Below are 57,671 nucleotides of genomic sequence, written 5' to 3' on the forward strand. Positions count from 1 at the left end.
TGTTCTCCTTTGTTTTATTTCACTTACAATTTTAAAGGAGTTTCACTCTTTTTTTAATATTTTTTTAAAAAATCTTTTTTTGTGAAGATAACTCAGTTATGAATACACAACTTTTTTTAAGGTCCCTTATCTCTTCTGTAATATTGATAAATATTATAATTATTTAAGAATTAGGAAGATATATATATCCTTAAAAATTGTAAATATTATTTTGTGACTTTTATTTTTTGCTTGCCTAATAAATTTATCAATATGACTTTTGTTTTATTTAATAAAATTTCCAAAATGAAAATATCAATATATTATTAGATCATTAATTTATACATTCTTCTCTCTACTAATTATAAAATATATATTTAGTTTAGTTGGTGGACATTTTAAATTTTTATATCGGAGTTTTATTTATTCACATAAAGGTTATAAATCATTTTGAGATGGGTTGGATAACACTTATATAAAAAATAAGATTTTAGAAAATATAGCTAATGGTATCGATATTGATATAAGTGGTGTTAAGACAAAATCCGATTTATATATTAAAACAAGCATTATTTTTAAATCCATTTTATTTATTTTATTATTATGTTACTCAATATTATTTATAGTGATTATTGATCCAGATTATAATGTTTTAGGTATTTTAAAGCACCGAGTAAACTTTAATCCTATATGACTCTTTATTACATTAAACACTCTTCTCTTAGTTTTATTTATCAGTTGGTTTTTTAGAGATAGAGAGGCATCATTCAATATAAATGATACTTTTGAAAAATGAATTCAAAATAAATATAAAGATTTTTTTATAAAACAAAAACACGATGAAGAACAAGAAGAATATTTAAAGTGAAAGCGTCCATCAGAAGATGAAAAGTTATAAAAACTTCCTACATAGGAAGTTTTTTACTAATTTACTAATTCTCTTCATCTAAATTTATTTATGCCAAGTTTTTTAAGTTCTTTGATATTAGAAATAAATACTGCAATACCTGCTAATAAACCAACTAATGCGATTGCTAATGCAATACTGATAATAATTCTATATCCTTGTAAACTAGTATGGAATCCGTTATATGGTGTGTATGCTTTTCCGATAGCTGATGACATTGGATAAAATCATGCATCTAATGAGAAACCAATAAATGACATAACTCCTACTGATGAAGTATAACTACCTTTTTCAATATGGATTTCATTAAGTTGAGCATATCTTAGTGTTGCCATAGCTCATGTTAGTGAACCAATAAACATAAATAATAGAATACTTAATACAATAATTAAGGTATTAGCATTTTGAATGTATCCAATCAAGATAATAACAACAATAGAAGCGATTGCTAATCCTGTCGAAATTACCAAAAACATAATATATGAACGTGTTTTATCTGCTCAACCACCAATTACTCAAGAAATAAAGATTCTAAATCCATACGAGATAATTCCGGTTAAAATAAATGAAATTCATCCTGGTGCCCCATATTCATTAACCAGCATTTGTAAAACATAATAAGGAAAAACAGTTTGGAAAGTGTACATTCCCATTAAAAACACTGATAATGCTCATAGTTTTCAATTCTTAAGTTTCTTAAATCCTTCTTTTAAAGATGCTTTAAATTTTACTCAAGAAAACTTTTCTTTTGGTTTGTTTGGATCTGCTGCAACTTTTTCTATTGGCCGTTCTGGAACCAATAACATTACCAAAATTGCAACTAAAATCAAGAATGCTACTACAATAAAGATATAAACAGCAAATGGAACACCTGATGATGGAACTTGGTTTTTGCTTAATTTTCCAATTCAGAATGTTGCAATTAAGAATCCTAATGCTCAAATTAAAATAAATCCGATGATTCCGTTAAATGAACTTTCTAATCCGTATGCATATCCTTGATTTTCTTTTTTAGCTTGTTGTGACACAAGCTTTCATAACGGACTTCAGAACACCAATGTCGATGTTACTCCTCAAAGTCCCCATATAACTGCATATTGTGCAAACAATGAAGCTCTCAATGCTGCTGTTTGTTGATAACTTCTTTGATTAAGCAACAAGATCGCAAACCACACTGCGATAATTGCTGTCGAAATAATAGCAATAAACAACAATCATCTGGAACTAAATTTGTTTGCTAAGAATCCACCCGGAAGTTGGGTAACTAAAGTAACTATCCCGATGATTGCGATTAATATTGCAACTTGATCTTCTCGGATACCTAAATATAAGTTAAAGTTAGGAATAATATTTTTAAGATAGTAAGGTACTGCTATCACAAAAACATCAGCTGCCGCAAGAATAATTAATGCAACAATTTGCTTTCAGGTAAATTCTTTTAACCTATTTAGCATTTTACTCCTTTCTAATTTTATAATGAATTTTATTTAGTTAAATAAAATTCAGATAGAATGCTAAAGTATTTAACAAAGTCTTCTAAAAATGAAACATGTCCTGTATTTTCAATAACTTTAACTGTAACATTTTTAGCATGTGCTAAAAAGTATGTTTTTGTTTTTTCACAATTAATAATAATATCATTTGATCCTAAAACCAATAATGTAGGAACTTTAATACTTTCGATTCCTGCTTCAACAGCATTGTGTAAACTTTCTTCAGCAAGTGAAAAACCTAGTTTCATTACATGTGGGTTGCTTGCTGCGCCAGATTCAAAATATGCTCTTTGTTGTGCCTCAACACTAGGGTCTTGTAATGCTTGTAAATACACAGGTGATAAAGCACCTAACAGTGTCTTATATTCATCAAAGGTTTGTGGGGCAAACAATTTAAAGAATTCTTCTTTACGTTCTAATAAAGTCTTATTCATTGGTGAGACATAAATCATTTTAGCGAATAATTCAGGTGCTTTTTTGTATGCAAGCGAAATGGTTCCACCACCCATTGAATGTCCGATTAAAACTACATCTTTTAAATCGTTATCTTTAATAAATTTAATTAATAAGTCCGCAAATGAATCAACACTTACTTCATCACCATTTTTAGGTTCAACCATATTGTTGCCTGGAAATGCTAATGCATAGTAATCACTAAGTGTTCAGTGCTTCATAAATATATCGTGTAGTTCTGGATTTGAGTTAAATCCATGAACGAATATAATTGGATTTTTTGGTTGATTATTATCCTTAACAACTAATGGATAATCATATTTTAATGTTTTCATAATCTCCTTTATAATTTAAATAACACATTTATGGAAATGTTTTTATAATAAACATAATTATTATACATTTTTTTAATAATTAGGTTGTTTATTTTTTATTTATTTTCTAAATATATTAATTATATTTTATTTTTTCCACACCTTATTGCAACTAAAAGAAAACTAGGTTAATAACCTAGCTATTAAATACTAATTTTCAAGTTTTCTTCATTTGTAATCTGTTTTACCAAGTTTTTTAAGTTCCAAGGTATTGCTTAAAAATACTATTACACCTGATAAAAATCCTAAGAATGCTACTGATAAAGCAACTAAGATAATGATACGATATCCTTGTAAACTTGGATTTGGTGTTCCTTCGGTTGTAAAATGTTTTCCAATACCGGCTAAAATAGGTGAAAATCAAGCATCTGATGATGAACCAATAAATGACATAATACCAACCGATGAAGCATAGGTTCCTTTTTCAATATGAACTTCATTAACTTGTGCATAACGTAATGTAGCCATCGCTCACACACAGGTTCCAATTACCACAAATAATAAACTACTAATTCCAATTACCACAAAAGAACTTTTTATATATCCTATTAAAATGGTTCCTGCAAGCGAAATAAGTGCCAATGTAGTAGCGATAATTAAAAATAATGTATATGAACGGCTTTTATCTGCTCAGATTCCGACTATTCAAGAAATGAAGATTCTTAACACATATGCTATCAAACCAGTTAGTATCAATACCAATGTTTGGGGTGCATGATACTCATTTGTCATCATTTGCAGAGCATAAAATGGAACCACTGATTGGAAGATGTACATTCCCATTATAAAGAAAGCTAATGCTCATAATTTTCAATTACGGATTGATTTTCAAAATGAAAATAATGCTGCCTTCAATTTTGCATATGTAAATGGTGTTTTGGGTTTATTGGATTTTTCTCTTGGTTTTTCAGGAACAAAAAATAAGGTAAGCACAGCAATTGCTAATAAAAATACTGCTAAAATAAACACAAAAACTGAAAACGGTACACCTTGATTGCTTGCTGGATTTTCTTTAACTACTGGGTATCATAATTTAATAAATAAAAACAATAACACTCATACAAAAATAAATCCAATAATACCATTAAATGAATTAACTACTCCATATGCAATTCCTTGATTTTCCTTAGTTGCTTGTTGTGAAACAAGTTTTCAAAGTGGTGCTCAAAAGATTAGTGTGGAACTTATACCCCATAATCCTCAAATAATTGCATATTGTATATATAATCCTTCATTATTATCATAAGTATAATTTTTAGTAGTTAATAATGCAGCCCCGAATCAAAATGAAATCAAAGCAGTAGTGACACAGGCTCCAAATAACAGTCATCTCGAACTATATTTGTTTGCTAAAAAACCGCCTGGTAGTTGAGTCAATAACTTAACTATACCTATAATTGTTATCAAATTAGCAAGTTGATCCTCACGGATACCTAAGGTTTGGTTAAAGTTTGGGATAATATTTCTAAGATAATACGGAATTGCAATAACAAATACATCAGCAGCAGCTAAAATCGTTAATGCTATTCATTGCTTAGGGGTGAATGATTTAAATCTCGCAAACATATTTTCCTTTCTTGTAAGAAAATAACATAATTTTATGTAAATGTTTCTATATATGCAAATAAAATTATATAGTATTTTCGAATATGTAAGATTTTTTGAGTTGATTATAATTAAAATTATGCAAAAACATTGCTTTGTGGTATTTTTTTGCATAATTTTAAGGTGTTTCATTTCTTTTGATACCTTGTTTTTAAAACGAATTTTAAAACCAAAACAAACACATAATTTTTGAATATAAATCTACCTTATATGATATAATAAAGAAACTAAGGAGAAATATGACAATTAAAAACAAATTACTCTCTATATCTGCAAGTGTTTCCGCATTAGCACCAATTGCTTTAGTTGTATCTTGCAATTCAGGAAGTCATAAAACTGGCGAAGAAGCAAAAAGAGAAGTAGCAGATCAAATATTAAATAACTATGAAAATATTTATAAGAACAATAATACATTATCTTCATTAGGTGTAAGTGGAGTTTCATTTAGTATCGATGCTGAAACTAAAGAAGAAGTAAGAACAGAAGTGATAAAAGATTTAGCCGGTAAAGATGATGCTTTTGTGCAAAAACTTATTGAATATCTAAAAGATACAAAAGAAGCTACATCAGCTTATATATCAGGAAATACACCAAATGCAGCAAGTGGAGTAAGTAAACTTCAACAAAAATACGGGAGCGATGCTGTTCAACTTATGACAACAATATCTAATATATATCTAAAAATTACTCCAATTATCACTAAATCACTAACCAAAAATATTTCTGGTAGTTTGAATTTAGGATAAGTAAATTATAAATATTACTATTTAAATAAGGAAAATATGACATTAAAACGAAAATTTATTTCTTCTTTTACTGCTGCTTCTGTTATAATACCTGTTGCTTTAACAGTTGCCTGTGCTCCGATATACAATAGTCAAGAAGCAAGTAAAAAGTCACATCAAGGAACTACAAACGAAGAAGATATTAGACAGATCGCTAAAAATAATGAAAATATTAATGTTATAAAGCAGAACCTTGCTCAAAAATTTACTACATTAATAACATCACAAAGTTCTAGTATTAATAATTCATTAGGTATTCATATTTCTTTTCCTGCTGACTTAACTAATGAAATGAAACAGGCTGCTCTTGAGGGGTTACAGCAAGTTAACGATATTAATGAATTAAAAAGATTGGAATCTTTTATTGAAGATACCAAAAGTTTATCTCATAAAATTACTTCTTCTGCTTTAACAGGTAATATTGACCTTAATAAAATTCAAAATGAAGCAAATGCTTTAGAGAAAAAACATAACACACCCGAAGATAAAAAAATATTAGAACTATATTTAAACATTATCTCTAAAATGAATTCAAGGGTGTCTCAATGAGCAAGAAGTAAATCAAACTCAATCCCTAATACTTACTCTAATATAAATAATTATGGTTCATATGGTTCAAATATTTATGGTTTAGATTACAGGTAAAAAACTGTTTTTTATTTATAAAAAGTAGTATTATATATAAGTATTCAGAGGTTGTAATGTCAACTAAAAAGAAGTTATTTTGAATTACTACATCAGTTATTTCTGCTGCAACAACATCAGCAGCAGTTATTTTTAGTATAAATTCAAATAACGAAAATAATTTTATTCAAACAAAGACAAATATTTTTAATGATAAAGGAACTGGTGTTAAAAAAGACGATGAATCAAAAATGAAAGATTCAAAGGCTGATATTATCAAAAATCCTAAAAATACCGAAAACCATAAACTTCCTGATTTAGAACCTATTAATAAAAGACTAGAAGTTAAATTTACAACCAGAAAGGAAAATCTACTTGCTCAAATAAGTAGGACTTTACAACAACAGCTTGTCTCATACCAAGCAAATATTAATAATGAATCATCAAAAGATTTTTTAAGTGAAATTCACAGCAACTTAGTAAACTTAGAACCAAAAAATGTGGATAACTTAGTTAAAATTTGAAACAAATTAATTACTTTTATCAACAGCACAGAAGTTAAGACACCACAAAATCTAAATGATGAAATCGTCAAATTAAAGCAAGAATACAATAATCTATATAAACAAGAATTTGAAGTATTTGAGAATATTATAAGCAAATATAATGTCATTATTTCTGTAAAATATAAAGAGCAACAAAAATTACACAGTTTTCCTGTCGTTCCAGTTAATCCTATTAGTGATACTAAACAAAAAAACCCAAAAGACAATAAACAGATAAATAAAATAACAAAAAAATTACACGAAGAGAACATCAAAGAATTTATAAATGAGTATTTAATCTTTAGAACTTATAACCATCTAGAATTACTTAAAAATTATAAAGAGCAAATTTTTATTACATTTAGCAAAATCATTAAACAACTTGATACAAATGATGTTGTTTTAAAACAAGCAATATTGCTTATGAAAGAAATTTCAAATAATATTTCAAAAGTTGCTGATTCAAAAGATGCGGATTATAAAAAGAAAGAAAATGCTATTTTAGTTAATCTAGTTCAAAAACACCAAGAGGCATTTTTATTCTTACAAAAAATAAATCCTATTTATTCCAAAATAGTTAAAATTATTAATGAAAATCAGAATCCAAAAGAAATAGACAAAATAAGTTAGATGAATTTAATCCATAGTTATAACTATGGATTTTTGTAAAAAATGAGATTTTATAAAATTTATCAACTTATTATGTTGTTTATTATATAACTAAGAAGAAAAGATTAATATAAAGTAAGAAGCTGGGTTGGTACCACAACGGTGTCCTACTTTAGTGAATTTGGACAATAAATTGATATCAAATTATTGGTAAAGTTATATAGGCTGCACATATGTGAAGTTTTTAAAAAAAATAACAAGCAAACTTGTTATTGGTCAATTATTTGAAATGGAGCGAGTAAAGGGAATCGAACCCTCATAGTCAGCTTGGAAGGCTGAAGTTCTGCCATTAAACTATACTCGCATCTTTATTTACTATTTAATTATAGCACTAAGAGTTTTTTTTCAAAGAAAAAAATTATTTATTTTTTTAACTTGCTTTTTGTTAAAATATTTATATATTATCTATTATACATAATTTTAGGAGAATAATGGGCTTTTTTAAGAATTTAATCAATAAGGTTTTTAAACGAGATAAAAAAACAATTGAAGAAAAACAGCAAGAAATAGAGATCCAAAAACAAAAAGAAATTATTAATAGTGAAAAATTTAGAAAATACGAAAGTGGCCTTTCAAGTAGTTCAAATTTTGGTAAGCAACTTCTCGAGATTCAAAATCGACATTTAAAAATTGATGAAGATTTTTTTGACGAATTAATGGAGCTTTTAATAATGTCTGATATCAATTCTTCATTAGTTGATGTTATGCTTGAAAGAATTAAAAAGGAGGTTAAAACCAATAATATCGATGATCCAAAGCTTATTGGTGAAATAGTTGCTGATCAAATGTTTTTAATTTATACAAATGATTCAGTAACTAATACACAATTAGATTATCAAGACAACAGGCTAAATGTGTTTATTTTTGTCGGAGTAAATGGTTCTGGAAAGACTACTTCAATTGCTAAGATTGCTTATAAATATATAAATGATGGTAAAAAAGTATTAATCGCTGCTGCTGATACATTTAGAGCAGGTGCAGTAAATCAATTAGGAATTTGAGCTGAACGCATTGGTGCTGATATTATCAAACCAACTAAGAATGGTGAGGACCCTGCTTCTGTTGTTTATAAAGCATTAGAGAAATCAAAAAATGAATCATACGATTTATTAATCATTGATACTGCTGGACGCTTACAAAGCAAGGTAAATTTAATGAAAGAATTAGAGAAAATGGTTGGCATCATCAAGAGATTTGAACCATCAGCTCCACATGAATCATTGCTTGTTTTAGATGCAACTACAGGACAAAACGGATTATCACAAGCAAAAAGTTTTAAAGAAATTGCTGATTTAACTGGTATTATTTTAACTAAAATGGACGGAACTTCTAAGGGTGGAATTGTTTTATCTATAAAAGATGAATTTGGTTTATCAGTTAAATATGTTGGTTTAGGTGAAAAACTAACTGACTTACAAGAATTCGATTTAGAGTTATTTATCTATCAGATGACTAAGGATTTAATTGATGTCTAAGAAGAGTTTAGAAAATTTAACAAAATACAGTAAATTATTTGAAAAATATCGTAATTTTTTAACACAAAATCAACAACAACTGTTTCAGTTATATTTTTATCAAGATCTCTCGTATGCAGAAGTTGCTGAAATTGTTGCTACAACCAGAACATCAGTTTATGATACAATTAAACATACCATACAAAAACTTGATAAACTGGAAGAAAAAATGCATTAAAAGCAAGGAAGTTCCCTTGCTTTTATGATATTTAAACTGTTTTAATAACTACTTCTTTTGAATAATGTTCGCCTTTAAGGTTATCTCTTTCAACATGAATAATTTCAATTTTTTCATTTCCTTGTGTATGCAAGCCATGTTTTTGTCCACGACGGAAACCTTTAATTAAACCTTCTAATTCTTCTAATGAATTAGCTTTTGCAATGACTTCATTGCTAGATAATAATTTTGCTTTGTATTTATACATTTTATCTCCGTTTCTATGTATATTATATTATATCTTAGCAAAGATTGGATTTATAACAACAAATAATTAAGATAATTTAACTAAGATTACGAAAATAATATGAAAATAAAATTTTTGTTTGTGTAAATATAATATAGAATTTATCTATGAAAAAGAATAAACGAATATTTTGATTACTATCATCATTAGCAACTGCACCTATTTTAGCAGTTGCTTGTGCTAATAAAACGCAAGAAAAACCAAGAAAAGAAATTAAAGAAACTCCGATTGAAATAAAAAAACCTGTCGATACACCACCTAATCAACAACCCAACAATCCATCAAAAAAACAAGGTAATCCAGAAAATCATGAACCTAAAAATGATGAATCATCAACTCCTAAACCAAAAACCCCAGTTTCAGATAGTCAACAGCAGCAACAACAACCAATTGATAAACCAAAGAACGATGAGACTTCAAAAGATGTTAAAACACCAGATAACTCAGAAAACAAAACTAATACCGATTCAAGTAAGCAAAGCGAACAAGAAATAAGAGAAATCCAAAAGCACCCTGATACATCTAAAACTAACCCACAGCAATCAATAATGAAAAATGATTTTTCTGATGTTATAAACTTACAAAAAAATATCACTATAACTAATGCAAACAAATTCTACAAAGAACATGATTCTGCTGCAGCATGATTAAAATTAAAAACTGAAAAAAGCAATTTACTTAGCATACTAAATATTAATAATGAACTACAGAATAAATATAATGTAGCATTTACTGATACAAATAATGATTTTTATACAAACCAAAATAATGGAACAATAAATAATATTGCATTAACATTTACTACTAAAAATCCAAATATTGAAGAAAAAACTTTAAGATTCAATATAAATGGTTTTAAAGTAAATAATTCTACATCAAAAACAAACCAAAAAGAAAGTTTTTTAAGCAAAAAAACACTTACCGATAAGGTAACTAGACTCTTTCCATCGTTGCTTGCTTATATGTTAATGTATTCAGAAGATCCAAATAAATATAATGAATTACAAATGCAGGCAAAAGAAGATGAAACAATTATTAATTTTGAACAACTATTTAATAAAAATACTAGCTTATTTACAAATGGGGTGGCTTCCTTAAATGATTCATTAAAAACACAGTTTTTAGAAAAAAATAAATCATTAGAATACTTATATGAATATAAAATTACAGGTGTTAAATTCAACGATGAAGCAGGAACCTTAGGAATTCAAGTATTAATCGAAAATCAACATGATAATCATTCAAATGAAGCAAGTATTAATCAAGAATTTGAATTTAATGGTTTAAGAAAACTACAAAAAGATGTTAATATGCAAAACGATATAGTTTCTTACTTTATTACAGCAGCAGACTTAACATCAATTATTACACAAAACAATAATTTAAAACAAACAATTGACAAGCATAAAAATCCTAGTGCAGATATAGATATCACAAGTGAAATAGGTGACGTGCAACTTGCTCTTATCACTAAAAAGATATTTGATAAATTATTAGTTGATGTAACTGATCCATTAGGTGCATATAAAGTGACGTATGCTTCATTAAACACTAAAAATTACATCGGTTTACAACAAGGATTTGTGTTATATCCATACTTTAGTAGACTTAATCAAAATATAAATAGTTCCGCATCTGATAAAACAATTCAAAATATGAAAGTTATAATTAAAAAATCAACTACAAATGGATACAATGTAACTTTTAATTTTGATGTTATCACACCTATAGGAGTAAGAAATTCATATAGTGATCTTTCTGATAACGGCTATGATGAAGAAAAAAATATTGTTCATCACGTAATTGGTTCAGTAAGATTGGATGCACTTGAAAAACGCTAAATCTGTCTTTTCAAAAAATACTAGTATTTTAAAATATTCGTTAGCTATTACTAATGTAGGTTTATGAACATCTGAATTAGATTTAGTTAATAAGTGATTTAGAAATAAGCAAGAAAATTTACTGGATTTAGGTTGTGGAGCAGGTAGAACATCATTTAATCTACAAGAATTAGGATATCAAAATATCTATGCTATTGATATTTCAAAAGAAATGGTTGATACAGCATTGCAAATAGCAAAATTGCTCCCTAATAATACAATTCGATTTAAATATATGGATGCTTGTGATTTAATTTTCCCAAACAACTTTTTTGAATATACTTTCTTTTCTTTTAACGGTTTTATCGGAATACCATCTGAAAAATCTCGTATTCTGGCATTAAAAGAAATTTATCGTACATTAAAACCAAACGGAATCTTCATCTTTACAGCACACCTAAGAGATGAAGAAAAATATAGACAAAGATTAAAACTAGAAAACATTCAACAAACTCAGGAATTTAAAATTGAAAGCAAAGGAGACTTAATTTTTAAAAACGAAGATGGTTTTTATGATTTCTTTCACCTTTATAATAAAGATGAACTGGTTAATTTGCTAACTGAAAATGGTTTTGAAGTCATTTCTATAATAAATAGAGATGAAAGTTATAACGAAACAAAAGAAGTTATAGAATTTGCTGATAATACTTACTTTTGAATATGTAAAAAAGTTTAAACCACTAGTGTGGTTTTTCTTTTATCGCTTGCTCATAGATATTTTCGATATCCTTAAGAGTTCTTGTAATTTTTAAATCCTCTAATTTAAAATCTACTTTATAACCTGATCCTGTTGCCCTTTTACTTGTTTGTTCTTTGCCTCTAAAATGAATATTTTGAATCTTACCATTAATTTTTACTGTCCCGTATTTTATAACTAAATCATTTTTAACTTTTTGCAAACCAAACTTAAAATCATCTTTATGGATAAAACTTATATATAAGTCATTTGGTGCAATATCCAAGAATGCTATAACATCCCAAGACTTATTTTCTTTAATCCCTTCATGTTGAAATTTCTTACTAACATCCAAGGTAGCGGTTTTTATTTCGATTTTAACTCCATCTACTACTATATCTCAATCACCGAATCCATCTTGTTGATAGATAACTTCCTTATTTAATTCCTTAAATATAGTTGTAAAAAACTTTTCTCCAACTCTACCTCTTTGATCAATTTGGATTTTTCTTATACTTGCAAATTTATCCGTTAATTTTCAAGGATGCTTATTAATTTCTTCATCAATTAATTCAATCAATTCTTCATAAATACTTTTAATCATTTTTTATCCGTTCTTCAATAGCATCAATAATAAGTTGTGTTCTAAGATTATTAGCAGAGTTTGTCGATTTAAAACTTTTAGATTTTCAATCAACACTTTCAATTATTTTTTGTATTCTTTGTTTTTCTTTTAAAATAACAATACCATATCCTCGATTATGTGGTAATTTAGAAAAACTTGTTTCTAAACTAACTTCTGAAAATGTTGTAGATGGTAGATAATAATCACACTTATCCAACATTTTAACATTTCTTTTTGAACTCGGTGTAGAGCCATTACTTAAAGAATATACTTTTATCCAGTCACTAACTTTTTTGGGTGGTTTAATTGGTTTTACACTATGAGATGGTAGTTTTGTTCATATCTGAAAAATACTTTTAACATTAATAATCTTGTTATTTGGATAATGAAATTTGTCATCATTTACCTTAAATTCTGCTGCTAAATAAAAATTCTTGTTTATTCTTAGCATCGGTGATCCTTTACCATTAGAATTAAAGAGTGGAGGTAAAATAAAACATATAAAGTCACAAAATTTTGCTGCATGATTAATAAACTGTAAAGCAAGTTGTCCACGAAGTCCAAAGGGAGGATTTCCGATAACAATGTTTTTATCATTTTTTGGATAATATTCTAATCAATCTTGTTTAAGAATACTTTCTTTTTGTGGTTCAATATCAAATGCATAAGTTTGATTAAATAATTCCTTAGGAAAATTATTAGAAAAACTCCCATTTCCAGCCGATGGTTCTATTAAGTCATATTCTTTTAAGTCTATATCATAGTGTTTTTTAATAAATTTAACCGTTTTTTCAATCATTTGTTTAGCAACCTTTACTGGCGTAAAAAACTGATCCATATTTTTATAATACTGCTGCTCATTAAAATCAGCTTGATATTTATGATTTAAAAGTTTATTTATATGGTTAAAGTAGTTGCTTGGTACTTCTTGCTTTAAAATTCAACGATTTATTGTCCCAGTATGTAGGTTTCATAACTTTGCTATATCATTTATCGAATGTAAATTCAATATTTCGCTTTTGAATACATGGTATAAGTGTTTTTTATCCATATTATTTTAATCCTAATAATTTATCCACACGATCTAGCAAAGAATCTAAATCCTTTTCTTTTTCTTTAACTTTTTCTTCAGATTTTTTTATATTTTCATCGTGTTTTTTTATTGTTTTAACACTAAAATCACTTAATGGATCAATATTTTCTTGTTTCTGAATATCATTGATAAAAATATGTTGAATATTATTAAAATCTATATAACTTGTTTTTTCTTTTATTTCTATATATCCTAAGTATCTAATTAAATTATGTTCTATGGATTGGATTAGTAATTCTTGTTTTCTGCTAATATTTGCAACTTTGATATTAGCACCTAATTCCTTGATTCCTGCTATTTTTTTTCCTTTTATTGATTTAGATGTTATAGGTAGTTTTGAGCCCTTTATTTTGCTTCAATAACCTTGTTTTGAAACAAATAAATATTCATCTTCTAAATTAATTATTCTAAAATCACTAACTTTATCACTGAGTGACAAGTAAACACCTTTTATCCCTTTTGCTTTGGTTCCATAAGTATTAATTTCTATTTCAGGATAGCAAGTTATTAGTGATTCATCGGAAACTATTAAAAGATGGTTTTGGTTATTTGATAAATAAGCACCAAGCATAATATCATTATCAATTAAAGACATTGCTACATAAGTTTTATTAACTCTTTGGACAGCAAAATCACTTAATTTGGTTCTTTTGAAAAATCCGTTTTTGCTTCCAGTGACAATAAATAAATCAGAATTTCAATCTGCTACTTCAATCACAGAGATAATCTTTTCATCTATTTTAAGGTTGAAAAGTTCTTTTAAAGATGTTCCATAATCTTTTCATTTATTTTCAGTTATTTTATGAATAGGTAGAATTATGTAATTACCTAAATTAGTAAACACTAGTAAATTATGCATTGTATTCATTTTAGATATATGAATAATGTTGTCATCTTCCTTAAGATAATAATTGCTTAAATTATTATTTTCTTGTGTTTTTTGACTAAATCTTTTAATATAGCCATTTTGCGAAACACAAATATAAACATCTTCTTCTTTAATTAAGTCGGTTTCTTTATGTGAAAAATCAAAACTTTCAGTTTCTATCAAGGTTTTTCTCGGACTAGCAAACTCTTTTTTAATTTCATTAAGTATTTTTATAATAAAATTATTAAATTTTTGTGGATCACTAAGCAGTTGTTCAATATGAGCAATTTCTTTTTCTAAATCTTCTTTTTCTTTTAAATATGCCTGTTTATCTGTCTTACTTAAACGGTATAATCTTAACTCAGCAATTGCTGTTGCTTGAATTTCACTAAATGCAAAATAATGCATCAAATCTTTTATCACACCTGCTTTTGAACCTTCTGATTGACGGATAACTTTAATAACTTTATCTGTAATTTCAGAAACTTTAATAAAACCTTTAACAATTTCTAAACGTAATTTGTTCTTTGTTAAATCATATTGCAATGTCTTGGTTTTTATATTCTTAACTTGCAATGAATAACTTTCAAGCATATCTAATAGAGATAAAAGTTTAGGTTGATTGTTTTGAATTACAGTATTATTATATGAATAAGAAACCTTAAGTTGTGTTTTTTGGTATAAATATGATAACACACTTTGTTCATTAACACTTGGGTGCATCGTAATAAGAATATTTATTCCATTTCGATCAGATTGATCCTTAATTTCAATTACCCCATCGATTTCACCTTTGTTAATTAATAAATCAATTTCATATACCAATGCTGATTTAGCAACTCCATAGGGAATCTGTGTAATTTCTATATACTTATAATTATCTTTTGTATATAAATTACATTTACTATATAAATGTATTTTTTCTTTTGGATTATTACCAAATTCAAAAGCATCATTAATCCCTTTGATTCCTTTGATAATCCCACCTGTCGGAAAATCTGGTCCAAAAATGTATTTTTGAACTTCTTTTAAGGTTATATAAGGCTTTTTGATTTTTGCAATAGTAGCATCAATGACTTCACCAAGATTATGTGGTGGTAAATCAGTAGCCATACCAACAGCAATTCCTTTTGCTCCATTCACTAATAATGTAGGGAAAATTGATGGTAGCACAGCAGGTTCTTGCTCACTATCATCAAAGTTAGGAATAAATGCAACAGTATTCTTTTTTAAATCATTTAAAATATATTGACATACTTTTGATAATCTTACTTCGGTATAACGCATTGCAGCAGCAGGATCATTATCTACTGACCCGATATTCCCATGCATATCAAGTAACGGAATATTTGATTTTCAAGACTGTGACATATTAACCATCGCTTCATAAACCGATGAATCACCGTGTGGGTGGTATTTACCGATAACATCACCTACTACTCTAGCTGATTTTTTATAAGACTTATCATAATCAAGACCTAATCCATACATTGAATATAAAATCCGCCTTTGAACGGGTTTTAACCCGTCTTTAATATCTGGTAATGCTCGTTGTTGGATAACATATTTTGCATAGCGACCAAATCTTTCTGCCATTATTTTATCTAATGATTCATTTATTATTTTATCTATAATTGCTTTTTCAGTTGCACTCATATAACTCCTTAATAATTTAATTATATAATTTATTCTTGTATTTTGTTAAAAAACAACAATTCCTTGGAGTTGTTGTTTTAAAGTAATGTATTTGTTTAATTTTTATCTAGGTTTTTTTTACCTAAAAAACTAAAGATCTTTTTCATTCAACTTGGCATCGATTCTGCATTTGGATCTGGTTCGCGAAGCAACAAGGTACCAAGTACAGAAATCAATCCAAAGACAATAATTAAGATAAACTGAATTATTGAATATTTAAGTGTATTTGGATCAACTTGTCCTGCAGCAACTGGATTTACACTCTTGCCAATTAATGTAACAGCTGAAATAATAATTAATCCAACTGTAAACATTAAGTATCCAAATCCTCAAATTAAACTAAACATTCAACCAATGGTTTGTGGATCACGTTCTGGATATTCGTGTGGTAGATTAAGCATAACGCCTTGAATTCCTCAAAGACATAATCCAGTGATAAATGCAAAAATGTAGAATATTACTTGTGAACCAACACTACCATTTGAAGGAACAATTCATTTAGTAAATACAACCATAGAGAATATGTAAAATAATATTCCAAATGTTAAAGCAAATACTTGATAAAGTTTACGTTTTAATTTAAATCTTGATCAAAGTCCGATTGTAATAGGACCTAAAAACACTGCTGCTCAATAAATAACTAATCAAATATTTATGAGTTTTTCTAACTGAGCAGAAGGAATTTCTTTTGTTGCTTTATCAAGGTTTCTAAGTGTTGTTAAATCAATAAATAATCTTTTAGATAATACCTGTGGGAGCACAACAGCACATAATCATCCACCATAAACTAAAATTCAAATGTATGTTTGTTTTTTCTTCAAATACATTCATAAAAATACGAATGGATTAGGTTCTTTTGCTCGCTCTTGTTCTGTTTTGATACCGAATCTAGAACCAACAAAAATGAAAATAAGCAATGGTATAATGTTTAATGCACTAATTACAGTAAAAATGATTTGTCATGCACTTTTTACATCATTAGGATTTGCTGCCAAAAATGTTACAACTGTAATAATTGAACCAAGAGGGAAGAATCAAATTCCAAATTGTGAAACTATTGATTTAGTTTTTGCATTAAAGAATCTAGCAACAACTGGCTGAGTAAGAATTATCAACATTGTTCCACCGATAGCCATCAAAGTTCTAAAGATAACAAAACCTACATATCCACCTTGAGAAGCCGGAAAAATTCATTGCGCTGGAATACCTATTAAAGTCAAAATAAATGCTATAATAACTGTCCAACGATGTGCTAATCTAGTTAAAATAACAGCAACTAATATTGAACCAATCCCGCGACCTATCGTAATACCTCAGTTAGTTGCTTGATTAGTTAGCTGAAATGCAGCATTATTTTCTATATTAAAATGTCCTAGAACTCCAGGTGTGCCTTTTCCGCCGCCATTGAGCAATCCACTAAAACCAAAATTTACAACAAACAGTGTATAACCAAAAGAAATTGAAATTCATAATAATAATCCATAGAATAACTTTTTCTTAGGTGACATACTTTCGATGTTATCTAAATGTAACATCTTTAATATCGTTTGCATAATACACCCTTTCTGAGTCTTAAACTCTATTAAATTATAAATTGAAAATTATAAATTAAAATATTTTTACATATTTATAATATTTATTTTGCATATAATGTAAAAATATTTGCACATTTATTAGTCTGTTTTATTTTTAAGACTATTATTTAGCAAAAACTGGATTTAATGTGGATAACTTCAAAGTTATTCACAAGTTGATTCAATTTATATGAATATAATTTAGATAAAATAAATTATTGTATAATTAAACAAATATAAGGTAAGGTATCAATGAAATCGAAGCAAAAATTATGATTTTTTATTACATCAGGAATATTATTATTTGTCTTAATAATTGTCCTCTTAATAGTCTTTATTAAATTGCAACCACAAAAATGACATCTTATTTTAATAGTTATTGCTCTTTTCTTTTCTTTAATCTTAATTACTTTGATTTTATATTTTGCAATTATTAACTTTGCAAAATCACGTGAACTAGTAAAGCATTCCTTTAATCGTTTTGTTGAAAAAATAATGACTAATAACTCAATTGGTTTAATTATTTATGATACCTCTGCTGAAGTAATTTGGATTAGTGAATTTATTAAAAATAACTTTCATAATGATTTCATTGGACTAAAAATTACAGATGCAATCGAAAAAATTGATGCAAGTGTTAAAGGTAAAATTAAATATAATAATCCAGAAAATATAATTTTACAAAACAATAATAATTATTATGAAGCACAATTTTGACCATTAGATAACACAGTTGTAATACGAGATACCACTATTAAAACATTATACAAAAAAGAACTACACGAACAAAAACCAGTTATCGGTGAATTGGAAATAGATAACTACAGCCACTACCAATCAGTTTTCTCTGAAGAACAACTTTTTAAAATTAATAAAGTTATTATTGATGCATTAAACGAATCGGTCGAAAAATATAATTTAATTTATCGTCAATATACAAATGGTAAATTTATTATTCTGACTAATGAATTATCTTTAACAAAACTTAAAGAAACAAATTTTGAAATTTTTACTAAAATCAATGATCGACTTATTGATAAAGAAGTTACAAAACTTTCTGTTTCTTTAGGCTTAGCAGTAGGTTGAAGTTCATTAGAAACAAAACTTTCACAAGCAAAAAAAGCACTAGTACAAGCTCAATCACGGGGAGGGGATCAAGTTGCAATCTTCTCTGATATTAGTAAACCACAGTATTTTGGATCATACACCGAAATATTTGCAAATAAAAATCGAACCAGAATTAGTGGTTTAGCACAAATTATCGCAAATAAGCTTAGCGATGATAAAATTAAAAATGTTGTTATTTATGGACATAAATGAGCAGATTTAGATGCAATCGGTTCTGCTTATGGAATATATACAATTGCAAAAGCTTTTCAAAAGGATGCATATATTTCTATTACGACTATGGATAATACAACAAAAAATTTCTTACAAGCAACCAAAAAAAATAATTTATTTATCAAATATACACAAGCAAATAATTTAACATCTGAGGATTCATTGGTTTTCCTAGTAGATAACTCTGACCCTGAAAGAACAGATAACATTGATGCATTAGTTAATACAAATCGTGATAATGTTTTTGTTTTAGATCACCATAGACTAGGGAAAACTATTGATTTTTGTCCAAAAAGCAATCTATATGTAGATACAACTGCATCTAGTGCATCCGAAATAGTCACCGAAATATTAATGTTTTTATCTTATAAAGTTGATGTTAACAAAGAAGTGGCACAGTGGCTTTTAAATGGTATTTATTTGGACACATCACAGTTTTCTAAGTCAGCATCAAAACGCGCTTTTGAAGCGGCTGCATGATTAGAATCGAAAGGTGCTGAACCAAATATTAGTGGTGAACTTTTAAAATATGATGATGAAACAGCAAAAAAAGTAAAAGCATTATTAGAAAACATTCTTGAAATTAAAGATGGATATTATCTTGCTTATTCAAATCAAGAAGCATCCAACGATGTTATTTCGATAGCCGCAAATGAAGTACTAAAAGTGCGTGGTCGTCGTGCTTCATTTGTAGTAGGTAAATTACCTAATTCTAAAAGATATAAATTAAGTGCGCGTGGAATTGATACAAATGTGCAAGTAATCGCTGAAATGGTTGGTGGTGGTGGACACTTTACAACCGCGGCGGCTGAATCTGAAGAAGATTTAGAAACATTCGCAAATAATATAAGACATGCAATTACCGTTGCTGAAAGGACATAATATGAAAATAATTTTATTAAAAGATTGTAAAGATGGTAAAGCTAACACTATCATCGATGTGGCACCCGGATATGGAACAAATTTTTTAATCCGTAAAGGATTAGGTGTTGCATTTAATATTCAAACACAAGCACAATTAGAAAAGAGACTTAATGATTTAGTTGCTAACGAACACGAAAATCGCACCAATGCATTAAGACAAAAAGAAAAACTTGAAGATATTACTTTAAAATTTCAACTAACAGCAAATATTGATGCCAATTCAAGCTTAAATGTACATGGTTCAGTTTCTACAAAAGATGTTGATAAAGAACTCAAGGAACTAGGATTTAAACTTCCGAAGCATTCATTACAAAAAATTCATTTGGTTTCCGAAGGAAGTCACGAAATCGATGCTATCTTATACAAAGACATTGTTGCTAGAATAAAAATTCAAATTATAATCAATGTTAAGAAATAAATTTAAAAAACCTTTTTATAAAAATTTTGAAGATCTGAAAATTAAAGCCTACAATAATACATTATTTGCTGATAAGAGCGTTGAACGTGAAACGCTTGCACTTATTTTAACAGATGATGAAAAGCAACATTTGGGTTGTGATTATTTAGATATTGACGACTTTTTTATTCCTGAGCATAAGCAACTTTTTGACTTAATCAAATACAAACGTAGCAAATCTTCTCCTCATCCTACTTTTTACGGTTACATTGAATTGACTGAAACATTAGAATCTGATGTTTCACTAAGAAATCGTTATTCATTAGTAAATGAAGCCTTATTAAGTTCCCTTTCTACACAATTTAATAATCAATCTAATTTTAATTATAATGTTGAAAAACTAATTGAATTAACCCGTTTACGTGCATTAGAAGTTTTTTATGGGGAAAGTTTACAAGCATTTAAAACTAATAACGAAATTTCTTGGGAAAACTCATTAAATGACTTTGAAACATTTATTCTTACACATAATGAGCGGGGATTAAAAAACAGTTCGTTTATTTCATTAAATGATGCAACAGATAGTTTTATTGAAAAACTTGAACAAATGATTCAAAGTGGTGATGTTGATGCAGCATCAGTTTTTAGTGGTTTTGATGCAATTGATCAATATACCAAAGGATTCAAACCAGGTCAATTTATAGTATTAGGAGCTCGTCCGGGGGTAGGAAAGACTGCATTAGCATTAAACATTGCCAAAAATATTACAAAAGACCCAAACAAATCATGTGCTTTTATTTCACTGGAAATGCCCGTGCATGAATTAGTTTCACGTTTTTATGCATCTATTTCAAATATCGAATTGAATAAATTACAAAACCCTAAATTTTTAAAGCACGATGACTTTATGAAATTACGAAATATCGCTGCTATTACCAAGGAACAGTCTAATTTATATTTTGATGATGTTGCTACAAGCAAAATTCAGGATATCATTTGAAAAATAAAGCAACTGAATAAAGATTTAAATGGTGGTTTAAGTTTTGTAATTGTTGATTATCTGCAACTTGTCAGCAGTGATGGTCATGGTGGTAATCGTAATACTGAAGTTTCTGCTATTTCTCGATCATTAAAAACAATGGCATTAGATCTTAAAATCCCGATTATGGCACTATCACAACTTACTCGTAATGTAGAAAACAGAGAAGATAAACGTCCACAATTAATAGATTTACGCGAATCGGGTAGCATTGAACAAGATGCAGATATTGTTATCTTTTTATCTCGTACTATCTTAGATAAAAAGAAAAATCAAAATAGTAACGATATCACCGATGCATACAAATTAACTGAAGTAACAATCGCAAAAAACCGTAACGGTTCACCTGGTTATGCAGAATTATTATACGAAGGAAGAATTGTTGCTTTTAAGGAACACGAATTTAGAAAGGACGAATAATGGACCCATATTCCACTAGTCAGAATCCTTATATAGGAGTATGATGCATTTTATAGTTTTACCATTTTTACTGCTTCTATTTATTCTATCAGCAATTTATAGTGGTTGCGAAACAGCTTATTCTACTTTTTCAAAAGCAAAAATCTATGAAATGGAAGAAAATAAAGAGCGAGCAAGCAAACTTATTAGCAAGCATACTAAACGTTATAATCGGATTCTGACAACTATTTTAATCGGAAACAACCTAGTTAATGTTATTTCATCAATTCTGACATCGTGATTTTTATCACAACTAATTCCTAATAATAATACTTTATCAATTATTATTTCAACTGCTATTGTAACACCTTTGCTAGTTATTTTTGGTGAAATTACACCGAAATTATTAGCAAAAAAATATCCAAAAAAATACTTACAACTTTTTAGTTGATACATCGATGTATGTTACTGAGTTTTTTGAATTTTAACTTGGCCGATTTCGAAAATTTCAAAACAAGTTTATGTAACAAACTCTGAAGAAGATTTAAAAAATATGATTAACCTTGCCCAAAGCGAAGGTGTGCTACAAACTGGAGAAAGTTTACTTGCTAAAAAAGCATTAGATTTGGATTCTACCAAGGTTTTATCTCATTATATAAAACTTAAGGATGTAACAATACTAAATTATCGGTCAACTGTTTCTGAAGCAAAACAAGTATTTAAAGAAACAAATTATTCAAGGATACCAGTTGTCAAAAAAGATGAATTAATAGGAATAGTATTATTGAAAGATATTTTTGATATCGAAAAAGGTCGGATTGAAAAATATGTAAAATCTGTTCCTTTTGTCTCTGCTAATTCAATATTATCATCCGCCCTAGAGAAAATGCGTGCTGCCCGCGCACATATGGCATTTGTTGTAGAAAATAATAATTCACCTGATATTGTAGGAATTATAACTATTGAAGATATTATTGAAGAAATTATTGGTGAAATTTACGATGAATATGATGATGATGAAGAAATTTATGAAATTTCACTTGAAAAATCAAGAGTAAAGGGTAATGTCGTAATGCACGATCTTTTCAAACAACTTGAGCTTTCTGCTGATTTATTAAATGAAAACGAGAAAGAACTTACTTTATATAAATGATTTTCTCAAAAAATACATCGAGATCGTCTATATAAAAAATCACGTTTTGTTTTAGAAAACAAAGTTGTTTTTAAAGTAATTGAAGCACAAAAAGATGATGAAAAAACATTAATAGAAGTGTCCATTATTTAGCCAGCTTTGCTGGTTTTGTTTTTAATAAATAATTTACACTAAATTAATAGATTAATTTATAATATAAAAACAGAGGTATTTTATGTCAAAATTTATATTTATCACAGGTGGTGTTATTTCAGGGTTAGGCAAAGGTGTTGCGGCAGCATCAATTGGAAACCTGCTCAAAGCAAAAGGTTATAGTATTTTTGTTTTAAAATTAGACCCGTATTTAAATGTTGATCCAGGGGTGATGTCACCATTTGAACACGGTGAAGTTTATGTTACTGAGGATGGTGGAGAAACTGATTTAGACCTAGGACACTATGAAAGATTTATTAATGAAAACTTTTCAAAGGATTCGAATTTTACCAGTGGACGTATATTTCAAAACATTCTTGAAAAAGAGCGCAAAGGTGTTTTTAAAGGTAAAACTGTTCAATATGTCCCGCATGTAACTAATGAAATAATTTCTGTTATAAAAAATATAGAAAAAAAATATAACAGTGATTTTGTTATCATCGAAGTTGGTGGTACTGTTGGTGACATCGAATCAAATCCTTTTATTCATGCTTTATCACAAATGGGTTATTCAAATTCTAACGACACTTTCTTTATCCATGTTACATATGTTCCTTTTTTAAAAACATCAGGTGATTTTAAAACAAAACCTACACAGTTTTCAGTATCAACTTTAAAAGGTTTAGGTGTTAAACCTAATATGATTTTACTACGTTCTGATGATTCGCTTCCAAACGAAATAATCAAAAAAGTTGCATATACTTCTTTATTAACCGATGAATATGTGGTTTCTGTCCCTGATTTATCAAATATTTATGATATTCCTTTATATTTAAATAAAAAAAATGTTGCTTCGAATATCTTAAAATATTTTAATATGCAAGATAATCAGGCAAAATTAGATGATTGAAAAGCATTTGCTCGTAAGGTTGCAGCTAACAAACAAAAATCACTTGTAATAAAAATGCTAGGTAAATATACAAGTTTTTCAGATGCATATAAATCAATTAATGAAGCACTAAAAATTTCTGCAATTGATTTAAAAATAGACATAAACTTAGAATATGTTGATTCAAGCACCCTGAACGAAGAAAATATTAAGCAAGTATTATCAAATGCAGATGGAGTTGTTATCCTTCCCGGTTTTGGTATCCGTGGGTTTGAAGGAAAAGTTTTAGCAGCAAAATACACAAAAGAAGAAAAAATCCCTACTTTCGGGATATGCTTAGGAATGCAGGCTATGACAGTCGCACAGGCACGCAAACAAGGTTTAACCGATGCTACTTCTCGAGAATTTGCACAAGGTGAAAACGAAATTTATGTGCTCGATTTTATTAAAGGGAAAAGTGCTAAAGATAATTTGGGTGGAACCTTGCGTCTTGGTGCTTATGAAACTGTATTTAAGCCTAATTCACTCATTAGTAAATATTATAAATCGGATTCTATTTGAGAGCGTCACCGTCATAGATATGAAGTTAATTCAGCATATATAAATAACATCCAAAGTGATGACTTTATATTTAGTGGTTTTCACCCTACTTTAAAACTTGTGGAGACCTGTGAAGATCCAACCCAAGATTTTTATATCGGGGTGCAATATCACCCAGAATTCACTGCACGACCATTACAACCACATAAATTATTTACTCGCTTTTTGCAAAGTGCAAGTAAATTTAAAGATAAAAATGTATAAAAAAGATGCTTTAGTTGATAAGACTAAAGCATTATATGTACATATATATGGAATTAATTTTTTACAAAATATTTATTACAAAATTACTTTTTTTAAATTATAAGTGATAAAAAGTTTGATAATTGTATAGAAAAAAATATAAGAAGTTGTCTATAGTATATGAAAGGTTTAACTATAAACGATTAAAAGCTTAAAAAAATAAAAAATATTATAAATTAAAAATTAAATTAAAATTAAGAATGGTGCACGAGGAGGGACTCGAACCCTCATGCCGTAGAGCACTAGAGCCTAAATCTAGCGTGTCTGCCAATTTCACCACCCGTGCAAGGGTAGTTTTTGTGTAAAAAAACTCGCTTTGGTGCCGTCTATAGGACTCGAACCTACGACCTACTGATTACAAGTCAGTTGCTCTACCAACTGAGCTAAGACGGCATATGGTGGAAGATAAGGGACTCGAACCCATGACATTCGCCTTGTAAGGGCGACGCTCTCCCAACTGAGCTAATCTTCCAAAATGGCAGTCTGTACGGGAATCGAACCCGTGCATGCATGGATGAAAACCATGTGTGTTAACCGCTTCACCAACAGACCATAAATGGCGCCGATTATTGGGATTGAACCAACGACCAACTGGTTAACAGCCAGCTGCTCTACCGCTGAGCTAAATCGGCATTTGCATTTAATAAATTGCTAACTAATTATAGCACAATCAAAAAATAATCAAAATTTGTTTTTTATTTTTTGTCCAATCCTTTGTGTTTATATATTATAACAATAAAATCATTTTCTTTAAATTTTTGATATAGTAAAACACACATAAAATGTGTGTTTTGATGTTATTATACATTTGAAAAAATTGCTCATAGAATCAACACAATAGCAACACCTACAGTTAATCCTATAATCAAAGGTCAAATTAGTCTTACATTTGCTAATTTATTTTTTTTATTTACTTTTTGAATTTCTTGTTTTTCCATAATTTATCCTTGTTTAAATATTATACATTATTTTTGGATAAATACATTTGAAAGAAATTTTTTTGTTTCCTTCTTATTTGCTAATCACTTACTAGTAACAGTCGCCATTGATGCTGCACCTGCTAATAAAAAAGCATTTTCGCTATTTTTATTCTTTAAATAACTTGCAGCAAATATTGAAATCATTGTATCACCTGTACCAGTTGCAGAAACTAAGTCAACCTTTTGATTAATTTTTAGAGTATAAAAATTTTGTTTTGAATCTAATAAATATGCACCTTTTTCACCATTTGATACTATTACATTTTCGGCACCTAAATTTTGTAATTGTTGCATAGAATGTTTTATATCATGAACTGAATCCGATAAACTAGCAAATATCATCTTTAATTCATATATATTGGGTTTAATTAAAAATGGTTTAAATTGCAAAAAATTAATAAAATTTGAACTCTCTATATCCAAAACAACCTTTATATTCTTTGAAGAAACAAATTCGAGTATCCTCAATAACAGTTCTTCATCTGCTTTACCCATAAGCATTAAAACATCATCCTTAGTAATTTTATCAAGTTCTTTAAATAACTTGTTTTCTTTGTCTGCATTAATCAATGTTTTTGGTCCGTTGAGTTCAAAATCAGTTGTTTTTCCATAGTATTTAATATTAATGCGAGTTTTTTGTTCTGTTGCTATATTTAAAACATCAAGTTTTTCTTTTGAAAAAGTATCTTTTTGGAACATATCAAAAGTTTGTGAGTCAAAAAATGTTATTGCTTTATTATCAAAACCGTGTCTTTTTAATACTACTGATGCATTTAAACCCTTACCACCAGGTAAAAGTTCGAATTCACCATAACGGTTCACTTTCTTTAAATCAAAATTTTCAGATGTAATGAATAAATCTATTGAAGGTGATAATGTAAGTGTATAAATCATTAATTTACCTGTGGTTTTTTAGGGAATTTTTTATTAATATAACTTGCAAGTCAAATAGTACCAGCTGATGCGAATGAACCAGCGATTAATGCTAATAAGAAAAATACTATACCTAATCCTATTGATAAACCAATATTATTACCAAACAATGATGAACGTGCTAAGAAGATAACGAAGATTCCACCGTGTGGAGCAATTATATTAACTCCGAGAGCTGCTGTAATTAAACCAGCAACAACTCCACCGACAATATTTGCAGGAATCATAACCTTTGGATTTTTTGCTGTATACGGAATTGCTCCTTCTGAAATAAACGACAATCCAAAGAGAATGCTTGATCATTTACCTGCATCACGATCTTCTTTTGATCATAATTTCTTGGTAAGAAACATTGACACTGATATTCCAAGTGGAGGCACCATTCCGGCAGCCATAGCGGCAGCCATTGGTATAGAACTTGTTCCTCCAGAAATTGATAATACCCCGAAAATATATGCAGCTTTATTTATTGGCCCACCTAAATCAACAGCCATCATTGCTCCAATGATAATTCCTAATAATCAAGCTAAATATGGTTTGCTTTCAAATAATTTTAAGAATAAATATAATCCCAAGTTAATGTAAATTAAAACTATATTTACACCTCAAAAGATAATTGAAATAGCAAATGTTGAAATTAAAGGCATAAATAAGATGTTCTTAATCCCTTTCATGCTTTCTGGTAATTTACCAAAGACATATTTAGCAAAAACAATTACCATTGCAGCAGCAAAGAATGCACCTAATATTCCACCAATGAATCCGGACCCTGTTTCAAGCACTTTATCTGCATCTGCGCCTGCTGCTTTAATACTTTCACCTAAGAATCCGTATGTTTTAGCAAGTTGCCCACTTGCTATTGCTCCAACTACAAATCCAGGTAGCAATCCTTGACGACCTACAATTGAAAAAGTTATATATGCAGTTAAAATAGGAACTGCCAAACCAAGCCCAATTTTACCAATTTGGAAAATAATATTTGATACTGGTGCATTAAATCCGAAACTTGATAAAAATTCTTTTGAATCAACATTAGTTCCATTTGATGAGCCAATAATTAAGTCAATAATGAATGCAATCGCAAGCATAATACCACCAAAAATAATAAATGGTAGCATATGAGAAATCCCAGACATCAATGAACGATACATTTTTTTAGCAAATCCATCAAAAGTCATTGCTGCTTCAGTTTGGTTGCTTGGTGCATTTATTCCTTGTAATTTATTTCCTTGCTTATCAAGTATCTTCTTAATTTGTTGCTCTGGTTTATGAATAGCTTTTTGAGTTGATATTTCGATAACATTATCACTATTAGCAAATCTTGATTTTTCAATTTCGCGATCTACTGCTAAAATCACACCTTTAGCATTTTTGATATCATCATCAGTTAGTTTATTATCAATCCCATCAGCTCCTTGTGTTTCAATTTTAATTTTTACATTCATTTGCTTAGCTTGCTCATATAATTTTTCTTTAGCCATAAATGTATGTGCAATTCCAGTTGGACAAGCTGTAACAGCGACAATATCGTAAATATCATTATCTGATTTTGTATCAGTTTGTACATTTTCAAAACTATCAATTAGGTTTAAAAATTCATCTGCAGTCTTTATTTGTTCTAGTTTATTTATAAAATCTGCTTTAATTAACAAACTTGATAAATTAGCCATAATTTGCATATGTTCGCTTGAACGATCATTTTTAGATAAAACTATTCCAAAAATATATTTGATATTTTGATTATCAATAGAATCTCAATTGAAATCTGAGGTTCTTATAAAAACAAGGGTATTTTTTAAAACAATATCATCTCCTATATGTGGCATTGCGATATGGTCACCTATACCTGTGGATGCTTGATTTTCGCGTTCTTTAAATAATGCTAATGCTTTATCTTTATCCGATACATATCCTTTTTGATAAAGTTCATTTGATAAAAATTCTAATGCTGCATCCTTATTAGCAAAACTTTGATCAAAAAAGATAGTATCTTTTTGTTCGAATAATTTTGTGATTTTCATTTTTCTCCTTTCTTTTTTGTGTATTAAATAATAACAAAAAAGCAAAAAGATGTAATTAATTATTCAAAAATTTGGTGTTTTAACTTATTAGCAAATTTATTTTGTTATATAATTAACAAGTTATAAATAAAGGTATATAAATCGTATATTTACTTTTATATCTATATCATAGACTTAAAAGTAGAATATATAATTTTGTTATTTTTATAATAAATTAATTTTATACCTTTAAATTTATAATAAATAAAGTGTATTTATAAGGAGAAACTATGAAAAAACCAATCTTAACACAAGAGCAACAACTTGATATTCTAAAGCAACAAATGCAATTCTTTATAGATTATATTTTAAGAAGCGAGTTATATAGTTATATTAAAAATAATCGGAAAATCCAGGTATCAAAAAATTTTAATTCCAAAAATGGTTTTTACGAGCGTACCCTGAATACACAAATAGGTAAAATAAAAATTTATCATCCTAGACTAAGAACAACTAGGTTTGTTTCAGTTTTTATCCAAAAATATAATCGCGAAAGTCCTGCTTTTTTACCTAATATTTTCTATTCATATGCACACAATGTAAAGAGTTCTGATAAAATAGAATATTTATCTAATATTATGTCTAGTTATGACAAGGAAATTCAAAATAATTTTGCTCATGCTGTTATAAACAATGCCTGCGATTTTATGCAAACACCAATAGAAAAAGTTTGTGATTCGCTTTATTTAAATAAAATAAATATCAAAAATGACTTTGATGATAAATTTAATGAATATTACTATTTAATTACTGAGAACTCTAATAATCATCAGATTATATGTATTTGATTAAATGATGATAAAAACGAAAACTACTGAACAGTAGTACTAAACGACTTAAAACAACGAGGTTTACAAAGAATTAAACATATTTACAGCAATAATCATAGATTCAATAATGAAGCTGTAAATATCTTTGGAAAAGTTGTTGTCCATAATAATTTAGAATAATAAACTACCTAACTACCTAGGTAGTTTATTATTCTAACATCTTTAATAAAGTGTTTTTAAAATTCTGTGAAAGGGTTTGACTAAAATTAAAGAATTCTACTTTTCAGTTCATCTTATTAAGCAAATTATCTTGATTCTTTCAAAATGGCCCATCTGTTATCAAGATAAAATTTACTCCTTTGCTAACTAATTCATTTTTTCTATTTATATAACTATCTATAATCTCAATTGGTTTGGAACCAGAATTTAAGAAGAAATTAACTTCAATATTTAAAATTTTTTCATTTTTAATGAGCATAAAATCACCTATTTTATGTAAAGATTTTATGCTATTTATCTTTTTAAAATTCTGCTGTGAAAACAAATGAATATTATATTTTAAACATATCTTTTTTAGTTGTTGATAACATCTTGCTTCAAATCAATTTCCACTTCTATTTTTTCTACCATTAGAATCTAAACCGACTAAAATACCTGTAACATAGTCAAAAACAGAAAATCTAAGTATATTTACAAAAAGATTTTTTAATCCTGTTTTGTTAAACAATTCAAGGTATTCATCTATTTTGCTGTCTGTTAATGTTATCTTTTCATTAAAACTATATTCTTTTATAAAATCAAAATCATCTATAATTTTAAAAACCTTGTTTTTGGAAAGTTGTTCTCTTTCATTTTTGCTTAATGCTAATAAAAGTGGAAAAACTGAAATGATGTTTGGATTAGTATTTAAAAGTTGCTTAAAAACTTCATTGAAATTAGGGTTTTGAATTAAAACATCCATTTTTTTTAACAAATCCTTATACTTATCTATTTGTAAAACATTATCTCAATTTGTAAAAAATAAAAAATTTCTGTTAGTCACTAACAAACTGCTTTTAAACTCTTCAATATTAGTCATATTAATAATTAGTAATAATAATTTCTTCCCCTGTTCTTTTATTTTTATCCCTGTTTATCGTTCTTTTAACAACTATTACCTCCTTGTTAAATCCTTTATATAACTGATTTATTAAGGGTGTATTATGATTTGTAATCATAAACAGACATCCTTTTTTATCTAATTTTTTAACTTCTTCTGAAAGTCGAATATGATCATCTTTGGTGAATCCTGTTTTATTATATGCTACAAATATTGCATCGCCTACTACATCATAAGGACTATCAATAAAAATAAAATCTCCCTTTTTTGCTTCATTTAATACTTCTGCAAAATCATGATTCATTATTTTTATCTTTCGATTTAAAAATAATGAAACATTTTTAATGTTTTCTTCGCTAAAAGATGGGTGGTTTTGATTTCCGTTGAATGGAACATTAAATTGTCCTTTGGAATTAACCCTATATAAGCCGTTAAAGCAGCGTTTGTTTATATATACAAACATAGCTGCAAGTTGCATATCATATTCATTTTTAAGCAATTTCTGGTTATATTTTGCTCTTATGTAATAATAATCTTCTTTACTGGTATATTTTTGATCATATTTGCTTAATTGATTAATAAATAACTTGTAATTGTCTTTGATGTTTTTATAAACATTAATTAATGCAGTATTAATATCATTGATAAAATATTCTTTTGCTTCAATTGTAAATAATACAGCACCACCTCCTACAAAGGGTTCAAAATAACGATTTATATTTTTTGGTAGTTTTTGCTTTATTTTATTTAATATTTGTCTTTTTCCGCCTGCTCATTTTACAAAAGGGGATATTTTTAGAGAATCCATAATTTAATTTTATTATATTTACTCACATCACATCTTAAATTTAAAAAATTTATGATGTGATGTAAAAACATCCCAATAGAGATGTTTTTTATTATTACAATCCTAATTCTTCATCTGTTGGAATTTGCAGATTTGAACCTACATATTGGAATATTTCTGGACTTTGTTTGATGTATTTACCTTCTAAAATCCGTATTACACTATCGACAGTATCTTCTAAGGAAACATATTGACCTGGTGCTTTAGTAAAGTGTTCAGTCATAAAGAAATTTTGGGTAAAGAAGTTTTCAAGTTGTAAGGCTTTTTTAACAATTGTCTTAGATTCTTCATCTAGTTCATCAAAACCAAGAATTAAAATAACATCTTCTAAGTCTTTATATGCTTTCAAAATTCTTTTGGTTTCTATAATTGCATCAAAATGTTTTTTACCAAGTAATTTTTCATCAACTGAGTTAGATTGTGAAGCGAGTGGGTCAAAAGCAGGGAAAATATTTTTGGCTGATTGCACACGTGAAAGCACTAAACTTCCATCAAGGTGGTTAAATACAGCAACTGCTGATGGATCAGATAAATCATCCATAGGTAAGAACATTGTTTGAAACGATGTGATTGAACCATTTTCGTTTTTATATAAACGATCTTGGATATTAGCAACATCTGATTCTAAGGTTGATTGGTATCCACCAACTGATGGTTTTTTACCTAAGGTTGCACTAGTTTCGTTTTCAGCTTGTAAAAAACGGTAAATATTATCAATAAATAACAGCACATCCTGATGTTCAACATCTCTTAAGTATTCTGTAGCAGTTACCCCGATTGGAACAATTGACATACGAGCACCTGGTGATTCGTTCATTTTTGAAATATACATTGCAGAACGATCCATTAAGTTTGAACTTTCAAGTTCATTAAATAATTCGATGGCTTCACGAGAACGTTCTCCCGAACCGATGAAAACATTTGATGTATTAGCACTGTTTTTGTTAACATTAAAGATAATTTCTTTCATTAACACAGTTTTACCAACTCCAGCACCCCCAAAAATACCTAATTTATATCCTTTGATAATCGGGATAAAGAAGTCAATTGCTTTAATTCCTGTTTCAACAAGTTCAATTTCATTATGTAAATAACGATTTGGATTAATTGTTGAATCCATTTCAATGTATTTTGGATGGGTATCACGATCTAATAAAGGTTGTCCACGGAATGAATAAATGTTATTTAATGATTGCAATCCAACTGGAACCATAAAACTTTGTTTAGTATTAATTACAGCATCATCGATCGATATTTCTTGAGAGTTATAAATTATAATAGCACGAATAGTAGTATCATTTAGTACTCTTTTTACTAGCAGATAGGTTTTTCCATCATGTAAAGTAAGCAGTTGATTTACTTTTGGAAGATTGTCTTTATCAAATTCTACTTCTATAACATCTGAAAATAAATTAATAATTTTTCCTGGCATTATCTATCTCCTAATTCTCTAGCAACTTGTTCTAATATCGCAGGTTGGATTTTGAATAAATCATCTGTTTCAATTTCTCAATTTAAATTATATGTATCTGAATATTGTTTCAATGCATTAGCAAAAAATGATTTATGTAAATTATCATCGTAGTTTTCACCACTCATTACAGTATTATATGAATTACGCGCTTGCTCATCAACTTGAATTAATTTATCAATAAAAGCGATTGCTTTTTGTTCATCTTTAACACCTTTTAAAATAGTTCAACTGATTAACTTTGATGAGAACAAAATAAGATCTTGGGTATGTAACGAAAATCCTCTTTGGGTAAACATCTTATCAATCATTTTTCCTTTATAAATTAATAACGAAGTTTCTTTATTAAAATCATAATCTAGCATCGCAAGCTTTAAATGACGTTTATATTCTTTATATGCTTTACCAATTTCAGCAGCAACCTTAGTAACAAGTCTACTTTGCACACTTGAACCAGTTCTGGATACTGATAAGTTAATGTTTATTGCTGGTAATACCCCTTGTGAGAATAAATCAGCACTTGTAACAACTTGTCCATCGGTAATTGAGATAATATTTGAAGCAATTAACGATGTAATATCACCATCAACAGTTTGCAGAATTGGTAATGCTGTAATAGTTTTACGACCTACAAACGAACCAGCTCTTTCGAGTAGTTGTGAATGTGAAAAGAATGTATCTCCAGGCATCGCTTCTTTTCCTACTGGTCGATCTGTTAATAAAGCAATTTCACGGATAATATTAGCATGCTTGGTTAAATCATCAAAAACAATTAATACATCATCTTCATAAGAAATATTTTCAGCATGTGCCATACCGATATATGGTGCTAAATATTGTTCATATGCACTTGTTGATGGTGCATCAATTATTATAGTATTTTCTAAAGCATCATATTCTGCTAAGGTATTATAAATTCTGGTAATAGCTTCGCGTTTTTGTCCGATCGCTACATAAACACATTTTACCCCGTTGCGAGCTTGGTTAATAATCGCATTTAACGCAATATGAGTTTTTCCGGTTTGACGATCACCGATGATTAATTCACGTTGTCCTTTACCAATTGGGATTAATAAATCGATTGCTACAATACCGGTAAATAATTGTTCGTTTAAGGTTTTAACGGTGGTTAAATCATGTGCTAGTTCAAAGATTTTTGCTCCGAGTGGAGTAGGTTTATATGTGTTTTCTGCAGTTGGTAAAATCACATTCCCTTCGATGTCAATAACCTTACCAAAATAATTTTGAAAAGTATCAATTCTTGCTTCATCGTTTTCTAAAACAACTTCTGAATTAATCCGTAATTGTGCATTTTTGGTATTAGCAATCAAAAAGGCACGGGTTTTGCTTGCATTGATTAACATAAGTTTTATCTTAGGATTTTCCTTAAGGTGATAAAACTGTCTCTGTTTATAAGGGAATTCACCAGATACTTCAACTATGTAATCAAAAATTGATGTAATTTTTGGGTTATTCATATTAAATTCCTTTCAATCCTATTCCTAAAAATACTGAACCGATAGCTAGGAATAGAATAATTGCTACGATTGCGATAATGTAAATAGTTTTAAGTTGATTATTTCTTTTAAGTCTATTAATAATAGCTCCAACAGAATTCAATGCAACTAAAATGCTTCCTGTGGCTAAAAATAATATTCCTAAAATTGTTAACAGATTATTATCAGTTTGTTTAAACTTTTGTAATTGACTATCAATTAATTGATAGTGTTGTTGATATGAATCAATTGTTTTTTGACTTTCTTTATCTGCATCACTTTGATCTTCTTCGGGTGGTGTAGGCGGTAGTTTATTAGCAATAATTAACTGTTTAAGTGCTAACATACCAGGACCAATTTCTTTTACTAAATTAACATAATTATCATATCAAGTGATAATATTAAATGTAGGTTGTTGTGATTGTGAATATTGTAATAATTTGTTAATGTTAACTTCTGTCTGTTTAATAAAATCATTAAATATTTTGGTATTTGCTTTAATTTGTTTAAAGTTTTCTTCAACTGTTTTTCTTACTTGGTCATTTTTTAAAGCAAGAAGAATAAAAGTTAATTCATCTTTATATGCTTGTGCAAGGTGAGAAAAATATGGACCATTATATCTTTTCGATTCAACTGATGAACCTTTAAGATTTCTAAATAAAAATCCCATAACTGCCTCAGAAGATGTTTTTATTGATTGTGCATTTACTTTGTCATAATCTGGAGTATTTATAACTGTAAATTTTGGATCATTTAATAATGTTTCACGTTGGATGTTGAATGGTTTTTCGGTTGCTGTAAATTGCGCCCCGTAAGCTACCATACTAAAAATTGCTGTTCTAACATCTTTTAAGAAATTTAATTTATCATAGTCTAAATAGAATGTTTTAGTTACTTCATTGTCACCGTCTTTAACTGTATCTTCGTATTCAATACCTACTGCTTTATATAAATCTTCGAATTTTTCTTTTAGTGCTTTTATTTCACCTTGATATAAGAAATTGAATCTCTTGTGAGTTTCATCATCAGTGGTATCAAGGTATTTATATTTTGTAGAACTTGGAGCATCTTTATCAGCATCTGTTTTATTTGCATCCGAATCAACATGTGCAACTTGATATTCACGTTTTAACTTAGGATCTAGTAAGTCCTGAATTTCAATAGTAGGTATTAATGAATTTCTAGCATTATCGGTAGGTTTTTCAAGTTTTACAACTCGATATCTATAACGAATGTTAATCGGATTATCAAAGAAGAATAAACTATCTTTTACTTCTTGTGAAACATTTTGGTCATTGAAAACCCTATATAAATAATCTCCCAAATCTTCTCCATCATTTCTTGCGATAGGCAGATTTTGATCAACAGGGTTATAAAGTTTATAACTGATATTCGGAAATAATGGTGGTAGTTGCAAAATTAATTCTTGAGGATTTATCGGAGGATTTAATGCATCATTGGGTTGTTCAGGTAAATTCGGATTTGTATTCGGTGCAGCCGAATCAGGTGGAGTGACTTGATTGTTTTGTGGGGGCTGTTGCTTAGGTTCTATCTCAATATCTTTGTTAGCTTCTAAGTCAAATGCTGTATATCTTGGTTTGATCTTATTTATAAAGTATTCATCTCAAGTTTTAAATCCTTTAGGTGGTGTAACAGTATATGAATCGGTTTTAGGATCATATACAACTTCAACATCCTTACCGATTTTAGTGATATCATCAGGATTCATAAAGATTTCTGGAATCTTATCTTTTAACTTATTGATATACTTATTTAAAGCTGTATCGAGTTCAGTTTTATTAATGGTATTTTTTTGATCTTTACGTTTTTCATCAATATTAATTTCATTTTGATCATTACCTTCAATAGCCTTCTCATAGTTTGTCGGATCACTTTTACCGACTTTTATATTTGTATAATCCTTACCATTGAACTTAACGGTTGCATAATCATAATATTTATCCCGAGATATTACCTTTGGAAAGATTGCATTCATTCCGTATTTTTCAGGGTTAGCAGCAATATCATCTTTATGATCACTAAAGAATTTAATTAACTTATCTAAGTAAGTTATTTTACTTCGATTTCCACGATAATCATCTTTTGGTTTTTGTTCTTCACTACCTTTTCCTGGTTCTTCCCCAGGATTGGATGGTTGTTGTTGACCACCCTGACTGCCTGGATTTGATGGTTGTTCATTACTTCCTTGATCCCCTGGATTTTGGGTATTTCCACCAGGTTTTGTTTCAGGTGTTGTTGAAGATGGATTTACAGCAGAATCAGCAACTTTTTGTTCTTTATCTCTTTCGTTCTGTAAATATTGAATAAGATTATCTAAAAAAGGTTTTAAGTCTGAATGAAACTTATCATCTGCTTCTGTCCTAAATGTATCAAAATCAGGCGATATATCTCTAGGTTTATTTTGCTTTGGATTGCGAGGATCCTCTGGTGGATTATTTGGATCGCTAGGTGTCCCAGGATTATCTGGAGTACTTGGATTTTCTTCACCATCTGTTTGCTTAATATCTAACTTTGCTTTGTTTTGTGTAGAAAGCGAAATTATAGGTGTCATTGTGGCAGTTGCTAACGAAAGAACATTAAGAATTTTTTTTCATTTTTTACTCATATGTTTCCCTTTCTGTTAAATTCAACAACTGCTTTAATTCTAATTCATATAAATCATTTTTCAAGTCATCTAATAAGATGGTTTCATCAATGCTTAAACCGACAAATCGCAAGGTTTTTAAACGAGATATTTGATATTTAAGTGGATCAAGTTCTTTTTTGTATTTTTGCTTTGTTGCAGCAACTTTGAAAAAATGGATATTAGAAAATGATTTTACTAAGGTTTTATCAGGTTTTGAAACTATATTAACATTCTTTAAAAACATAAAGAAAGTGTTTTTGTTTTGTGGATTAACTAATTTAATTAACATTCTTGGATATGCACCAATAGAGTTATCAGAAACTTTAATTCAAGTATTTTCTTGATAATGATTAATATATAAATCATAATTTTTAATTCTTAATTTCTTATTATCCAAGAAAATCATTTCAATAGGTTTACTCATACTCATTTCGACCTTCTTCAAAAATAGTTTGTTTTTTCTTAGTTAATAAAACAATTTCTTCTATTTGTTTTTCTTGTTTAATGCGATGGATCCGTTTAGTAACTTTAAGAAGTTCTTCATCGAGTTGTTTTACTTTTTTATTAGCAGCAACCAAAGCATTTTTAGCATTATAAAACGATGATTCGATAATTAATGAGTTAATTGCATTTTCGATGAAAATAGTAATTTGATTATCAATAAAACTTTCAATGTTTGGATAAATTTTATAATCTTTAATAACCTTATCAAACTCATTTTCTGGATGAATGTTTAGTAATTTATCAACATCAAAATTTGACATCGGAAGCAATGTAAAAGGTTCTTTATAGTTTTTATTTGAGTTAATAACTAGATGCACATTTTTGTATTCACTATCTAAATATAAAATCTTGGTTAGTTGTGCTAATGTTCTTGCAAGGTTTTTTTCTGCAGAACTTTTAAATGTTTTTATTACATTTAAATTATTACTTTTAGCAAAATTTAATGCACGGTTTCCGATAGTAATAAAATCAACATTTTTACCTTTAATTTTATTTAAAATTGTTTTTTCATAACGAGTATATGAATCGGTTCCATATTTTTGTTCTTCAGTTAAATAAATATACAGTTCTTTTTCTTTAATAAATGATTTTTTTAGATTTCTTAAAAAACTATTATTTTTAACAAATGAAATATCTTCAATAAAACTGTTTTTGATGTTATATTTATTTTTAAGTGCTTGAATTAACTGCACATTTAATAAAGCATTATCAACATAAAAAGCAAGTTTTCGTGTTAGTTTAACAATTGTTATTAATAAAATATTTTTATCATTATTAACTTTGATTTTAATATTTTCAAAGTTTTGTTTTTTCTGAATGATATCTTTTAAATGCATTTTATTCTTCTTTTAAAATATTATTATTAAAGAAAAGTTTTAAAGCATTGGTATATTTTGAAATAAATAAAACTATGTTAGGTAGAATTTCAACAACATAACCACCTAGTAGCAACCTTAATAAAGATAAATTAATTTCATTTAATAAAATTTCAAATTTGTCTTCATTTTGGTTAGGATTTTCAGTTAGATAAACCTCTCCGTCAACTTTTTGATATTTAGCAATTTCTAAATTTAATTCATCTATATTTTCATCTGGGTTAACAACCAAATCAAAAGATTGTGTTTTAAAACTTATTGCTTGATTATTAGATGATTCATATTTAGCTAACATCGGAACTAGTTTGTTAAGACTAAATTTTGGATTTAAATTAAAAGTAATTACAAATTTTTGAAAAAGTAAATCATATTTATTTTTAAATGCCTTTTTAACTTGTTCCTCAAAGTTTTCAAATTCCTTTGAATTAAAACTTGAATTAAGTTTTAACAAAACAGAAGCAAAGAATTGTTTGTAACTGACGAATTTTGATTCTGAAACAAGTTGGTTATATGAGTTATAAACCTCTAAAAGTTCAGGTGTTTCAACTAGTATAGTTTTATTTTTCATGAGTAATTACTCCTTTATTTTTAGATGCAAAATTAATTTTTTGTAATCAAACATAAGTGTAAATAAGAATTGAGATAAAGAACAATCCGACAACAATTAAATTAATAATGGTAAGTATTTTAAGTAAGGAAATTGGGGTAGGCGCTGATATCAACATAAAGTTATCTTGAGCAACTAACAAGTGATTTAAAGCATAGATAAAGATTAATGAGCTATGTAAAAATAAGGAACTAAGAATTGCAAAAATTGATAATCGATTTATATTTTTATGACGAACAATATAATGAATATAAATTGCTGCAGAGAAGATAGTTATAGCAAAGACATTATATACATAATCGCTTGGGCTAGATATAACAAAGATTGAAACTGTTAATAGCATTCATAACAATCCTTGTGTTAAGGACATATAAATGGTAAATAATGCAGTATTTTTATTTTTTCTAAAGAAAAATTCAATCCCAACAAAATATCCAGCTGTAATTAAGAATCCAATTACTATGAATAAAATGTATAAATAATTATATGAATCACCACCATCTAATAAGGTAAGACGATTTCGCAAATTGATAGTCATTGTTTTAATAACTAATAACAATAAAACACCTATAATAGCAAAATATAAAACAAATTTATCTTTAGAAGCATTATCAGAAATTTCATTTTCACTATAACGAAGTACTTTTTTGATATTTGCTCCTAAAATAGATAAACCAACTAAGATAAATAATAAAATAATGATTACTAGGTTTTTAGCAGCTTTAACATTAAATAATGCATCAACAGCTGCTCAATAAGAGTTTTTGCTTGAAAATAATAAGTATTCTGAACCTTTTATTAATTCGTTACCTGGGACTGTTGCTCTAATGGTATCTGGATTTTCTTGTGTAGGTTCAGGAAAATAAGCATTTGCATCTCATAAAAACATATTAATTAAGGTAAATAATAACAAGATAGTATGTGAAACTATTTGAATTACCAAAGGTCATATTGAAGCATATAAAAGTGGTTCTGATTTACGTTTATAAATATAAGTATATATTTCATACGCAACATTAATTAAAAATAGCGGAATTAATAAATAATACAAATTAAATACATCGTGAGCGATTGTTGTGGTATCTTTGGTTAATGCAAAAAAGAGTGAAAACAATGATATAAGCGATAAAGTGAAATATAGTAAATAAAAAATTAAATAGGTTGCAATACGTTCTTTTTGTTGTTCTATAGATTTGAAGTTTTTAAACACTGAATAAAAGAACACAAATACAAGTGGACTAAAGCGCAGCATTATTACAGCATTATCTTGCCTTGAAATTACTGAATTAAAGTTAAATAAATCTGAATATGGTTTATCCGAAGCAGATTGACTAAGTAATGATGTAAGGAAAATAGATTTATCTAGCAAGTTGACAACAACTAACACCGAAATTACAAAGAAAGAAACTAAAATATATTTATAAATAGTGCTTCATCAACTCTGCGATTTAGAATTAAGTCGATTGCTATAATCATTATAAATTTTACGATTGATTATGACTTTATTAATTTTGTTCATTATTTTCCTTGGTATTTTGATATGTTAATAGATTATTAGTAAATTTAAATTGTTCTGGGATGTTTTCGCTTGCAAATCCATTTGGAAATAAGTTAGTTTTACCGACATTTAACTTAGACATTGCTTCACGATATGAATTCTTTTGATCTTTTCCACCACCATAAATTAAATCATATTGTGGTAAATTATAGCTTCCATATAATCCATTATAACTGTATCCTTCGGATCTAAATGCTGCTGCTAAACCGGTTCTTGCTGTTGGATTAGAATAATGATAAATTCCAACTAACTCGTTTTTTTGGTTTCGAACCGACGAACCAGATGCACCACCACCTGGAGCATATCAACGTGGCATGTATTCTAAACCAAAGTTGATATATTGCTTATTATCATCAGATGTATATAGGTTTTGTAATGGACTTTTTCCGTGAGATAAAACAGGTGCAGATAAGAAAGCATCAGTAAGACCAGGTTTATCAATAAAGGTGCGATATGCTAAATCGTATGATAAACGGTTCCCACGAGCCAGTCGTTCTTGGGTTTTTTGATCTGAATCGTTTTCTCCTACCTTATAGTCATAAAAATCAGGATCAGAATTAATTCATAAGGTCCGATAATATTTTGCTACATTAATTTGGTCATCATCAATATATCTTTTTAGATAAAAATCTCTTCAACTACCTGAATCAGCTAACGGGAAACCTAGAATAAATAATTGATCGTATTTATTTAATGAATTTTCTTCGTTTTTCTTAACTGCTAAGGGGACATTAATCTTTTGATAATCTTTTAAATACGAATTAGGTAAGAATTTAACTTTTTTATCATCTGGTAAGTCCTTATAATCATTAGTAACCAATTTTGCTAATGCTGCAGCATTGGACGCTTCATTAGTATTTATCAAAACTTTTGATAAATCTGCTTTTGCAAAATCTATTTCTACTACCGCAAAATCCGCAAATTCTTCAGCATTTTTATATAAATCTTTTTGTGGTTCTGCTAAATAATCTGATGGTTTAGTATTAAGAAAATCACGTGCATCAAAAACTCTACGAATTGCTTCCTTGTTAAATCCAAAAGTTCTAAACATTGCAGGACTATTTAATCCAACTAATTTTAAGGTATTTAACACAGGATTAACATCCTTATTCATTCTGGTTATTCCAAAACCAACAAACCTTCCTTCTTTAATCGCATCAGCAACATGTAAATTAGTTCCAAAATAAAACTTAGTTGGGTAGCTTCCATCATCTGGAATTTGATAATCCATAATTCACATTGTTCCACCAATATTATCTTGTTGTTTAGCAAAAATAGGTAGGGTAATTAATGAATTATAAGCAACAGATGAATTAATTTCATTTAGAACTCTTTGCTTTACATCAGCAGGGAAATTTGCTGCTTCAAGTTGCTTGCGCATTGGTGCTTTATAAATTTCTAAATAATCATTTACAAGTTTATTAACTTTTGTGTAATCATTATTATTTTCTTTAACAAGTTCGTTATAAACTTCATCACGAACATATTCTTTTCATTGCGATCCTGGATTTTTAGTAAGTCTTTCAGTGTAATATTTAACTCTTTGTGGATCACTTAATTTTTTTATAAATTCAGTTAAATCTTCTTTGTTTTCAAGTATTTTAGCAACTTGATTACGAATATTTTCATCACCGGAAACTAAGAAGTTCCCAATATTAATTGCATATGTTTGTTTTGCAATATCAACATATGTTTGATTAGGTAGTGTACGAGCTAATCCGGTTGTTTTAAACGGTTCTTTCTTACCATATGAATCAACTCAACTCGGATGTGCTGGTTGTGATTCTTGATTAATATATAATCCATCCACACTCCCATCTGATTTATAAACAGGTGTAGAAAAACCTTTAACAACACTGCTACGATAATCAGAAACACCTACCGACGCTGCTTTTTGATTAAAACTTGCTATTTCAGATGCACTTGTTTTTTTGAAAAGTCCACCACTTAAACTCTCCCAAGAACCATCAGCAGATGCATATTTAACAAATGAATCAGTATATTTTTGATTATCATAATCATATCTTTGTTTTAAATCTTTATTAAAGTAGGTTTTGAATTCGTCATTACTTGGAGCAGGGATATGGATAGTTTCTTCCATACCTTGCTTAAATCCACTGATATCATAACTTTTCACAATGGTATCTTTTTTATTAGTAGGATTGGTGAATTCAACATATATAGTTAATTTACCTTCTTGATTTGCCTTAGCACGATTATTTCCATCTAAAGTTGCATTAGTTAAAACTGCATTAAACTGATTTATGTAGTTATCTTTAACCTTAATGCTTCAATTTTGCAAGTTATCAAAAACTTTTGTAGGAAGTGTATTTTCTTTTGTGGTAGGAACTAATGTGTTTGTCGCAACTAATTCAAATTGGTCATCTGGTTTTAATGAATTAACTATTGTAGCAAATTCTGCTTTTGATATAGGTTTAACTGGTTTTTGCACACCAACAGATTGTCCACCTGAACCACCGGAAGAACTTGAACTCCCTGGGTCATTAGAACTTCGTGTTCCATCCTGATCAGAAGAACTTTTTGCTCCTCCTGAATCGGTTGAACTAACTGAACCACCTTTTGTTACTGAACCATTAGTATCTTTTTTGTCCTCTTTGGTTCCACAAGCAACAGCAATTGTTGCTGGAATTAATAAGGATGCAGATAAAATACTAAATCGTTTTATTTTATTCATATAACCTCCTAAGTTAATGTAAGATCATCTTCTTGTTGACTATATACAGCAACTGTATATCCATTTGATTCAAGTTGTTTTTTTAACTCTATTGCTTGTGGTTGTACATAAATGGTCGTTTTATTAAGTTGTTTAGCTAAATCAAATAAATCTTTTAAATAACCTAATCCACGTGATGTTAATTGATCTGAACCGGTTAAATAAACATATTTAGTTGTATTGTTGTTACTAAATATTATTTTTGCATCTGGTGGACCCGGTTCTCCTTTAGCGATGTTTTCAAAACCTGCATCATTTAATTCTTTAGAAGAAATGTTAAAGTATTCTGAATCATTAAATAATAATAATCTTTTAATTTTTCTTGGAGCATTTGATGTTTTAACTACATCTGAGAATACTAAACCATGCAATGAACGAATTGATGGTGCTCTAGAAAAATCAAGACCTAACGGATAACTGTTTCCACTTTCATTGTTATCGGGATGGTTTCCACCTCCACTTTTTCCTTCAAATATTTTTTCATTATTTCTAGTTCAATATGCCATTCTTAAACCATCATTAATTCTTGAATATGGATCAGAAGTGTTCTTTTTTATATCACTTTCTTCAAAAGCAAGAGAGTCAAATACAATTCTAGTAGCTATATTTGAATTCGCTGGATAATCTCTACTTACATTATAATCTAGTGTATTAACCCAAGCGGTTTTACGAAGAGCTAACGGGTTAATTGATCATTTTTCTGAAAGTGCATTTCCGGTTGTATATAAACCTAATTCATCGATTTCTTTGTATTCTAGCTCTATTAATGCAGATGTATTTGCAGCAGATGCATCGAAGAATAATTCTAATTGAGGGATTTTTTGTGGTAATAAATCTAAAATTTCTTTAAATTTTTGGTTTGCTGATGTTGCGCCCATATTTAAGAAACGATATGAAGTTATATTAATATTATCTTTTTTAAATCCTTCCAAAAGTTCTTTTGTTTTAGCATATGCTTTAGAATCAAACATATTAATTTCTAAAACAGTTCCTTCATTAAGTTGTCCATCGACTTTTTGCTTTGCTGTAAGTTTATAAATATTAATACCTTTTATTCCTTGAATATCATATTTAGCAAATCTTGCTTCATTTTTTATATCAGTTTTATTTCAGTCTTTATAATTACCACTTAAAATTGAATCACCATCACGGCGAAATGGTCCTGAGATCCTAAAGGTTCTTCTAGTTTCATTATCTCTTGTTTGTACACCTAAAACTGAGTTAAATTCATCTGGTTGACCAAATGCACGTGAGTTAATTTTTCCATCTTCAGTGATATAAATTTCTCTCGGATCTAAAACAAATCCTTTTTGTAATTCCGAATATGCACTTGGATCTATTTGGGTAAATTTAGAAAAGTCAATATTTTCTATTAAGAGTCAATCACGAACTGTTTTATCAGGGTAATTTTTAAATTTTTCATAATCAGCTGGATTCTTTAAAAAATACTTGATATTAGGTGAATCTATTAATCTACTGTATTGATATCGTTTTATTTCTCAAACTCATGGTTGTTGATTAATATAACTTTGAATATTAGCATCGCGTTCAGTTTCTGTTTTATATTGTTTATCATCAAAAATTTGCTTAATAAACCCTATTGTATCATTCGGATTATCATGTATGGTTTTAAATGCTGCAACTGCATTAGATAAAACCCTGTTAGTCAGTTGGTCTGTAACTGTAATACTATTTAGAACCTTATTTATTTCCTGTGAATATGGTCTTCGATTAGCGATATCACGTTCTACATCATATTGAGCAATTGTTCTTCCTGGATTTTGTGTAACATCTGCATCAACAGGTACACCTTGAATATATATTTTATTCGATTGTTCTTGTTTAGGACTAAAGTTTTCTTGTTTTTTTACTTCCTGCTTTGGAGGTTGAGCAATTGGTAATTCTTTCTTTTCGTCTTCTTTTGGTGGGGTTATAACGATTTGTTTTATTTTTTGTGCTGAAGCAGGTTCACTCTTCTTTATTTCTTGTTTTGTTTCAGGTTTTGGTTCATCTTTTTTCTTTTCAGGAACTTGTTTTAACTCTTGTTTTTCTATCGGTTTTGGTTTTTCAATTTGATTTAAAATAACTGTTTCCTTAGTTTTTGTCACTTCTTTGTTTTCATCAACTTTTTTAGTTGTCTTAACAGTAGGTTCATCTATTTTTTTAACATTTTCTTTTGGTTTAGGCAAATTTAAATCAACAGCTGAACTAATACCAGCTGTTATATCAGTATGATTTATATTTTCTAAAACTGGTTTATTAATTGATTCAGGTAGGTTGCTAATATTATCTGACGATGAGGTGGGTGAAAAATTATACAGGACTGAGCCAGTGACACTTGAAACAAGTGATGTACCAACTACTAAACCACTTAATATCAAATATTTTCGTTTTAATTTTATACTCATATGACACTCCTTCGATTGACACGTATATATATATATATATATATGAAATATATGCATACATATCTACTTAAAATGTCTTCTATACTGTTATTATAGTATTTTTACTAAAAATAAAAGATTTTTTTCTTTAAAAAGTTTTTACTTTTATTTTCTAATGCAAAATTATATTATTTTTTCATTTTATAAAAGAAATTCATAAAATTTTTTTATAGCAGTATTTTATGGTAAATTATAATTTTGTATAATTAAATTATGAATAAACCTAAAATTATTTTTATCGACTTAGATGGAACAGCAATTGATGGTCCTGGAGAAAAGTTTTGACAAAAAGAAGTAACCGAATTTACTAAGGAAATAGTTAAAAAAGTTCAAAATTTTATTCCAATTGTAGTTTCAACAGGACGGGGGGTTAATCCTAAAACTCTTGCTATTGTTCAAAGTTTAGGTTCAAACTCTTATATTGCTTGAAATGGTGCACAAACTGTTATAAATGGACAAGTTGTACATTCAGTTGTTATTCCAAAAGATATTGCTAATGAATTATTTGATGAAATAAAGAAAAATAAATGCTTTGTTGTTTATGATTCTAATCCAAGAGAACATGCATATACCAAAAACTGATTTTATCGTCTAGTAATGGGTTTTGGTAAAAAAACAGCAAAAAAATATTCACAATATAATAAAGATTTTGAACCTGCTAAAGCATTGATTTGAAGTCTATCAAAAAATAAGATTTTAAAGCTGGCTGAAAAATGAAGTGAAAAATTTGATGGAAAATTAAATGTTTCTTTATCTGGAAGCAACAATATTATCGAAATAACAAATGTAGGTATTTCTAAGGGTTCAGAAGAGGCAAGATTATGTGAATTATGAGGAATAGATCCAAAAGATGCGATGCATATCGGTGATTCAATGAATGATGCATCTGCTAAAGAACATATTGGTAAATTAGTTGCAATGGCTAATGCTGTTCCTGAATTAAAAGAAATTGCTGATGAAGTTACAAAATTTCCTTGTTCTGAATCTGGATTAGCTCGTTATATAGAACAATTTATAAAATAAGCAGATTTTATCTGCCTATTTTAATGTCTTTTGAATTTGTTTATAAATGTCAGAATTAGTTGTATCTGAAATCTGTGCAAGAACTTCATTAAGTAGTTTTGCTTCTTTTCTAGAAATATCAGGAACTATAAAACTTAAAATAACAATTAAATTACCAACTCCATATTTGTTTTTAACGCCCTTACCTGGAATTCTAATTTCTTGACCAGATACATAACTTCTTTTTAATGTATAACTTACATCACCATAAGGTGTAGGAATTATAATATCTTTTTCTGCTAATACATCAAAAACTGATACTGGATAATTTAAATATAAATCATTATCTTTGCGTTTAAAATGTTTATGTGGTTTAATACGTATTTGAATATACATATCTCCTGATGATCCACCATTAATTCCCGGTTCACCATAACCATCGAGTCTTAATTCTCTACCATCATCTATTCCTTGTGGGATTTGTAAGTTAACAGTTTTAAGTTGTCTTTCATATTTGTTACCACGACATACACTACATTTTTTAACTATTCTTTTACCAACTCCACCACAAGTTCCACAAACAACATGCTGTTGCATTTGTCCAAAGATACCACGTGCCACTTTGGTTACATGACCACTACCTCTACATGTTGAACAAGTTTGGATATCAGATGCACTTTCAGCTCCACTTCCACCGCAATGTAAACATATTTCATTTTTATACATCTTTTGTTTAATATTTTCACCCATTAAAGATTGCATAAAAGTAATTTCCATTGTTGCATGGATATCTTGACCCTTTCGTGGTTGATTGCTTGTTTTGCGAGAACCACCACCAAAACCTGAAAATATTGATTCAAAAATATCACCAAACCCTTCGAAACTACTTGCAAAATCCGAATAATTTGCTCCATTTGCATATTGTCCATTTGCTCCAGCATGTCCAAATTGATCATATGCAATACGTTTTTTAGAATCTGAAAGCACTTCATATGCTTCATTTATTTCCTGCATCTTTGTATGACTATCTGCATCAGTTGATTTATCTGGGTGATATTTTTTAGCTAACGAACGATAAGCTGATTTAATCTCTTGCTCGCTTGCTGTTTTACTTACTCCTAAAACTTCATAATAATCTCTCTTTGTACTCATAGTATTTAAATTTTAGCACATTTTTTGTTTATTTGCTAATTTTTTAATTTTTTATTCTTCTAATTTAATAAGATACTTTTTAATCTCACTATCACTTTTATCACTATATTTTAATAATAAAAGTATTTCTTTTTCATTTATTTGTTCATAATTAAAATCAATTTGCCCTTTTTCCTTAGCAAACCTACGGATAATATCTTTGATTATTTCTTCAACTATTTTTTTATCTAAAATATAATTACCATACTCGTCTTCTTGAACATATTTAGCAAAATACCTAGGTTCTAGAATTGGAAAAGATGTTGCTATCTCTTTCTCTTTAATAGGAACCGTATCTTCTTTATTAGTATTCTCTTCTTTAACTTCTTCTTTTTTATTTACTACTGTGTATATTCCATAACCAACTCCTGCAATCGAAAAGCCTACTAATATAGATATTGTGAATTTATAAATCTTCTTCATTTTTCTTTCTTTTAATTCACTGATTAAGTTTAAAAGTATTTATGTCATAGAGTTTCTCAATTAAAACAGAGTATTTAAAAATTTGTTTTTTAAATTCTTCTGAATTATTTATCGGCAATTCTTGAATAATTAATGAATTGGCTTTACTTGGTTTGCTCAATGCTTTAAAGTTTTGTTTGCGGTTGATTATAAACTTTGCATAATTTGTTTCAATGTAAAACTTAGAATTCAACTCACCTGAAAAGTTTTTATTTACTACAACTGAATTATCAATTTTTTGAATCAATTTTGCATCTTCTGCCTTTGCAGATGTAACAAAATCAAAATTGTAGCTTATCTTATTAATTCCTGCTACTTTTTTATCTGCTAATTCTATCTTTTGCTCTTTTTTATCTTTATCAAAACTTGCTGCATAATTACTTTTTATTACATCAAAAGACGTGGAGTTTGGTAGATATTTTTCTATTTTTTCATCATATGATTTATCGCGATAAACATATAATTTTAAAGGTGTTGTCACACCTTTTGATGTATTTAAATCATCAAAAGTTAAAAAGACATTCCAATACCTTTTGCTAATCTCTAACTTTTTATTATGAATACGATAAGTAATAGAATAAGGGATTAAAAGTTTTGCTAAATTTTCTTTTATGATTAAATTATCAACATAATTTTTAATATGATTTTCTTGGATTTTGATTTTTCTTAAAGGTTTATCATCATCGGTTGCTAAAACTATCGAAATTTGCTTGTTCTCATTAGTTAAATCATAAATTAAACCAAATCTTTGCAAACTTGCATCAAAGATATCGTGATCTTTATTACCATAAAAAATATGCACTTTGTATTTATGAAGATTTTCAACTGCATTTGCACCATTTAAAGTTCGAAACAAAATTACAGTTTTCTTTGCACCTAAATTTCTTATAATTTCTATTTCAAAATTTCTGTTAAATGTTTTTACAACTTGATTATCTTCAATATTATATGTAACATTTTCAACAATTAACTCACTGCTTCGCTGGACATCATCATAATTATAATAATAAGGAATCATAAAAGTAACCTACAAACTGATTAATTGCATCTTTTTTATACTTATAAAAGGTTGTTTTAGAAAAGTGTTCTTCATATCAAGTTGTTTTACTCCTAGTTGCACGATCTAAATAGCATTTTTCAATAATCCAAGCATTTCGTGGTGTAAGATAATTTAAAATTGTGTGAATAATATCATTTTTATCATTTAGTTTTCTTTCAAAATTTTTTAATTCAGCAATCCTATTTTCTTCTGTCTCTAAGGTATTAAAACGAATCCTAATCAATTTCTTACGAATATGATCTAAATATTTTTCATATGAATCAAATAAGGATTTCATAATTTTTAGTTTAAAATTATAGTTGTTTTTGTTCTTTAATAATGTGTCTTTTTTTAAGTCAATTTTAAATACAAATTGATCATCTACGTACGGTTTTATTTCTGCCATAGTTTTCCTTTTTCTGAGGTTTCCCCTTTTAATTTATAACATTTATAAATATAAAATTATGGAAATTATTACAGACGAACTAAATACGGACTAATACGGGAATTTTTAATTGAAATTCCACATTTTTTTTACATAAATATATAATTTTATATAATAAGAAAATGAACGAAAATATAGCAGCAATTAGTAGTGGTTCACGAATAAATCAACCGATTTCTATTGTTCGTGTAGCAGGTCCAGATGCCGTTAAGATAGTTAAAAAAATTTTTAATGGTAAGGTTGGAGATGATCATCAAATTACATATGGTCATATTTTTGATAACGATATTTTAGTTGATGAAGTCTTGATAATGTGGTTTGTCGGTAAAGAATCGAAAGGAAAAATAATTTATAACAATTATGTTGGTGAACCCTTGATTGAAATTAATTGTCACGGTGGAATTGTAGTAACAAATAAGGTATTAGAACTACTTTTAGCAAATGGTTGCAGATTAGCAGAAAAAGGTGAATTTACCCGTAGAGCATTTTTAAACGGTAAAATGGATTTAGTTAAAGCAGAGGCGATACATGATTTAATTATGTCACAAACTACTTCACAAGCATTTGCAAGTGTAAATAAATTTAACGGTAAAGCATCACAACTGATTGATGAATTTTCTAATGATTTAGCTTTATTAATTGGTATTTGTGAAGTAAATATTGATTATCCTGAATATGAAGATGTTGAAAAAGTTTCTACTCCTTTGATGCTTGAAAAAGTTGAAAATTTAATTACAAAACTTGAGCAAATTGTAAAAGTTTCTGAAGATAGTAGATACATTTTTGACGGAGTTCATGTTGCTCTTTTAGGTAAACCTAATGTTGGTAAAAGCAGCATTTTAAATACATTATTAAGCGAAGAAAAAGCAATTGTAACTGATATTGCAGGAACCACCAGGGATTTAGTTGAAGCAAGTTATCAAATTAATGGGATTTTATTTAAACTTATTGATACAGCAGGATTAAGAAAAACAACAGAAGTAATTGAACAAATTGGGATAAAAAAATCACTTGAGCAAATTCAAAAAGCTGATTTAGTGGTTCACATCCTTGATCCAAGTCAAAAAGAAGATGAATTTGATGAAATGATTTTTAAAGAGAGTCAAAAACTAGGGAAATTTTATATAAAAGTTCAAAATAAATCGGATTTGGTTAATAATAAAAATACTAACATTGTTAATGTTTCTGCTTTGAATAATGACATCAAAGAGCTTGAAGAAGCAATGGTTAAGAACTTTGCAGATATTAACATTTTTGATGAAAGAATTTTTAATAACACTCGTCAATTATCACTAATAAAATCTGCACTAAATTCAATCAAGGAAGCAAGAAAATCCTTACAAAACGATCAAACTTACGATGTGATTATTATTGATTTATATAATGCTTGAGATGAGTTGCAAAATATCAAAGGAAACGCTAATCGCGAAGACCTTTTAGATGTGATGTTTGCAAACTTTTGTTTAGGAAAATAATGTCAAATAAAAAAAACAAATTTATCGACGCTCATTGTCATTTGTTTACAGAGTATTATAAAAAAGAAGAGATTGAAAATATCGTTGCTGGCATTAGCAACAACAATATTGAATTTATAATTAATAACGGGGGCTCTCACAAAAACAATCTTGAATGTATCAATCTTGCTTTGAAATATCATTTTATAAAAGCTTGCATCGGTATCCACCCCGAATCTGGTGAAGGTGAAAATGGCTATCTGCAAGTTGAAAAACTTCTAAATGAACATCAAAATTTAATTGTAGGAATCGGTGAAATAGGTTTAGATTATTATTATGAAGATGGTTTATCAAAAGAAAAACAATTGCTTAGTTTTGAAAATCAAATAAAATTAGCAAATAAATATAATCTTCCTGCTGTTATTCATATCCGTGATAAAGAAAATGTATATCAAGCTTACCGAGATGTCTATGAGATATTAAAAAAATATCCGAATTTAAAATGTATGTTACATACTTTTGCAGGAGATTTATATTGAGCAAAGAAATTTATGGAGTTTAAGAATTTATACTTTTCTTTCAGTGGTGTAATAACTTTTGGTTCTGCTGATAAAACCAGAGATGTTATTAAAATGCTTCCACTTGACCGAATTTTAACTGAAACTGATTCTCCTTATTTAAGGGTACATCCATATCGCAACCAAATAAACGAACCTATTACAGTTGTTTATGTTGCTTATTATATTTCAGGTTTAAAATCAATCGGAATGGATAAATTTGTAGATCGAATTAATCGAAATTTAAGGAAGTTATTTAATTTATAATGAAAAATGTAGTATATGCTAAAAAGAGGTTTGGTCAAAACTTCTTAATTGATAAAAATATTATTAATAAAATTATTAATCTTGTTGGAACATATGATTATATTGTTGAAATAGGTCCAGGTAGAGGTGCATTAACATTGCAACTTATCAAAATTGCTAAATCTGTGTATGTATATGAAATCGATCCGGATATGGTAAATGTTTTAAAAGAAAATATCAATACAGAAAGCTTATTTATCTACCAGCAAGACTTTTTGAAAGTCGATTTATCAAATCTACCTAAAAGCATCATTGTTGCAAATATTCCTTACTATATTACAACTGATATTCTTTTTAAAATTTTTGAACACCGTGATAAATTTTCAAAGGTGATTTTGATGGTGCAAAAAGAAGTAGCTCAGCGTATTGTTGCAAATTATAAAAGTAAAGAATATTCCAAACTTTCTCTTTCATGTCAATTTTTAGCAAATGTAAAAATAGAATTTGTGGTTTCTGCTTCTTGTTTTTCCCCTGCTCCAAAAGTAGATTCAGCAATTATTTCCTTAGAATTTAAAGATAATATTGATAACTACACCTGAAATACGTATAAAGAATTTTTTAAACTGTGCTTTATAAACCGTCGTAAGAAGCTTATAAGTGCATTGAAAAGTGTTTATTCGATGTCTGATATACAATTTGCTTATAACTGTCTTAAAATGCACGAAAACATACGAATCCAAGAGATTCCAATAGAACAAGTGATTTTGCTGTATCAATATTTAAATAAACGAATATAAAAATCTGGCCTAAGCCAGATGTTTTATTTGCATTTTTCTAAAAAACTTTTAACTTTTGTTAATATGTTTTCACTTGTAAACCCATTGAGATGATATACAAAGTCTCCGGGTGCTGAGTGACCAAAATCTTTGGCAAAATGTCCATCGAATTTTTGATATAAAGCTAATTTATATCAAAGTGGATCATTTGATGCTTCAACTGCAAAGTTAGGAAGTTTATCTAACCCAAGTTTTGAAATTAATTCACTGTCATCTAGCAATAACTGTAATGATGGAACTGAAATCACATTAGCAACAATATCACTTCTTTTTAGTTCTTCTGCTGCTTTATATACTAATTCAACTTCTGAACCTGATGCAAGTAAATTTACAACAGCTGATTTATTTTGTGAAATAAAGTAGGCAGGTTTAAATGTTTCTTTTTGTAAATTAAATGACTTCATTGGTTGACGGGTTGCAATAATTGCTGATGGTGTAGATTTTGAATTCAATGCATATTTAAATGAATTCAACATCTCATTTTCATCACAAGGACGAAATACTAGATAGTTCGGAATACTTCTTAAGGTTGCAAGTTGTTCAACCGGTTGGTGGGTTGGTCCATCTCCCCCAACTTGATATGAATCGTGACTAAATACAGCGATGTTTGGCAGTTGCATAATCGATGATAATCTCAATGCTGCCTTTCCATAATCGGCAAAAACTAAGAATGTTGCCCCAAATGTTGGCATTCCAGAATGTAATGCAATCCCGTTGTTAATTGCAAACATTGCAAACTCTCTAATTCCGTATTTTACATTACGATCACTGTTAAATCCTACTTTTGTAGCCCCTCTTAAGTCAGCAGAACCTCCTAAGAAGTTTTTGTGATTTTTATCCAAATAAATCATAATTTCATCAACATAGTTTCTTGATGCTTGACTAGTTTGCTTAAATTGAAAATCTTTGAAATCAAAATGTTTTTCTTTGTTAATAAGTTGTTTTAATTCGGCTGCTAATTCAGGAAATTCAGTTTGATAAGCTTCTAATTTCTTCTCTCATCTTGAATAAAATCCGTGTTTGGTTTTTAATAATTTTGAGCCAAATTGATATGCATTTGGATCATATTCAAACGGGTTAGTGTAAGATAAACCTAAATTTTGCTTATATTCTACTGTCGCTTTTTCATCTAAAATTCCATTATGTCCTTTAGGTGAATTTGCAACCTTAGTTCCGAAAGCAATTGTAGTAGGAACCTGGATGTAACTTGGACGTGTGCTTTTTTTAGCATGTTCTAATGCAGCTAAAATTGTAGCAGGATTATTGTTTTTTAAAATTTGCACATTGAAATTTAATGCTTTGAAATATTTTTCAAAATTGATATTATTTACTTCTTCAGAAGCTGTATCAATTTGCATATTATTATAATCATGCACTAAAATCAATGAATCGAGCTTATTGGTTCCAGCAAAGGCACATGCTTCAAGAGCGACTCCTTCTTGAAAATCTCCATCTCCACAAAGAGCAATAACATTATGATTAATAATGCGATGTCCTTCACGGTTGAAACGATTTGATAAATGTTTATTTGATAAAGCCATACCAACAGCCATACCAACCCCTTGCCCTAATGGTCCAGTTGATGCATCAACATAATCCAGTTTTTCAATTTCTGGATGTGATGGTGTTTTAGAATCATACATTTTATGTTGTTTGATATCTTCTAAGTTAAGTAATCCCATCAAATGATATAACGAATAAAGTCCCATTGAACCATGTCCTGCTGATAAAACAAAACGGTCACGGTTAAATCAATGTGGATGTTCTGGTGAGAATTTTAAGCTTTCTCCAACAATGGCATAAAATATTTCTGAAGCACCAAGTGCCATTCCGATATGTCCTTGTTTTGCGTGATTAATTCCATCTATTGCTACAGCACGCATGTTAGCAATGAAATCTTTATGGGTAAAGTTTTTTTTATGCATTTTGTAGTTGATCCTTCTTTCTTTTGTCAAAAACAAATCTTTTGATAAGTCCATCTGTGACTAAAGCAAGATAACCAGCAATAATTACTCCAAAAGCTACGAATTTACCAACTTTTGGTATTAAACCAAGGATACCAGGAATAAATCCAATAAAGTAATCAGTATCTCCTCAGTTAAGTGATGTTATAGAAATATTTTTAGATGTTTTTTCAATTAGCACCCCTAGTTCATTGGTTGCTGTTGGAGCTCAATTTCCTACTACAAAGATTACAGGAATGAATGTGATAATTAAACCTACCACAAATGGTCCAACAATTGCACCAATGATACCACCTTATGATATTTCCAAACACCCCCGATGTTGCACCTAAGAAAAAGTGTGGAACTAGTCCTGGTAGTACAACTGCAGGTATTAATGCCGCTTTACCAAGTCCAATTGTGATGAACATTCCTATTATACCAGCAATAAACGAAGAGATAAACCCAATTATTACAGCATTTGGTGCATATGGAAATACAACCGGACAATCCACGGCGGCTTTAGAATTTTTAATTAATTTGTCGCTAAATCCTTTATACATCGGAACTAGTTCGCCAACAAATAATCTTACACCTGCTAAAATTATTTCTACCCCTGCTGTAAAGGTAAACGCTTGCACAAACATTGTAATTACTCAGTTTCCTGATGTTAAAACTTCATATGCAGCAGGTGCATTTTTATCGTTAATTTTACCTATTTCATATAGGATACCACCTGGTAAAAAGGCAGCTAAATAGAAAACAAATACAGTTATGGAAATAGAAACTAAAGTATTTCTAAAGAAAAATAATGATTGGGGAAATTTAATTTCTTTAGTTGATAAAACTTTTCCTTTCTTTAATTTATTAATTCCTTCTCCTATTAAACCTGATAATGCATATCCGAATCCACCAGTATGTCCTAGTGCAATTTCGTTGCTTCCAATAATTTGTTTCATATATCTTTGTTGGACTGCAGGAGAAAGCACCATATAAATTGCCATCAAGGCAGATGCGGTAAATAAAGCAAGAGCAAAGTCGCCTGGTTTATGTTCAAAATCAAACCCAATGACATACATAACTGCTGCTAACATTAATGAACTGTAATAAAGCACATGTCCAGATAAATAAACATATTTAAATCTTGATGTAAGTGCTAAAACAATGTTTAACAGCATCGCTACCAGCATTACAATTGAACCTAGGGTAGCAATTGATGGTAATGCTTGAGCAAGTGCTCCTGCAAATGCATCGTTGTTTGGAATAATTCCATTTAATCCATAAACTGATTCAAAAACAGGTTGAAACTTATTAAGTGAACCAACAAGTACACCTGCTCCACCACCTAGGATTAAAAATCCAACAATGACTTTAAATGTAGAAATTATTACTTGGGATGCCTTCTTACGTAGCACCAAAGCACCTATCATTGTAAAAATTCCAACTAATAGGGCAGGTGTACCAACGAATGCCTTTAAAAATCCAAGCAATCATAATAAAAATGCCATACATCCTTTCTAAATTAAGTTTAATAATGCTTTTAACTTAGTTTCTAATTCGGTTTTTGATAATATGTTGGTTAAAACAACCATTCTTTCTTTTGGAAAATCTAGTGCTGGAGCAACATCTGCTCCAACTACTACATAATCTACACCATTTTTGCTAAATGATGAAATATTAGTGTGTTCAACACTGTCATATTCAACACCTAATGAATCTAAAACTGATTTAACATTCATCTCTAATAGTAGTGATGAACCTAAACCCGAACCACATACACATCTAAAATTCATATTTACTCCTTGTTAATAAATTTATAAATTCACTTTTATCACTTACTGCTAGTGCTTTTGATTTGAAATCTACATCCATAAAGTATTGTGCAAACTGTGAAATCAACTGAAAATGAGAATCATTATCTGGAGCAGATAATGTGATAATTATTTTTGCAACTTTATCTTCTTGGTCATTAAAAACAATTTCTTTATCCAAAATTAATGTTGATGTTGCTGGTTCAATGCAGTGTTCTCCTGCTGGTGCATGCACTAAAGCAAGACCTTTTTCTAAGACATAATATGCCCCATATGTTGCTGTGGATTCTAAAATCATTTCTTCAAGTTTTCAAGTTGCTTTTTTATTTTCAACTAGCATTTTTACACCGATATGGATTGCTTGTTTTCAGTCTGTTATATCTTTTCGAAACTCTAGCATAATTAAATCAAATAATTTCATCTTTTCTCCTATTTAAATTTTATAAATGCGACAGTAATAAACAAAACAAACAACCAAATTAGCATTATAATAAATACTAGGAAAATTATTTTTCCACCTTTGGCTGTTGTTTTGTGCTTATATTCTTTTGGTATTGGTAAACTTTTGATATAAAAGAATTTGTTTGGATTCTTAGCAATTATTAATGATTCATTTTCTTTTTGCTTATATAAATTTTTTAGTTGTTCATCATTTAATGATTTTAAATACTCCAAATCCATTTCATATTTATAAATAAGATGTTCAATAATTTTCTC

General features: G+C 28.5%; 50 protein-coding genes and 6 tRNA genes (1 of these 56 running past the window's edge). 18 read left to right on the plus strand and 38 right to left on the minus strand.

All coding sequences use genetic code 4. The features are described from left to right. Positions 1–259 precede the first annotated feature (259 nt). The gene (locus ACXYRR_RS02345) at positions 260–877 is read left to right on the plus strand and encodes a hypothetical protein (RefSeq protein WP_458597621.1); all 618 of its coding nucleotides are present in this window, start codon (positions 260–262) and stop codon (positions 875–877) included. A gap of 26 nt (positions 878–903) precedes the next feature. Here ACXYRR_RS02345 and ACXYRR_RS02350 read toward each other — a convergent pair whose 3' ends face one another. The 3 genes from ACXYRR_RS02350 to ACXYRR_RS02360 form a co-directional block, all read right to left on the minus strand. After that, a complete protein-coding gene (locus tag ACXYRR_RS02350) occupies positions 904–2,340 on the minus strand; it encodes an MFS transporter (RefSeq protein ID WP_458597622.1) in 1,437 nt (478 codons plus the stop codon). Between the two features lie 29 nt (positions 2,341–2,369). Beyond that, positions 2,370–3,167 carry an alpha/beta hydrolase gene (locus ACXYRR_RS02355; RefSeq protein WP_458597623.1) on the minus strand — a complete coding sequence of 266 codons (798 nt, stop codon included), beginning with the start codon at positions 3,165–3,167 and terminating at the stop codon, positions 2,370–2,372. A 189-nt stretch (positions 3,168–3,356) separates the two neighbouring features. After that, the gene (locus tag ACXYRR_RS02360) at positions 3,357–4,772 is read right to left on the minus strand and encodes an MFS transporter (RefSeq protein ID WP_458597624.1); all 1,416 of its coding nucleotides are present in this window, start codon (positions 4,770–4,772) and stop codon (positions 3,357–3,359) included. Between the two features lie 278 nt (positions 4,773–5,050). On the opposite strand from ACXYRR_RS02360, the gene ACXYRR_RS02365 reads away from it, so the two are divergent. The 3 genes from ACXYRR_RS02365 to ACXYRR_RS02375 are packed head-to-tail and all read left to right on the plus strand — an operon-like array spanning position 5,051 to position 7,395. Further along, the gene (locus tag ACXYRR_RS02365; RefSeq protein ID WP_458597625.1) at positions 5,051–5,557 is read left to right on the plus strand and encodes a hypothetical protein; all 507 of its coding nucleotides are present in this window, start codon (positions 5,051–5,053) and stop codon (positions 5,555–5,557) included. Positions 5,558–5,593: 36 nt separating this feature from the next. Next, the gene (locus ACXYRR_RS02370; protein WP_458597626.1) at positions 5,594–6,241 is read left to right on the plus strand and encodes a hypothetical protein; all 648 of its coding nucleotides are present in this window, start codon (positions 5,594–5,596) and stop codon (positions 6,239–6,241) included. A 56-nt stretch (positions 6,242–6,297) separates the two neighbouring features. After that, positions 6,298–7,395 carry a hypothetical protein gene (locus ACXYRR_RS02375; protein WP_458597627.1) on the plus strand — a complete coding sequence of 366 codons (1,098 nt, stop codon included), beginning with the start codon at positions 6,298–6,300 and terminating at the stop codon, positions 7,393–7,395. Positions 7,396–7,664: 269 nt separating this feature from the next. Here ACXYRR_RS02375 and ACXYRR_RS02380 read toward each other — a convergent pair. After that, positions 7,665–7,738: transfer RNA gene (locus ACXYRR_RS02380), tRNA-Gly, on the minus strand. Between the two features lie 127 nt (positions 7,739–7,865). Between ACXYRR_RS02380 and ftsY the strand changes: the two genes are divergently transcribed. After that, on the plus strand, positions 7,866–8,909 hold the full coding sequence (gene ftsY / locus ACXYRR_RS02385) for a signal recognition particle-docking protein FtsY (protein WP_435130018.1): 1,044 nt from the start codon (positions 7,866–7,868) through the stop codon (positions 8,907–8,909). Then, entirely contained in the window at positions 8,902–9,126 is a 225-nt protein-coding gene (locus ACXYRR_RS02390; RefSeq protein WP_435130016.1) for a sigma factor-like helix-turn-helix DNA-binding protein, read from the plus strand. Before ftsY ends, ACXYRR_RS02390 begins: the two co-directional genes overlap by 8 nt. A gap of 31 nt (positions 9,127–9,157) precedes the next feature. On the opposite strand, the gene ACXYRR_RS02395 is transcribed toward ACXYRR_RS02390, so the two are convergent. Beyond that, positions 9,158–9,373, minus strand: a complete 216-nt coding sequence (locus ACXYRR_RS02395; RefSeq protein WP_435130013.1) for an MAG6790 family protein — start codon at positions 9,371–9,373, stop codon at positions 9,158–9,160. Positions 9,374–9,519: 146 nt separating this feature from the next. On the opposite strand from ACXYRR_RS02395, the gene ACXYRR_RS02400 reads away from it, so the two are divergent. Beyond that, complete coding sequence (locus tag ACXYRR_RS02400) at positions 9,520–11,253, plus strand: LppA-related lipoprotein (protein ID WP_458597628.1); 1,734 nt, start codon at positions 9,520–9,522, stop codon at positions 11,251–11,253. Beyond that, positions 11,234–11,968, plus strand: a complete 735-nt coding sequence (locus tag ACXYRR_RS02405) for a class I SAM-dependent methyltransferase (protein WP_458597629.1) — start codon at positions 11,234–11,236, stop codon at positions 11,966–11,968. Before ACXYRR_RS02400 ends, ACXYRR_RS02405 begins: the two co-directional genes overlap by 20 nt. Before the next feature lie 4 nt (positions 11,969–11,972). Here the strand turns inward: ACXYRR_RS02405 and ACXYRR_RS02410 are convergent, their stop codons facing one another. The 4 genes from ACXYRR_RS02410 to ACXYRR_RS02425 form a co-directional block, all read right to left on the minus strand. Continuing rightward, positions 11,973–12,572, minus strand: coding sequence for a hypothetical protein (locus ACXYRR_RS02410; RefSeq protein WP_458597630.1), 600 nt, complete (start codon positions 12,570–12,572; stop codon positions 11,973–11,975). Further along, positions 12,565–13,644, minus strand: a complete 1,080-nt coding sequence (locus tag ACXYRR_RS02415) for a hypothetical protein (RefSeq protein ID WP_458597631.1) — start codon at positions 13,642–13,644, stop codon at positions 12,565–12,567. Before ACXYRR_RS02415 ends, ACXYRR_RS02410 begins: the two co-directional genes overlap by 8 nt. A 1-nt stretch (position 13,645) precedes the next feature. After that, positions 13,646–16,210: a DNA topoisomerase (ATP-hydrolyzing) gene (locus ACXYRR_RS02420; protein WP_458597632.1), complete on the minus strand. Its 2,565-nt coding sequence runs from the start codon at positions 16,208–16,210 to the stop codon at positions 13,646–13,648. Positions 16,211–16,305: 95 nt separating this feature from the next. After that, positions 16,306–17,802: a hexose phosphate transporter gene (locus ACXYRR_RS02425; protein WP_458597633.1), complete on the minus strand. Its 1,497-nt coding sequence runs from the start codon at positions 17,800–17,802 to the stop codon at positions 16,306–16,308. Between the two features lie 273 nt (positions 17,803–18,075). Here ACXYRR_RS02425 and ACXYRR_RS02430 point away from each other — a divergent pair, with 273 nt between their 5' ends. From ACXYRR_RS02430 to ACXYRR_RS02450, 5 genes are all read left to right on the plus strand, one after another. Continuing rightward, positions 18,076–20,046 carry a GGDEF domain-containing protein gene (locus ACXYRR_RS02430; RefSeq protein WP_458597634.1) on the plus strand — a complete coding sequence of 657 codons (1,971 nt, stop codon included), beginning with the start codon at positions 18,076–18,078 and terminating at the stop codon, positions 20,044–20,046. Between the two features lies 1 nt (position 20,047). Continuing rightward, the gene (gene rplI / locus ACXYRR_RS02435) at positions 20,048–20,506 is read left to right on the plus strand and encodes a 50S ribosomal protein L9 (RefSeq protein WP_458597635.1); all 459 of its coding nucleotides are present in this window, start codon (positions 20,048–20,050) and stop codon (positions 20,504–20,506) included. Next, a complete protein-coding gene (locus tag ACXYRR_RS02440) occupies positions 20,493–21,944 on the plus strand; it encodes a DnaB-like helicase C-terminal domain-containing protein (RefSeq protein ID WP_458597636.1) in 1,452 nt (483 codons plus the stop codon). The genes rplI and ACXYRR_RS02440 overlap by 14 nt, the downstream gene beginning before the upstream one ends. 43 nt (positions 21,945–21,987) lie before the next feature. Next, positions 21,988–23,208 (plus strand): CNNM domain-containing protein, encoded by a 1,221-nt coding sequence (locus tag ACXYRR_RS02445; RefSeq protein ID WP_458597637.1) that lies wholly within the window; start codon positions 21,988–21,990, stop codon positions 23,206–23,208. Positions 23,209–23,290: 82 nt separating this feature from the next. Then, positions 23,291–24,901, plus strand: coding sequence for a CTP synthase (locus ACXYRR_RS02450; protein WP_458597638.1), 1,611 nt, complete (start codon positions 23,291–23,293; stop codon positions 24,899–24,901). 240 nt (positions 24,902–25,141) lie between these two features. On the opposite strand, the gene ACXYRR_RS02455 is transcribed toward ACXYRR_RS02450, so the two are convergent. The 8 genes from ACXYRR_RS02455 to ACXYRR_RS02490 form a co-directional block, all read right to left on the minus strand. Next, positions 25,142–25,226, minus strand: a tRNA-Leu gene (locus ACXYRR_RS02455). Between the two features lie 31 nt (positions 25,227–25,257). Beyond that, positions 25,258–25,333 (minus strand) — tRNA-Thr (locus ACXYRR_RS02460). Positions 25,334–25,336: 3 nt separating this feature from the next. Continuing rightward, positions 25,337–25,412 (minus strand) — tRNA-Val (locus ACXYRR_RS02465). A 4-nt stretch (positions 25,413–25,416) separates the two neighbouring features. Then, positions 25,417–25,492 (minus strand) — tRNA-Glu (locus ACXYRR_RS02470). 5 nt (positions 25,493–25,497) lie between these two features. Then, a tRNA-Asn gene (locus ACXYRR_RS02475) sits at positions 25,498–25,572 on the minus strand. A gap of 168 nt (positions 25,573–25,740) precedes the next feature. After that, complete coding sequence (locus ACXYRR_RS02480; protein WP_435129979.1) at positions 25,741–25,878, minus strand: hypothetical protein; 138 nt, start codon at positions 25,876–25,878, stop codon at positions 25,741–25,743. 27 nt (positions 25,879–25,905) lie between these two features. After that, the gene (locus ACXYRR_RS02485) at positions 25,906–26,814 is read right to left on the minus strand and encodes a 1-phosphofructokinase (protein WP_458597639.1); all 909 of its coding nucleotides are present in this window, start codon (positions 26,812–26,814) and stop codon (positions 25,906–25,908) included. Beyond that, complete coding sequence (locus ACXYRR_RS02490) at positions 26,814–28,874, minus strand: PTS fructose transporter subunit IIABC (protein WP_458597640.1); 2,061 nt, start codon at positions 28,872–28,874, stop codon at positions 26,814–26,816. Before ACXYRR_RS02490 ends, ACXYRR_RS02485 begins: the two co-directional genes overlap by 1 nt. Positions 28,875–29,143: 269 nt before the next feature. On the opposite strand from ACXYRR_RS02490, the gene ACXYRR_RS02495 reads away from it, so the two are divergent. Beyond that, a complete protein-coding gene (locus ACXYRR_RS02495; RefSeq protein ID WP_458597641.1) occupies positions 29,144–29,863 on the plus strand; it encodes a transposase in 720 nt (239 codons plus the stop codon). Positions 29,864–29,891: 28 nt separating this feature from the next. Here ACXYRR_RS02495 and ACXYRR_RS02500 read toward each other — a convergent pair whose 3' ends face one another. The 11 genes from ACXYRR_RS02500 to ACXYRR_RS02550 all read right to left on the minus strand — a co-directional run bounded on the left by ACXYRR_RS02500 (position 29,892) and on the right by ACXYRR_RS02550 (position 45,929). After that, complete coding sequence (locus ACXYRR_RS02500) at positions 29,892–30,761, minus strand: DpnII family type II restriction endonuclease (protein ID WP_458597642.1); 870 nt, start codon at positions 30,759–30,761, stop codon at positions 29,892–29,894. Between the two features lies 1 nt (position 30,762). Then, positions 30,763–31,590 carry a DNA adenine methylase gene (locus ACXYRR_RS02505; protein ID WP_458597643.1) on the minus strand — a complete coding sequence of 276 codons (828 nt, stop codon included), beginning with the start codon at positions 31,588–31,590 and terminating at the stop codon, positions 30,763–30,765. A gap of 94 nt (positions 31,591–31,684) precedes the next feature. Then, entirely contained in the window at positions 31,685–33,061 is a 1,377-nt protein-coding gene (locus tag ACXYRR_RS02510) for an MSC_0618 family F1-like ATPase beta subunit (protein WP_458597644.1), read from the minus strand. Further along, positions 33,061–34,578: an MSC_0619 family F1-like ATPase alpha subunit gene (locus ACXYRR_RS02515; protein ID WP_458597645.1), complete on the minus strand. Its 1,518-nt coding sequence runs from the start codon at positions 34,576–34,578 to the stop codon at positions 33,061–33,063. The genes ACXYRR_RS02510 and ACXYRR_RS02515 overlap by 1 nt, the downstream gene beginning before the upstream one ends. 1 nt (position 34,579) lies before the next feature. Beyond that, entirely contained in the window at positions 34,580–37,222 is a 2,643-nt protein-coding gene (locus ACXYRR_RS02520) for an MSC_0620 family F1-like ATPase-associated subunit (RefSeq protein ID WP_458597646.1), read from the minus strand. Then, positions 37,215–37,667 carry an MSC_0621 family F1-like ATPase epsilon subunit gene (locus ACXYRR_RS02525; RefSeq protein ID WP_458597647.1) on the minus strand — a complete coding sequence of 151 codons (453 nt, stop codon included), beginning with the start codon at positions 37,665–37,667 and terminating at the stop codon, positions 37,215–37,217. Before ACXYRR_RS02525 ends, ACXYRR_RS02520 begins: the two co-directional genes overlap by 8 nt. Next, on the minus strand, positions 37,660–38,583 hold the full coding sequence (locus tag ACXYRR_RS02530) for an MSC_0622 family F1-like ATPase gamma subunit (protein WP_458597648.1): 924 nt from the start codon (positions 38,581–38,583) through the stop codon (positions 37,660–37,662). Before ACXYRR_RS02530 ends, ACXYRR_RS02525 begins: the two co-directional genes overlap by 8 nt. A gap of 1 nt (position 38,584) precedes the next feature. Continuing rightward, positions 38,585–39,190: an MSC_0623 family F1-like ATPase-associated protein gene (locus tag ACXYRR_RS02535; RefSeq protein WP_458597649.1), complete on the minus strand. Its 606-nt coding sequence runs from the start codon at positions 39,188–39,190 to the stop codon at positions 38,585–38,587. Then, positions 39,180–40,748: an MSC_0624 family F1-like ATPase-associated membrane protein gene (locus tag ACXYRR_RS02540; protein ID WP_458597650.1), complete on the minus strand. Its 1,569-nt coding sequence runs from the start codon at positions 40,746–40,748 to the stop codon at positions 39,180–39,182. The genes ACXYRR_RS02535 and ACXYRR_RS02540 overlap by 11 nt, the downstream gene beginning before the upstream one ends. Beyond that, positions 40,735–43,482 (minus strand): Ig-specific serine endopeptidase MIP, encoded by a 2,748-nt coding sequence (gene mip, locus ACXYRR_RS02545; RefSeq protein WP_458597651.1) that lies wholly within the window; start codon positions 43,480–43,482, stop codon positions 40,735–40,737. The genes ACXYRR_RS02540 and mip overlap by 14 nt, the downstream gene beginning before the upstream one ends. 8 nt (positions 43,483–43,490) lie before the next feature. Continuing rightward, positions 43,491–45,929: a putative immunoglobulin-blocking virulence protein gene (locus tag ACXYRR_RS02550; RefSeq protein ID WP_458597652.1), complete on the minus strand. Its 2,439-nt coding sequence runs from the start codon at positions 45,927–45,929 to the stop codon at positions 43,491–43,493. 252 nt (positions 45,930–46,181) lie between these two features. On the opposite strand from ACXYRR_RS02550, the gene ACXYRR_RS02555 reads away from it, so the two are divergent. Beyond that, entirely contained in the window at positions 46,182–46,991 is an 810-nt protein-coding gene (locus tag ACXYRR_RS02555; RefSeq protein ID WP_458597653.1) for a Cof-type HAD-IIB family hydrolase, read from the plus strand. A 15-nt stretch (positions 46,992–47,006) separates the two neighbouring features. Here ACXYRR_RS02555 and dnaJ read toward each other — a convergent pair whose 3' ends face one another. Genes dnaJ through ACXYRR_RS02575 form a run of 4 tightly spaced genes read right to left on the minus strand, consistent with a single transcriptional unit; the run spans position 47,007 to position 50,068 of the window. After that, entirely contained in the window at positions 47,007–48,122 is a 1,116-nt protein-coding gene (dnaJ, locus tag ACXYRR_RS02560; protein WP_458597654.1) for a molecular chaperone DnaJ, read from the minus strand. A 51-nt stretch (positions 48,123–48,173) separates the two neighbouring features. After that, positions 48,174–48,584 carry an MHO_1590 family protein gene (locus ACXYRR_RS02565; protein ID WP_458597655.1) on the minus strand — a complete coding sequence of 137 codons (411 nt, stop codon included), beginning with the start codon at positions 48,582–48,584 and terminating at the stop codon, positions 48,174–48,176. Beyond that, positions 48,568–49,641 carry a hypothetical protein gene (locus ACXYRR_RS02570; RefSeq protein ID WP_458597656.1) on the minus strand — a complete coding sequence of 358 codons (1,074 nt, stop codon included), beginning with the start codon at positions 49,639–49,641 and terminating at the stop codon, positions 48,568–48,570. Before ACXYRR_RS02570 ends, ACXYRR_RS02565 begins: the two co-directional genes overlap by 17 nt. Continuing rightward, a complete protein-coding gene (locus ACXYRR_RS02575) occupies positions 49,622–50,068 on the minus strand; it encodes an MG284/MPN403 family protein (RefSeq protein WP_435128739.1) in 447 nt (148 codons plus the stop codon). The genes ACXYRR_RS02570 and ACXYRR_RS02575 overlap by 20 nt, the downstream gene beginning before the upstream one ends. Before the next feature lie 161 nt (positions 50,069–50,229). On the opposite strand from ACXYRR_RS02575, the gene mnmE reads away from it, so the two are divergent. Genes mnmE through rsmA form a run of 3 tightly spaced genes read left to right on the plus strand, consistent with a single transcriptional unit; the run spans position 50,230 to position 53,161 of the window. Continuing rightward, positions 50,230–51,582, plus strand: coding sequence for a tRNA uridine-5-carboxymethylaminomethyl(34) synthesis GTPase MnmE (mnmE, locus tag ACXYRR_RS02580; protein ID WP_458597657.1), 1,353 nt, complete (start codon positions 50,230–50,232; stop codon positions 51,580–51,582). Next, a complete protein-coding gene (locus tag ACXYRR_RS02585) occupies positions 51,582–52,385 on the plus strand; it encodes a TatD family hydrolase (RefSeq protein ID WP_458597658.1) in 804 nt (267 codons plus the stop codon). The genes mnmE and ACXYRR_RS02585 overlap by 1 nt, the downstream gene beginning before the upstream one ends. Further along, on the plus strand, positions 52,385–53,161 hold the full coding sequence (gene rsmA / locus ACXYRR_RS02590) for a 16S rRNA (adenine(1518)-N(6)/adenine(1519)-N(6))-dimethyltransferase RsmA (RefSeq protein WP_458597659.1): 777 nt from the start codon (positions 52,385–52,387) through the stop codon (positions 53,159–53,161). The genes ACXYRR_RS02585 and rsmA overlap by 1 nt, the downstream gene beginning before the upstream one ends. A gap of 23 nt (positions 53,162–53,184) precedes the next feature. Here rsmA and ACXYRR_RS02595 read toward each other — a convergent pair whose 3' ends face one another. The 6 genes in view from ACXYRR_RS02595 to ACXYRR_RS02620 are tightly spaced (at most 9 nt apart) and all read right to left on the minus strand, a layout consistent with a single transcriptional unit that may run on beyond the window. Continuing rightward, complete coding sequence (locus ACXYRR_RS02595) at positions 53,185–55,125, minus strand: transketolase-like TK C-terminal-containing protein (RefSeq protein WP_458597660.1); 1,941 nt, start codon at positions 55,123–55,125, stop codon at positions 53,185–53,187. Then, complete coding sequence (locus ACXYRR_RS02600; protein ID WP_458597661.1) at positions 55,118–55,345, minus strand: hypothetical protein; 228 nt, start codon at positions 55,343–55,345, stop codon at positions 55,118–55,120. Before ACXYRR_RS02600 ends, ACXYRR_RS02595 begins: the two co-directional genes overlap by 8 nt. Next, on the minus strand, positions 55,323–56,651 hold the full coding sequence (locus tag ACXYRR_RS02605; RefSeq protein ID WP_458597662.1) for a PTS ascorbate transporter subunit IIC: 1,329 nt from the start codon (positions 56,649–56,651) through the stop codon (positions 55,323–55,325). Before ACXYRR_RS02605 ends, ACXYRR_RS02600 begins: the two co-directional genes overlap by 23 nt. A gap of 9 nt (positions 56,652–56,660) precedes the next feature. Beyond that, a complete protein-coding gene (locus ACXYRR_RS02610; protein ID WP_458597663.1) occupies positions 56,661–56,936 on the minus strand; it encodes a PTS sugar transporter subunit IIB in 276 nt (91 codons plus the stop codon). Continuing rightward, the gene (locus tag ACXYRR_RS02615; RefSeq protein WP_458597664.1) at positions 56,926–57,375 is read right to left on the minus strand and encodes a PTS sugar transporter subunit IIA; all 450 of its coding nucleotides are present in this window, start codon (positions 57,373–57,375) and stop codon (positions 56,926–56,928) included. The genes ACXYRR_RS02610 and ACXYRR_RS02615 overlap by 11 nt, the downstream gene beginning before the upstream one ends. An 8-nt stretch (positions 57,376–57,383) precedes the next feature. Next, positions 57,384–57,671, minus strand: the 3' portion of a protein-coding gene (locus ACXYRR_RS02620) for a hypothetical protein (RefSeq protein WP_458597665.1). Its footprint extends 9 nt past the window's final position; the window shows 288 of its 297 coding nt (coding positions 10–297); its start codon lies off the right edge, out of view; its stop codon occupies positions 57,384–57,386.

It is taken from the genome of Mycoplasma sp. 246B (genome assembly GCF_054353935.1).